The organism is Mycetocola sp. (assembly GCF_025464835.1).
GTDB lineage: Bacteria > Actinomycetota > Actinomycetes > Actinomycetales > Microbacteriaceae > Mycetocola_A.
On record NZ_JAODMP010000067.1, the window covers coordinates 1 to 56,955 of the forward strand.

The 56,955-nt window shown below is 65.8% G+C and carries 55 protein-coding genes; 42 read left to right on the top strand and 13 right to left on the bottom strand.

Going from position 1 to position 56,955, the window contains the following annotated elements:
- Positions 1-713: 713 nt before the first annotated feature.
- Complete coding sequence (locus JWP90_RS08125) at positions 714-1,091, top strand: VOC family protein (RefSeq protein ID WP_297362246.1); 378 nt, start codon at positions 714-716, stop codon at positions 1,089-1,091.
- Positions 1,092-1,097: 6 nt separating this feature from the next.
- On the opposite strand, the gene JWP90_RS08130 is transcribed toward JWP90_RS08125, so the two are convergent.
- From JWP90_RS08130 to JWP90_RS08145, 4 genes are read right to left on the bottom strand one after another with little or no spacing between them, the layout of a single operon-like run.
- Positions 1,098-2,222 (bottom strand): acyl-CoA dehydrogenase family protein, encoded by a 1,125-nt coding sequence (locus tag JWP90_RS08130; protein WP_297362249.1) that lies wholly within the window; start codon positions 2,220-2,222, stop codon positions 1,098-1,100.
- A 26-nt stretch (positions 2,223-2,248) separates the two neighbouring features.
- The gene (locus tag JWP90_RS08135; protein WP_297362252.1) at positions 2,249-2,650 is read right to left on the bottom strand and encodes an RNA-binding S4 domain-containing protein; all 402 of its coding nucleotides are present in this window, start codon (positions 2,648-2,650) and stop codon (positions 2,249-2,251) included.
- Positions 2,647-3,210: an MBL fold metallo-hydrolase gene (locus JWP90_RS08140; protein ID WP_297362255.1), complete on the bottom strand. Its 564-nt coding sequence runs from the start codon at positions 3,208-3,210 to the stop codon at positions 2,647-2,649. The genes JWP90_RS08135 and JWP90_RS08140 overlap by 4 nt, the downstream gene beginning before the upstream one ends.
- Positions 3,211-3,242: 32 nt before the next feature.
- The gene (locus tag JWP90_RS08145; protein ID WP_297362258.1) at positions 3,243-3,542 is read right to left on the bottom strand and encodes a hypothetical protein; all 300 of its coding nucleotides are present in this window, start codon (positions 3,540-3,542) and stop codon (positions 3,243-3,245) included.
- 247 nt (positions 3,543-3,789) lie between these two features.
- On the opposite strand from JWP90_RS08145, the gene JWP90_RS08150 reads away from it, so the two are divergent.
- On the top strand, positions 3,790-4,119 hold the full coding sequence (locus JWP90_RS08150; RefSeq protein ID WP_297362260.1) for an ATP-dependent DNA ligase: 330 nt from the start codon (positions 3,790-3,792) through the stop codon (positions 4,117-4,119).
- Entirely contained in the window at positions 4,116-4,337 is a 222-nt protein-coding gene (locus tag JWP90_RS08155; protein ID WP_297362263.1) for a hypothetical protein, read from the top strand. The genes JWP90_RS08150 and JWP90_RS08155 overlap by 4 nt, the downstream gene beginning before the upstream one ends.
- Here JWP90_RS08155 and JWP90_RS08160 read toward each other — a convergent pair.
- The gene (locus JWP90_RS08160; RefSeq protein ID WP_297362266.1) at positions 4,334-4,873 is read right to left on the bottom strand and encodes a DNA starvation/stationary phase protection protein; all 540 of its coding nucleotides are present in this window, start codon (positions 4,871-4,873) and stop codon (positions 4,334-4,336) included. The two genes, JWP90_RS08155 and JWP90_RS08160, sit on opposite strands and share 4 nt — an antisense overlap.
- A 177-nt stretch (positions 4,874-5,050) precedes the next feature.
- On the opposite strand from JWP90_RS08160, the gene JWP90_RS08165 reads away from it, so the two are divergent.
- From JWP90_RS08165 to JWP90_RS13185, 3 genes are read left to right on the top strand one after another with little or no spacing between them, the layout of a single operon-like run.
- Positions 5,051-6,184, top strand: coding sequence for a type III polyketide synthase (locus JWP90_RS08165; protein WP_297362269.1), 1,134 nt, complete (start codon positions 5,051-5,053; stop codon positions 6,182-6,184).
- Positions 6,181-6,906: a methyltransferase domain-containing protein gene (locus JWP90_RS08170; protein ID WP_297362271.1), complete on the top strand. Its 726-nt coding sequence runs from the start codon at positions 6,181-6,183 to the stop codon at positions 6,904-6,906. Before JWP90_RS08165 ends, JWP90_RS08170 begins: the two co-directional genes overlap by 4 nt.
- A gap of 45 nt (positions 6,907-6,951) precedes the next feature.
- Positions 6,952-7,311 carry a hypothetical protein gene (locus tag JWP90_RS13185; RefSeq protein ID WP_367182697.1) on the top strand — a complete coding sequence of 120 codons (360 nt, stop codon included), beginning with the start codon at positions 6,952-6,954 and terminating at the stop codon, positions 7,309-7,311.
- A 62-nt stretch (positions 7,312-7,373) separates the two neighbouring features.
- Here the strand turns inward: JWP90_RS13185 and JWP90_RS08175 are convergent, their stop codons facing one another.
- A complete protein-coding gene (locus JWP90_RS08175) occupies positions 7,374-8,243 on the bottom strand; it encodes an SGNH/GDSL hydrolase family protein (protein ID WP_297362274.1) in 870 nt (289 codons plus the stop codon).
- A gap of 130 nt (positions 8,244-8,373) precedes the next feature.
- On the opposite strand from JWP90_RS08175, the gene pgsA reads away from it, so the two are divergent.
- The 4 genes from pgsA to JWP90_RS08195 all read left to right on the top strand — a co-directional run bounded on the left by pgsA (position 8,374) and on the right by JWP90_RS08195 (position 10,948).
- Positions 8,374-8,991, top strand: a complete 618-nt coding sequence (gene pgsA, locus JWP90_RS08180) for a CDP-diacylglycerol--glycerol-3-phosphate 3-phosphatidyltransferase (RefSeq protein ID WP_297362276.1) — start codon at positions 8,374-8,376, stop codon at positions 8,989-8,991.
- A 51-nt stretch (positions 8,992-9,042) separates the two neighbouring features.
- Positions 9,043-9,513, top strand: a complete 471-nt coding sequence (locus JWP90_RS08185; RefSeq protein WP_297362441.1) for an FHA domain-containing protein — start codon at positions 9,043-9,045, stop codon at positions 9,511-9,513.
- Positions 9,514-9,600: 87 nt separating this feature from the next.
- A complete protein-coding gene (locus tag JWP90_RS08190) occupies positions 9,601-10,251 on the top strand; it encodes a MerR family transcriptional regulator (RefSeq protein WP_297362444.1) in 651 nt (216 codons plus the stop codon).
- 151 nt (positions 10,252-10,402) lie between these two features.
- Positions 10,403-10,948, top strand: a complete 546-nt coding sequence (locus JWP90_RS08195; protein WP_297362279.1) for a MerR family transcriptional regulator — start codon at positions 10,403-10,405, stop codon at positions 10,946-10,948.
- 150 nt (positions 10,949-11,098) lie between these two features.
- On the opposite strand, the gene JWP90_RS08200 is transcribed toward JWP90_RS08195, so the two are convergent.
- Entirely contained in the window at positions 11,099-11,917 is an 819-nt protein-coding gene (locus JWP90_RS08200) for a ParA family protein (RefSeq protein ID WP_297362282.1), read from the bottom strand.
- A gap of 75 nt (positions 11,918-11,992) precedes the next feature.
- On the opposite strand from JWP90_RS08200, the gene JWP90_RS08205 reads away from it, so the two are divergent.
- From JWP90_RS08205 to def, 3 genes are all read left to right on the top strand, one after another.
- Positions 11,993-15,400 carry a pyruvate carboxylase gene (locus tag JWP90_RS08205; protein ID WP_297362285.1) on the top strand — a complete coding sequence of 1,136 codons (3,408 nt, stop codon included), beginning with the start codon at positions 11,993-11,995 and terminating at the stop codon, positions 15,398-15,400.
- Positions 15,401-15,477: 77 nt separating this feature from the next.
- On the top strand, positions 15,478-16,743 hold the full coding sequence (locus JWP90_RS08210) for a MinD/ParA family protein (RefSeq protein ID WP_297362289.1): 1,266 nt from the start codon (positions 15,478-15,480) through the stop codon (positions 16,741-16,743).
- A gap of 25 nt (positions 16,744-16,768) precedes the next feature.
- Positions 16,769-17,260 (top strand): peptide deformylase, encoded by a 492-nt coding sequence (gene def / locus JWP90_RS08215; protein ID WP_297362292.1) that lies wholly within the window; start codon positions 16,769-16,771, stop codon positions 17,258-17,260.
- Between the two features lie 71 nt (positions 17,261-17,331).
- On the opposite strand, the gene JWP90_RS08220 is transcribed toward def, so the two are convergent.
- On the bottom strand, positions 17,332-19,158 hold the full coding sequence (locus tag JWP90_RS08220) for a long-chain fatty acid--CoA ligase (protein WP_297362296.1): 1,827 nt from the start codon (positions 19,156-19,158) through the stop codon (positions 17,332-17,334).
- Between the two features lie 175 nt (positions 19,159-19,333).
- Here JWP90_RS08220 and JWP90_RS08225 point away from each other — a divergent pair, with 175 nt between their 5' ends.
- The 3 genes from JWP90_RS08225 (at position 19,334) to JWP90_RS08235 (ending at position 22,429) form a co-directional block, all read left to right on the top strand.
- On the top strand, positions 19,334-20,299 hold the full coding sequence (locus JWP90_RS08225) for an ROK family glucokinase (protein ID WP_297362298.1): 966 nt from the start codon (positions 19,334-19,336) through the stop codon (positions 20,297-20,299).
- A 17-nt stretch (positions 20,300-20,316) separates the two neighbouring features.
- Complete coding sequence (locus tag JWP90_RS08230; protein WP_297362301.1) at positions 20,317-21,006, top strand: 1-acyl-sn-glycerol-3-phosphate acyltransferase; 690 nt, start codon at positions 20,317-20,319, stop codon at positions 21,004-21,006.
- Positions 21,007-21,103: 97 nt separating this feature from the next.
- Positions 21,104-22,429 (top strand): class II 3-deoxy-7-phosphoheptulonate synthase, encoded by a 1,326-nt coding sequence (locus JWP90_RS08235; RefSeq protein WP_297362304.1) that lies wholly within the window; start codon positions 21,104-21,106, stop codon positions 22,427-22,429.
- 207 nt (positions 22,430-22,636) lie between these two features.
- Here the strand turns inward: JWP90_RS08235 and pknB are convergent, their stop codons facing one another.
- Both pknB and JWP90_RS08245 read right to left on the bottom strand, forming a co-directional pair.
- On the bottom strand, positions 22,637-24,580 hold the full coding sequence (pknB, locus tag JWP90_RS08240) for a Stk1 family PASTA domain-containing Ser/Thr kinase (RefSeq protein ID WP_297362307.1): 1,944 nt from the start codon (positions 24,578-24,580) through the stop codon (positions 22,637-22,639).
- A gap of 127 nt (positions 24,581-24,707) precedes the next feature.
- Positions 24,708-25,748 (bottom strand): LysM peptidoglycan-binding domain-containing protein, encoded by a 1,041-nt coding sequence (locus JWP90_RS08245; RefSeq protein ID WP_297362310.1) that lies wholly within the window; start codon positions 25,746-25,748, stop codon positions 24,708-24,710.
- 152 nt (positions 25,749-25,900) lie between these two features.
- Here JWP90_RS08245 and JWP90_RS08250 point away from each other — a divergent pair, with 152 nt between their 5' ends.
- The gene (locus tag JWP90_RS08250) at positions 25,901-26,245 is read left to right on the top strand and encodes an Rv2175c family DNA-binding protein (RefSeq protein ID WP_297362314.1); all 345 of its coding nucleotides are present in this window, start codon (positions 25,901-25,903) and stop codon (positions 26,243-26,245) included.
- Positions 26,246-26,268: 23 nt separating this feature from the next.
- Here the strand turns inward: JWP90_RS08250 and JWP90_RS08255 are convergent, their stop codons facing one another.
- Positions 26,269-27,363, bottom strand: coding sequence for a polyprenyl synthetase family protein (locus JWP90_RS08255; protein ID WP_297362317.1), 1,095 nt, complete (start codon positions 27,361-27,363; stop codon positions 26,269-26,271).
- A gap of 77 nt (positions 27,364-27,440) precedes the next feature.
- Between JWP90_RS08255 and JWP90_RS08260 the strand changes: the two genes are divergently transcribed.
- The 21 genes from JWP90_RS08260 to JWP90_RS08360 all read left to right on the top strand — a co-directional run bounded on the left by JWP90_RS08260 (position 27,441) and on the right by JWP90_RS08360 (position 51,230).
- Positions 27,441-27,827, top strand: a complete 387-nt coding sequence (locus tag JWP90_RS08260; protein ID WP_297362320.1) for a DUF3040 domain-containing protein — start codon at positions 27,441-27,443, stop codon at positions 27,825-27,827.
- Between the two features lie 283 nt (positions 27,828-28,110).
- On the top strand, positions 28,111-28,542 hold the full coding sequence (gene mraZ / locus JWP90_RS08265) for a division/cell wall cluster transcriptional repressor MraZ (protein WP_297362323.1): 432 nt from the start codon (positions 28,111-28,113) through the stop codon (positions 28,540-28,542).
- Between the two features lie 104 nt (positions 28,543-28,646).
- Positions 28,647-29,603 (top strand): 16S rRNA (cytosine(1402)-N(4))-methyltransferase RsmH, encoded by a 957-nt coding sequence (gene rsmH, locus JWP90_RS08270; protein ID WP_297362326.1) that lies wholly within the window; start codon positions 28,647-28,649, stop codon positions 29,601-29,603.
- A complete protein-coding gene (locus JWP90_RS08275) occupies positions 29,600-30,187 on the top strand; it encodes a hypothetical protein (protein ID WP_297362329.1) in 588 nt (195 codons plus the stop codon). Before rsmH ends, JWP90_RS08275 begins: the two co-directional genes overlap by 4 nt.
- Before the next feature lie 39 nt (positions 30,188-30,226).
- Positions 30,227-32,014 (top strand): penicillin-binding protein 2, encoded by a 1,788-nt coding sequence (locus JWP90_RS08280; protein ID WP_297362332.1) that lies wholly within the window; start codon positions 30,227-30,229, stop codon positions 32,012-32,014.
- 70 nt (positions 32,015-32,084) lie between these two features.
- Positions 32,085-33,500, top strand: a complete 1,416-nt coding sequence (murF, locus tag JWP90_RS08285; protein ID WP_297362334.1) for a UDP-N-acetylmuramoyl-tripeptide--D-alanyl-D-alanine ligase — start codon at positions 32,085-32,087, stop codon at positions 33,498-33,500.
- Positions 33,494-34,588, top strand: coding sequence for a phospho-N-acetylmuramoyl-pentapeptide-transferase (mraY, locus tag JWP90_RS08290; RefSeq protein ID WP_297362337.1), 1,095 nt, complete (start codon positions 33,494-33,496; stop codon positions 34,586-34,588). Before murF ends, mraY begins: the two co-directional genes overlap by 7 nt.
- 2 nt (positions 34,589-34,590) lie before the next feature.
- Entirely contained in the window at positions 34,591-36,108 is a 1,518-nt protein-coding gene (gene murD, locus JWP90_RS08295; protein WP_297362340.1) for a UDP-N-acetylmuramoyl-L-alanine--D-glutamate ligase, read from the top strand.
- Complete coding sequence (gene ftsW, locus JWP90_RS08300; RefSeq protein ID WP_297362343.1) at positions 36,077-37,288, top strand: putative lipid II flippase FtsW; 1,212 nt, start codon at positions 36,077-36,079, stop codon at positions 37,286-37,288. The genes murD and ftsW overlap by 32 nt, the downstream gene beginning before the upstream one ends.
- Positions 37,285-38,361, top strand: coding sequence for a glycosyltransferase (locus JWP90_RS08305; RefSeq protein WP_297362346.1), 1,077 nt, complete (start codon positions 37,285-37,287; stop codon positions 38,359-38,361). Before ftsW ends, JWP90_RS08305 begins: the two co-directional genes overlap by 4 nt.
- A gap of 66 nt (positions 38,362-38,427) precedes the next feature.
- Positions 38,428-39,825, top strand: a complete 1,398-nt coding sequence (gene murC, locus JWP90_RS08310) for a UDP-N-acetylmuramate--L-alanine ligase (protein WP_297362349.1) — start codon at positions 38,428-38,430, stop codon at positions 39,823-39,825.
- A gap of 2 nt (positions 39,826-39,827) precedes the next feature.
- On the top strand, positions 39,828-40,769 hold the full coding sequence (locus JWP90_RS08315; RefSeq protein ID WP_297362352.1) for an FtsQ-type POTRA domain-containing protein: 942 nt from the start codon (positions 39,828-39,830) through the stop codon (positions 40,767-40,769).
- A 155-nt stretch (positions 40,770-40,924) separates the two neighbouring features.
- Positions 40,925-42,109, top strand: a complete 1,185-nt coding sequence (ftsZ, locus tag JWP90_RS08320; RefSeq protein WP_297362356.1) for a cell division protein FtsZ — start codon at positions 40,925-40,927, stop codon at positions 42,107-42,109.
- A gap of 2 nt (positions 42,110-42,111) precedes the next feature.
- Positions 42,112-42,819, top strand: a complete 708-nt coding sequence (locus tag JWP90_RS08325) for a YggS family pyridoxal phosphate-dependent enzyme (protein WP_297362359.1) — start codon at positions 42,112-42,114, stop codon at positions 42,817-42,819.
- A 37-nt stretch (positions 42,820-42,856) separates the two neighbouring features.
- Positions 42,857-43,363 carry a cell division protein SepF gene (locus tag JWP90_RS08330; protein ID WP_297362361.1) on the top strand — a complete coding sequence of 169 codons (507 nt, stop codon included), beginning with the start codon at positions 42,857-42,859 and terminating at the stop codon, positions 43,361-43,363.
- Positions 43,364-43,370: 7 nt separating this feature from the next.
- On the top strand, positions 43,371-43,673 hold the full coding sequence (locus tag JWP90_RS08335; protein ID WP_297362364.1) for a YggT family protein: 303 nt from the start codon (positions 43,371-43,373) through the stop codon (positions 43,671-43,673).
- Positions 43,674-43,794: 121 nt separating this feature from the next.
- Positions 43,795-44,409: a DivIVA domain-containing protein gene (locus JWP90_RS08340; protein ID WP_297362367.1), complete on the top strand. Its 615-nt coding sequence runs from the start codon at positions 43,795-43,797 to the stop codon at positions 44,407-44,409.
- Positions 44,410-44,443: 34 nt separating this feature from the next.
- The gene (lspA, locus tag JWP90_RS08345) at positions 44,444-45,073 is read left to right on the top strand and encodes a signal peptidase II (RefSeq protein WP_297362368.1); all 630 of its coding nucleotides are present in this window, start codon (positions 44,444-44,446) and stop codon (positions 45,071-45,073) included.
- Positions 45,073-45,993 (top strand): RluA family pseudouridine synthase, encoded by a 921-nt coding sequence (locus tag JWP90_RS08350; protein ID WP_297362371.1) that lies wholly within the window; start codon positions 45,073-45,075, stop codon positions 45,991-45,993. The genes lspA and JWP90_RS08350 overlap by 1 nt, the downstream gene beginning before the upstream one ends.
- Positions 45,994-46,029: 36 nt before the next feature.
- Positions 46,030-49,548 carry a DNA polymerase III subunit alpha gene (gene dnaE / locus JWP90_RS08355; protein WP_297362374.1) on the top strand — a complete coding sequence of 1,173 codons (3,519 nt, stop codon included), beginning with the start codon at positions 46,030-46,032 and terminating at the stop codon, positions 49,546-49,548.
- A 71-nt stretch (positions 49,549-49,619) separates the two neighbouring features.
- Positions 49,620-51,230: a hypothetical protein gene (locus JWP90_RS08360; protein ID WP_297362377.1), complete on the top strand. Its 1,611-nt coding sequence runs from the start codon at positions 49,620-49,622 to the stop codon at positions 51,228-51,230.
- A gap of 2 nt (positions 51,231-51,232) precedes the next feature.
- On the opposite strand, the gene JWP90_RS08365 is transcribed toward JWP90_RS08360, so the two are convergent.
- Positions 51,233-51,718, bottom strand: coding sequence for a flavin reductase family protein (locus JWP90_RS08365; protein WP_297362379.1), 486 nt, complete (start codon positions 51,716-51,718; stop codon positions 51,233-51,235).
- A 98-nt stretch (positions 51,719-51,816) separates the two neighbouring features.
- Between JWP90_RS08365 and hisD the strand changes: the two genes are divergently transcribed.
- The 3 genes from hisD (at position 51,817) to JWP90_RS08380 (ending at position 54,835) form a co-directional block, all read left to right on the top strand.
- Positions 51,817-53,127: a histidinol dehydrogenase gene (gene hisD, locus JWP90_RS08370; protein ID WP_297362384.1), complete on the top strand. Its 1,311-nt coding sequence runs from the start codon at positions 51,817-51,819 to the stop codon at positions 53,125-53,127.
- Between the two features lie 149 nt (positions 53,128-53,276).
- On the top strand, positions 53,277-53,771 hold the full coding sequence (gene nrdR, locus JWP90_RS08375; RefSeq protein WP_297362387.1) for a transcriptional regulator NrdR: 495 nt from the start codon (positions 53,277-53,279) through the stop codon (positions 53,769-53,771).
- Positions 53,772-53,800: 29 nt separating this feature from the next.
- Complete coding sequence (locus JWP90_RS08380) at positions 53,801-54,835, top strand: quinone-dependent dihydroorotate dehydrogenase (protein WP_297362390.1); 1,035 nt, start codon at positions 53,801-53,803, stop codon at positions 54,833-54,835.
- Positions 54,836-54,865: 30 nt separating this feature from the next.
- On the opposite strand, the gene JWP90_RS08385 is transcribed toward JWP90_RS08380, so the two are convergent.
- Positions 54,866-55,453 (bottom strand): DUF3043 domain-containing protein, encoded by a 588-nt coding sequence (locus tag JWP90_RS08385; RefSeq protein WP_367182695.1) that lies wholly within the window; start codon positions 55,451-55,453, stop codon positions 54,866-54,868.
- Positions 55,454-55,492: 39 nt separating this feature from the next.
- Between JWP90_RS08385 and JWP90_RS08390 the strand changes: the two genes are divergently transcribed.
- Entirely contained in the window at positions 55,493-56,911 is a 1,419-nt protein-coding gene (locus tag JWP90_RS08390) for a dipeptidase (RefSeq protein ID WP_297362393.1), read from the top strand.
- Positions 56,912-56,955 lie beyond the last annotated feature (44 nt).

Below are 56,955 nucleotides of genomic sequence, written 5' to 3' on the forward strand. Positions count from 1 at the left end.
GGGGGGTCGGTGATCGAGTAGTGACGGAGGAGCGTATCGAGATTCGGGTGTTCGTGGGGGTCTCGATATGGCCGCGGGCGGCCTACTCGACCAGCGGGGGGTCGGTGATCGAGTAGTGGCGGAGGAGCGTATCGAGATTCGGGTGTTTGGTGGGGGTCTCGATATGGCCGCGGGCGGCCTACTCGACCGGCGGGGGTTGGTGATCGGGTAGTGACGGAGGAGCGTATCGAGATTCGGGTGTTGGGTGGGGGTCTCGGTACGGCCGCGGGCGGCCTACTCGACCAGCTGGGGGTTGGTGATCGGGTAGCGACGGAGGAGCGTATCGAGATTCGGGTGTTCGGTGGGGGTTCGATATGGCGGCGGGCGGCCTGCTCGACCAGGGGGGGTCGGTGATCGAGTAGTGACGGAGGAGCGTATCGAGATTCGGGTGTTCGTGGGGGTCTCGATATGGCCGCGGGCGGCCTACTCGACCAGCGGGGGTTGGTGATCGAGTAGCGACGGAGGAGCGGCCTACTCGACCAGCGGTGGGTTGAACGCCTTCGCGCGGTCCACATCGGCGACCGGCACGGCGATGAGTTCGATTCGCATGTCCATGAGCGAGTCCTCCGGCTGTTCGGCGACAGGCTAGAAACCGTCGATGGATACCGGAACCCCCTCGCGGTCAGCGCCGGGCTGTGCCATCGTGAACGGTGTTTCCGCAAGAAGGGAAAGCCATGTTCACACCGGTTCGCGCGTTCAGCGGTTTCAGTGTCGACGACATCGACGCGGCCAGGTCGTTCTACTCCGAGAAACTGGGGCTGACGGTCACCGACGACGAGATGGGCTTCATCAGGATCATCCTGCCAGGAGGCGCGGACGTCCTTGCCTATCCGAAGCCGGACCACTCACCGGCGAGCTTCACCATCCTCAACTTCGTCGTCTCAGATGTCGACACCGCCGTGCACGACCTCAACGGCAAGGGCATCCAGACGAAGATTTATGACGATCCCGATCTGCCCACCGATGACAGAGGCATCATGCGCGACAACGGACCGATGATCGCCTGGTTCCGTGACCCGGCGGGCAACGTCCTGTCCGTGATCGCAGAGTAGGTCGGGTCAGGACCGCTCGGCCGGCGGACCGAGCAGGTTCGTCGCCACCGTCGAGTGTGCGGATTCCGGATCGCTCGGGTGGAACAACCCGGCGAGTGCGTCACGGTAGAGCCTCGACAGCTCGTGCTCGGCGTCGTATGCGCTGCCACCGGAGACACGGATGGCCGTTTCCACGACGCCGCGGCTGACGTCAACGGCACGCGTTTTCGCGCCGACCAGCAGCCGGAACCACGCGGAGCCGTGGTCGGCGAGCGAATCGACATCGCCGGCGAGTGACTCGAGTTGTGGTCCGACCGAATCGAGGGCGATAGCGGCATCTGCCAGCTGCCAGCGGATGTCCGGGTCGTCGGAGTAGCGCCGCCCTCCGTTCTTCAGCGACCTGCGCTGCCCGACGGCGTCGACCCCGAGCTCGAGGGCGCGGTCGCCGATCCCCGCATACACCGCGCCGATGAGCAGCAGGAAGTTGCTGAAGATGCCGAAGACGTACGGGTCGCGGCTCGGGCCCACGGGGAGGATTCGGGCGATCCGCTCGGCGGGAACGACGGCGCCGTCGAGTTGGGTCGAGAAGCTCTGTGTCGCACGCATTCCGAGTGGGGTCCAACTGCCGACCGGACGGTGGCCGTCGGTGTCCCGCGTGAGATACCCGTGCACGAGGGAGGGATTGGCCGGGTCGGAGTCATCGCGGCCGAAGATGCCCAGGCGGGTCCATGCCGGCGAAAGTGAGGTGAAGATCTTGCGTCCGGTGAACGAGGCCCCTCCGTCCCCTGTCGGCGTCGCCACCGTTCGCGAATCGAACAGCACGTCGTCGTTGCCGGCCTCGCTGACACCGAAAGCGAACAGCTCGCCGTGCCTGGCGTCGTCGAGAATCCAGTCGAGACTCGAATCTCCCCGGTCGTGCAGAACCCGCGCGACCCCGACCACAACATGGTGCATGTTGATCCCCAGCGCCGTCGCGGGGGCATACCGGGCGAGGAGCCTCTGGTTCCTCACACCGTCGGCGAGCGACTGCGGGGCGAGGTATCCGGCATCCCGGAGTTCGTCGAGGTCTTCGGTGAAGAAGCGGTTGTCTCGGTCGTAGCCGGCAGCCCTCGAGCGGATCCGTTTGAGCAGGTCGATCTCCAGGTTCGTCACGACCCTCAGACTACCCAACCGCCCCGTCAGTCCTCCTGGTCGTGGGCGACGGTATCCCGGCCGCGCAATTTCTCGAGGTCACGTCTCTCCCGTTTCGTCGGGCGCCCCGCACCACGGTCGCGCATCGGCACGAGGGGGACCTCTTCCCGCGGCGGGGGCGGGGGAGTCCTGTCGATCAGGCACTCGGCTGCGACGCTCGCTCCCACTCGCTTGACCACGATGCGAGACACCTCGACGATGCGGTCGAAGCCGCCTTCCCTCACCCGGACCTCATCGCCGATCTTCACCGGGTACGACGCCTTGACCCGTTCACCGCCGACCCGGACGTGCCCGGCCCGGCAGGCCGTCGTCGCCAGAGACCGGGTTTTGTAGATGCGAACGGCCCACAGCCAGCTGTCGACCCGCGCGCTCGCGACTGGTGTGTTCATCCTCCGAGCCTACGTCGGAGCCTGGCCGGTGGCCGACAGCTGCGTGTACCCACGGTGGACAGCAGACTCGTCACGGCATCCGTGATCTCGACGACGAGGTCGGTGTCGGTGTGGCCAGGTGCAAGCGGAGGAAACCGCACACGCCGGTTGCCGAGGTCGAGTTCCTGCACGGATGACATGAGCGTGGTCGGCGGCGTCAGCAGGCCCCCTTGCCAGTCATGCTGTGGCCGCGCCGACGGGATCCCGGCCCATCCGGCGAGCCGCGGCGCCTCGTATTCGGCGAAGTGTTTCGGGAGGAGGTGATGACCGAGAATCTCGGCGTCGGTGAACCGCTGATTGCCGAAGCTGTGATCGTAGTGCGCGTGCGTGTTGGCCACCCATCGAATGGGAAGCGTGCTGAGCTCGGCGATATCCGAGCGAACCTCCTCGGCCTCACGCGGGTTGTACCGGGTGTCGACCAGGAGAAGATCGTCGTCCCCGACGACCACGGATACCGAAATGTCGAGGGGATCGTAGCGGCGCTGGTAAACGCGGTCGGCGACTTCGTTCCAGGCTGACATGGCTCGATACTACGGGCCGTGCGTTCCACTGCTCAGGGCATGTCGAGGTCGAGCACGTCGCTTCTGGCTGCTTCCGCTTCGGGGCGGCTGGGTTGTAGTGATCGCGTCATCGCGTTGAGTTCGTCGATGAGTTCGGCGTCGAACGGCTCGTCTCCCAGGCTCGGAGCCGGTATCGAGAAAAGCTGGCTGGCTGGTCCGACCAGCATATGGGCGACACCGGACAACCCATCGTCAGTGAGGACAGGGACGCGGATGATGTCGGCATCCTCCGTCTTTCCCAGCGCTCGTGCGTATCGGAGGACGGCTTCGCACACCTCATCACTGGTCAGCATGGATCCACTCGAATAGTAAAGTCGTCTCATCCCATCGACTGTCCTCCGGTCGGGGCCATACCCTCAAGGGGCTTGTGTCACCGGGGGCGGGCGATTATGCGGGCGATCCACCGGCCGTCCGCCGCCCCGGCGGCGTCTCAGATTACGGAGAAGCGCACCGCCATCTCTCGCATCGCGGCTTCCCGGGCGACTAAGGTACAGAATGGATCGGTTCCCCCGCTGATCCAGGAAACTCTGAAAGGTTCCGATGGGCAAGCTCTTCTACGACTCGACGCTCACTGTCGACTTCGACGACCGGGTGCTCGCTCACCTCCAGATCGTGATCGGCGCGAAACTGCGGCGTGGTGAGTCGTTCTATTTCAGCTGGAAAGACGACCCGGCCGTCGGAGACGGGCGCAGTACCATCTGGCTTGCCCCCAACATCCCGCTGCACTACAAATACTTTGGATCCCGCCTACCGGCTCTTAACCGCGAGTGGATCATTGCGTTGAGCGCGTCGTCCAACTCCGCAGGGGGATTGCAGATCGTGCCTGAGCCGTCTGCCGGCTCCGTGCCGACGGACGCGGCCCAACTGTGAAGCGCATCGAAGTTCTCTATGGGGGCGGGAAGTACACGATCCCGAATCGGGATATCGCCGACGTGCAGAAGGAAATCACCGACGCCTTGATGAGCGGTTCGCCGCACTGGCTTGAAGCCAACAGCGGCGAAGGCATCCTGGAACCGGCTTACCTTCTCATCGCTTCGGGGATCACGGTCGCCGTCGTAGATGTGATGGCGACCGTGACCTCCGACTAGTTCTTGCTCGTTGTGCGGTTCTCCGCGCTGATCATCCAGGCATACTGCTCGAGCTTCGCGATGATGGCGTGCAGAATGTCTGCAGTGGTCGGGTCTTCCTCGTCCACCTGGTCGTGGACGTCCCGCATGGTGGCGACAGCCGCTTCAATGCGGACCGTGATGAGGTCGACCGTCTTCGCCGTGTCCGTCTCGCCAGCCGGGTACTCGGGCAACGTGGTGTTCTGCGCGACGGTGTCGCTTCGGCCGTCCGGGGTGGCGTGCAGGGCGCGCATCCGTTCAGCGACCTCGTCGGAGAACTCGCGCGCGGCCTCGACGACCTCGTCGAGCTGAAGGTGAAGGTCGCGGAAGTTCTTGCCGACCACATTCCAGTGCGCCTGCTTTCCCTGGACGTGCAGCTCGATGAGGTCAACAAGAACCTTCTGCATGCAGTCAGCGAGCTCCTTCGAGGCCAGGAATCCACGCTCAGGTTTCTGTCGCCTGGTCGTCTTCGCCCCTGCTTCTGCGGTGGCGGTGCGTTCGCCGGTTGCTGTCGACATGAAGAAGTCCTTTCGAAGATGGGTGTAGACATCTGACAGGCTAGGCGCTGATCCGCGATGGCCTCAAGGGCCTTGCAATCGCTGGCAGAGCTGATAACGGGCGCCGGGAAAGCTGTGGGTTTTCAGTGGAATAGTCAAGCGCGGGCGTGCTCTCTTCTCCTCTAACTAAGGTGAACTATGCCCGCGTACATCCGCACCATCCAGACTGCAGTGCCGCCCACCGTTCTCGTGCAGGCGGATGCACGGGAAGTGTTCTCGGCGCAGCCCGGACTCACGCGGTTGGGGCAGCGGCTCGTACGCACGTCGTTCGACATGTCAGGCATCGAGACCAGACGGAGCATCATCGGTGACTTCGACAGGGAAACGCCGGTGATCGAGCCGGTGTTTTTCGATACGTCCAACGGAGCGTTGAGGTCGCCGTCGACGCGCGCCCGCAACGACATTTACGTCCGGGAGGCCGGCCCGTTGTTCCATGCGGCCGCGCGAGCCGCTCTCGATGCGTGCCCGGAAATCGATGAAACCGATGTCACCCATGTGGTGACGGTGTCGTGCACCGGGTTCTACGCCCCTGGCCCCGACTACGAGCTCGTTCGACAGCTAGGACTGCCAACGAGCACGGAGCGGTACAACATCGGGTTCATGGGTTGTTACGCCGCGTTCCCGGCTTTGCGTGCCGCCGCCGCGTTCTGTGTTGCCGACCCCGATGCCGTCGTGCTCGTTGTCTCCTGCGAGCTGTGCACCATCCACGTGCAGTCATCGAACGATCCGGACCAGATCGTCGCGTCCTCCGTCTTCGGCGATGGCGCCGCCGCCGCCGTCGTCACCGCCAGCCCCGCACCGGATGCCCCGTCGCTGGCGATCGACCGGCTCGCCAGCGACCTGACTCCGGTGGGGGAGAAGGACATGGCGTGGACCATCGGTGACACCGGGTTCCAGATGGTGCTCAGCGCGGCCGTGCCGAAGATCATCGATACGTACATCGAGGGCGCGCTTGGGCCTCTGCTCTCGAAGGAACCGGCGCTCGCTGCCGACCCGGCCGCGGGCATCCGGCACTGGGCCATCCACCCGGGCGGGCGAAGCATCCTCGACAAGGTGGAAGCGAAGCTCGGCCTCAGCGAAAGCCAGCTCGAACCGTCGAGGCGGATCCTCCGCGATTACGGCAACATGTCGAGCGCCACTGTGCTGTTCGTGCTCAAGGAGATCCTCGAGCAGGTGGCGGCAGGAGGCGACGAGCGCGTCTGCGCCATGGCGTTCGGGCCGGGGCTCACCGTCGAGACAGGACTGTTCACCCGCGTCGCCGCCGGGTCATGATGGCACGGCAGCAGCGATTCATTCCGCCGCTGGCGACGCGCGACGACGCGCTCGTCGAGCGCATGGACGAGCCGTCCTGCGACAGGGAGACGCTGTTCCGAACCTACGCAGCCTTCCCCCGGGTGAACCGGGTGGTGTCCGGATGGCGGAAAACGTACGTTTCGCAGATCCGGCCACGGTTCAGCGGACCGGTGCAGAGCCTCGTTGACATCGGCTCCGGCGGTGGCGACCTCGCGAGGGCCCTTGTCGGCTGGGCACGCGACGACGGCGTGAGGCTCGACGTCACGGCCGTCGACCCGGATCCACGAGCGTTCGACTACGTGCAGACGCTGCCGCCCGTCGATGGCATCGTTTTTCGGCGGTGCGCAAGCACCGACCTTGCCGACGAGGGCGCCCGTTTCGACTTCGTCATCTCGAACCATGTGCTGCACCACCTCGGAGCCGCCGAACTCGGCGCAGTGTTCGCCGACTCCGAGCGACTCGCCCGTCGTGCGGTCATCCACAGTGACATCCGCCGATCCGCTGCGGCCTACCTGTTGTTCTCGGCGTTCACGGCGGCCGGGTTCCGCGGATCGTTCATCCGTGAGGATGGGTTGCTCTCGATCCGGCGCAGCTACCGCCTCGAGGAGCTCGCTGCCCTCGCGCCGCGAGGTTGGACGGTCAGAGCGCAGGCGCCGCACCGCCTGTTGCTGCTCTTCGAGCCGGACCCGTGCGGTGCATGACGTCGCGATCGTCGGCGCCCGGTCGGCGCGTTCCTCGTCGTTCTCATCGATGCCTGCCTCGACGCCGTCGCCGTCGACGCCAGGACCGGGACGTCCGCTTCGTTTCGCGCCATCGGCATCCATCCACCGTCCCTTCGCTTGCTCGATGCGATCGGCGTCGATGACCAGATCCGGGACGCAGGCGTGCACAACTCGCGTGGGGTCGCTCGGCCCGACGGAATCGTGGAGTCTTTTCTGTTACCGGGCGGTGTGCGGCGCTGGGTGGTGCACGAGGGGGCTCACGGTTCATCGACGGTCAGGCGGCTCTCGCCCGACGGGCCGCAGGCCAGGCGGAAGAGAACATGCTGTTGGGCCGGCCGGCCCCTGGGGTGTTTCAGCGGGGCCGAGTGCTGCTTGCGACGCTGATCTCGCTGCCACCCGTCGGTCGGCATGTCGCCCGCGTGTTCACGATGGGGACGCTTTGCTCGTCAGCGGAGCAACGCCTCAAGCACGGTGGTCGCGGTGACCGCGGAACCAGCGGGACTCGGATGCAGGAGGTCGGGCAGGAGAAGCAGCTCAGGCGCTGGCGCGGCCAGGTAGGCGGCGTGTGCGTCGATCGGTCGAACGGCCTGGTTCTCGGCGAGCCAGGAGGTCACGTTGTCGATCACCATGGTGTGTTCGGTCGCCCAGCCGTCGAATCGCGGATTCTCGAGGATCGCCGCATAGCCGACGGTCTTCGGCCAGTATCGTTCCGTCTCCGCGACCAGCGCGGCGAGCTGCGGGGCCACCGCCTGCGGATCCGGCACATTGTTCAGGCCGTGGTTGAAGAGAATGAGATCGGGTTGCTCGGGCACCAGCATGTCGAAGTGCGTGAGCGAGTACTTGCCGGTCTTGCCGCTCGCCGAACCGTTCCAGACGATGATCGGTGCGGATGCCCCATCCTCGTTCGACCGGACCTCCGGCGAATAGCTGCCGGTGAGGACGTCCCACGGATGCTGGATCAGGGGCCGGTCGAGGTCCTCGGCGAGTTGCTGGAATGCCAGGTCGACCCATTCACCCGGCTCGTTGCCGGTCGAGTCGCCGATCACGGTGACGATGAACGGGCGCCCGTCGTCGGCCAGCCGATCCCGTGCGTCGACGAAGGGGACAAGCTCAGACCGGGGCTCCGCCGCGAGGGCTGGCCCTGTGTCAACGCCTGCGGACGTTCCAGCCGCCGGCCGCGGCACCGTTGCGAAGGCGACGCTGAGGATCACTCCGGCTACCACGACCGGGATTCCGACGCGGAGGAGCATCATCGAGATGAAACGACGACCGTGCTGACGAGGATCCAACGGGGTCAGTCGGGGCGACGGGCTCATGCGTAAACAGTACGACCTTCAGCGACCCTCTCCCGCCATCCCCCTCACTCTGGGGGAGCCGGCCGGTGTCGGGGAGCGAGGACCGCGCGCCGACTCGTCGATCACTCCCGGCGGTCTTTAGACTGGTGGCGTGGAACACCGGGCGGAACCAGAAGCGAGTGACCGTATCCTGACGGTCCCGAACATCCTGAGTTTCCTGCGCCTCGCCCTCGTCCCGGTCTTTCTCGTTCTTCTCGTCGAGGGAGAGGACCTGGCCGCACTCGCTGTCCTGGCACTGTCGGGTTTCACCGACTTTCTCGACGGATACCTCGCCAGGCGTCTCAACCAGGTGTCGAAGCTCGGCCAGTTGCTCGACCCTGCAGCTGATCGGCTCTACATCCTCGCGGCACTGCTCGGCCTGGGCTGGCGCGACCTCATCCCGCTCTGGCTCGTCGTGGTCATCATTGCCAGAGATGTCATGCTCATCGCGCTGGCCGCCTGGCTGGCCAAGATCGGCCATGGCGCTTTCCCGGTGAACTGGGTGGGGAAGTGGGCCACCGCATGCCTCTTCGTCGGCCTCCCGCTTCTCATGCTCGCGGCTGCTTTCCCGGCGACCGCGGTTGTCACCCAGCCGGTCGGACTCATCGTCGCCATCCTGGGTGCCGCGCTGTACTGGTGGGCCGGCGGGTTGTACCTGCTTCAAACGGTGAGAGCCAGTGGAATACCCAAGGGACAGACGGAGCCTCAATCCGATACGCTGGAACCCTAGGAGGTTCAGGTGTCATATCCCCACGAGCAGACTCCCCACACAGGGGCGTTTCTGCGCGAGCCAGCGGCGCAGAACGATGCAGCCGGCGGTGCCGCGAACGATACAACCGCGAGTTTCAGCCGGGAGTTCGGCGCAAACCTGTCGAGCGTCGACAGCGATGTCAGCGCTGAAGAGCACGACGCCATCGCCGCGCTGCCGAGCGGGTCAGCACTGCTGATCGTTCGGCGGGGCCCGAACAGCGGCGCCCGTTTCCTTCTCGACGCTGATGTGACGTTGGCCGGCAGGCATCCAGACGCCGAAATCTTCCTCGATGATGTCACGGTCTCGCGTCGACACGCCGAGTTCCTCAGGCACGGGGTGGCGTTCGAGATCAAGGACCTCAACTCACTCAACGGCACCTATTTCGACGGGGTCCGGATCGACAGCGCGCTGCTGAGCGACGGAGCTGAAGTCCAGATCGGCAAATTCCGCCTGACCTTCTACCCGTCCAGACTCGACCTGCACCCGCCAGCGGGCGCCTAGACCGTGACTGGCCAGGCAGCGCAGCAGAGCTACGACCAGCGCGACCCCGGCAAATCGAGGACCTCACCGGCTCCGCAGCTCCTCAGCATCGGCCAGGTTCTGGCGCGACTGGCGAAGGAGTTTCCCGAGCTCAGCAATTCGAAGCTGCGTTTCCTCGAGGAGCAGGGTCTGGTCTCTCCCTCGCGGACGAAATCGGGATACCGCAAGTTCTCGCCGCAGGACGTGGAGCGGCTGAGGCTGATCCTCTCCATGCAGCGTGACCACTACCTCCCGCTCAAGGTCATCCGCGGCCACCTGGCAGAGATCGACGCCGGGCGCGCTCCCGCCCTCCCTGGGGCTTCAGCCGGCGGCCAGATCTCCTCGATCATTCCCGCCGGGCGCCGCTACCAGCGGGAGGACGTTCTCCGCGAGTCCGGGGCGTCGGCGACACTCTTCTCCGAGGCCATCTCCGCGTCCATCCTCACCCCGGCGGAGACCTACGGCGAGGACGCGGTGACGGTACTTCGATCACTCGTCGCGCTCAAGAAGTGCGGCATCGAACCTCGTCATCTCCGGGGCTACCGTGCGACGGCCGAGCGGGAAGTCAGCATGATCGAGAGCGCGCTGCTTCCCATCGCCCGACGCAAGGACGCGGGCAGCCGCGCCCGCGCAGCCGAACTGTCCGGCGAAATCGCAGGCCAGCTCGACGTCATCCGAGCCAGCCTCGTCCGAAGCGCACTGGGCCGATTGACGTCGTGAGATTAGACTGAACTTTGGCCGATTGTCACAGAACGATCACAGCCAGCCGACACGCCGACGCCGTCAGCGCGGATGTCGTTGAAGAAGACCGCAGCCCTCGGTACCGTGGACTGTGCGGTACCGCCGCAGTCGAACACAGAGGAGCACACGGATGAGCGAGATCCCCGCCAACGACAGTCCTCGCTATGACCTGGGCCTCCTCTTCACCGACGGGTTGCCGGAGATGGACGACCAGGCCGGCTACCGCGGGGCCGTCGCCGCTCGCGCGGCAGGCATCAGCTACCGCCAGCTCGACTACTGGGCACGCACCGGGCTTGTCGAGCCGACAGTGCGCGGCGCAGCCGGATCCGGTTCGCAGCGCCTGTACGGTTTCCGCGACATCCTCGTTCTCAAACTCGTCAAGCGGCTGCTCGACACCGGCATCTCGCTCCAGCAGATCCGCACGGCTGTCAACCAGCTCCGCGAATCCGGTATCAACGACCTCGCCCAGACTACGCTGATGAGCGACGGAGCAAGCGTTTACCTCTGCACATCAAATGACGAGGTCATCGACCTCGTGAGCCGGGGGCAGGGAGTCTTCGGCATCGCCGTCGGCAAGGTCCTCCGCGAAGTGGAGACCACCCTCATCGAGTTCGACTCACAGGCGGCAGACCCGATGGACGAACTCGCCGCGCGTCGCACCGCACGCACGGCCTGAGCGAGCCGCGCCACCGATACACCTCCTGCGGACAGGAACACCCGGCACGCGGGGTGTACCGGTCCGGAACAGGTGATCTCGAGCAAGGGGTGTACCGGTCCGGGACAGGTGAACCCCGTCAGGGCCGGACTCGCCCGGTCGACCGGGACTCTAGCGTGCGGCGTTCGCGGTCTCGGCGTACTCGCCGACGCGGCCGGTGCGGAGCACACGATCGAGGAGCAGGTCGAAGTTCGCCGCCATCTCCTGGGCGCTGTCGCCCGGCCAGATGTGCAGCGGTTTAGCAGCTCCCTGCGCCTGCTGGAGCGACGTGCGTTCCGGAAGCTGTGGGCTGAGAACGAGGGGGCCGAACATGTCGCGCAGTTCCTTGATCCGGAACTGGTGCTCCACCGACTGCGAACGGACCCGGTTGACGACGATGCCGAGCGGCTGCAGCCGGGGGCTGAGCCCGCGCCGGATCTCCTCGATCGCACGCAAGGCACGGTCGGCGGCGGCGACGGAGAACAGTCCGGGTTCGGTGACGACAACGACGCGGTCGCTGGCGGCCCACGCGGTGCGGGTGAGGGCGTTCAGTGAGGGAGCGCAGTCGATCAGCACGAGGTCGTAGTCGTCCTCGACGTGCGCAAGCGCCTCTTCCAACTTCCAGATGTCACGGATCGACGGATGCGGTCCGTCAAAGTTGATCGCAGACGGGCTGCCGATGAGCACGTCGATCGTTCCTGCGTGGGACTTGGTCCATCCGCTCGGCGCGATCGCCTGCCGAACGGTCTTCTCCTTGGGAGAAGCGAGTACGTCCGCGACGTTGAGTCGCCCGGCGAGGGCGATGTCCATGCCGGTTGAAACGTCCGACTGGGGATCGAGGTCGACGACGAGAGTCCGGACGCCTTTCGCGAACGCGGCGGACGCCAGGCCAAGGCTGACAGTGGTTTTCCCGACGCCTCCCTTGAGGCTCGAGACGCTGAGTACGTGCACAAGTAGATACGTTACCTTCACTAAGCTGGCAGAACCTAACTGTTCCCTGTGCGCTGTCCTGCCAGAGAGGTCTGCATGTTCCAGAAAATTCTTGTTGCCAACCGAGGCGAGATCGCCATTCGCGCTTTCCGCGCCGCGTACGAACTCGGGGCAAAAACCGTTGCGGTCTTCCCGTACGAGGACCGCAACTCCATGCACAGGCTGAAAGCCGATGAGGCATACCAGATCGGTGAACCGGGACACCCGGTGCGTGCCTACCTCGACGTTTCGGAGATCATCCGTGTCGCCCTCGAGTCAGGCGCGGATGCCATCTACCCCGGTTACGGTTTCCTCTCGGAGAACCCCGACCTCGCAGAGCAGGCCGCGGCGAACGGCATCACGTTCATCGGACCCACCTCGAACGTGCTCGAAATGGCCGGCAACAAGGTCACCGCGAAGACCCACGCGATCGAAGCGGGCGTCCCCGTGCTCGCTTCCACGCCGGCATCCCGCGACATCGATGAACTCCTCGCCGGCGCGGACGAGGTCGGCTTCCCGCTCTTCGCGAAGGCCGTCGCCGGCGGCGGCGGACGGGGGATGCGACGCGTCGCGACGAAGGAGGAACTCGCCCCGGCACTTGCTGAAGCCATGCGCGAAGCAGACAGCGCATTCGGCGACCCGACCATGTTCCTCGAGCAGGCCGTGATCCGTCCCCGCCACATCGAGGTGCAGATCCTGGCAGACGCCGCAGGCGAAACAGTGCACCTCTTCGAGCGGGACTGCTCGGTCCAGCGCCGCAACCAGAAGGTCGTAGAAATCGCACCGGCGCCGAACATCAGCGATGAACTCCGAGCCAACCTGTACCGCGACGCCATCGCGTTCGCCCGCTCGATCGGTTACGTGAACGCCGGAACCGTGGAGTTCCTGCTGGACACCGCGGGGGCGAACAAGGGCAAGCACGTCTTCATCGAGATGAACCCGCGCATCCAGGTCGAACACACCGTGACCGAGGAAGTGACAGACGTCGACCTCGTGCAGGCTCAGATCCGCATCGCAGCGGGGGAGAGCCTTGCCGACCTCCGGTTGACGCAGGACCAGATCCAGCTTCACGGCGCGGCGCTGCAGTGCCGCATCACCACTGAGGACCCCTCACAGAACTTCCGCCCTGACACCGGCAAGATCACGACGTACCGTTCTCCGGGCGGCGGAGGTATCCGCCTCGACGGCGGAACCATCAACCCCGGCGCCCAGATCAGCCCGCACTTCGACTCGATGCTCGCCAAGATGACCTGCCGCGGCCGGGACTTCCCCGCAGCCGTCGCCAGGGCGAAGCGCGGTCTCGCCGAGTTCCGCATCCGCGGCGTCTCGACCAACATCTCCTTCCTCCAGGCCGTTCTCGAGGATCCGTCGTTCGTCGCCGGTGACCTCAGCACCTCGTTCATCGACGAACGGCCCGAGCTGGTCCGCGGCCGGGTCTCAAAGGACCGCGGTACGAAGATCATGAACTGGCTCGCCGACGTCACGGTGAACCAGCCCAACGGTCCGCGGCCGACGAACCTCCACCCCGCCGAGAAGCTGCCAGAGATCGACCTCAGCCTGCCGGCTCCCGCCGGTGCCCGCCAGCGGCTGCTCGAGCTCGGCCCGCAGGGCTTCGCCCGTTCCCTCCGCGAGCAGACCGCCCTCGCCGTCACCGAAACCACCTTCCGTGACGCGCACCAGTCGCTCCTCGCCACCCGGGTGCGCACTCGGGACCTGCTCGCAGCAGCCCCGTACGTGGCCCGGCTGACGCCTGAGCTGCTGTCCGTTGAGGCATGGGGCGGAGCGACATACGACGTCGCCCTCCGCTTCCTCGGCGAGGACCCGTGGGAACGCCTGTCGAGCCTGCGGGAAGCACTGCCGAACATCAACATCCAGATGCTCCTCCGCGGGCGGAACACCGTCGGCTACACGCCGTATCCCACGGCGGTGACGGATGCCTTCGTCCGGGAGGCAGCGGACAGCGGCGTCGACATCTTCCGCATCTTCGACGCACTCAACGACGTCAGCCAGATGCGCCCGGCGATCGACGCCGTGCTCGCGACCGGCACCACCGTCGCCGAAGTGGCCGTCTGCTACACCGGGGATCTCCTCGACCCGAACGAGAACCTCTACACGCTCGACTATTACCTGAGACTCGCCGACGAGATCGTGTCATCGGGGGCGCACATCCTCGCGATCAAGGACATGGCAGGCCTGCTGCGCCCTGCCGCCGCCGCCCGCCTCGTCTCCGCGTTCCGTGACCGCTTCGACGTGCCCGTCCACGTCCACACGCACGACACGGCAGGAGGCCAGCTCGCCACGCTTCTCGCCGCGTCCCAGGCCGGTGCCGACGCCGTCGATGTGGCAAGCGCACCGATGTCAGGCACGACCAGCCAGCCGTCGGCATCCGCCCTTGTCGCCGCGCTCGCGCACACCGAACGTGACACCGGACTGTCGCTTCAGGCGGTCACCGACCTCGAACCGTACTGGGAAGCCGTTCGGCACATCTACAAGCCGTTCGAGTCCGGCCTGCCAGGACCGACCGGCCGGGTCTACCGCCACGAGATCCCGGGTGGCCAGCTCTCCAACCTGCGCCAGCAGGCCATCGCGCTTGGCCTCGCCGACCACTTCGAGCTCATCGAGGACATGTACGCCGCGGCGAACAACATCCTCGGTCGCGTGCCCAAGGTGACGCCGTCGTCGAAGGTCGTCGGCGACCTCGCCCTCTACCTCGCGGCAGTGAAAGCCGACCCGGAGGACTTCGCCGAGAACCCGGATAAGTACGACGTCCCGGATTCCGTGGTCGGTTTCATGGCCGGCGAGCTGGGTGACCTGCCCGGTGGCTGGCCCGAACCCTTCCGCAGCAAGGTGCTCGCAGGGAAGAACATCAACATCGAGGTCGCACCGCTCAGCGACGATGACCAGAAGTTGCTCGACGGCACCTCACTCGAACGCCGGGCCACGCTGAACCGGTTGCTCTTCGCCGCGCCGACGAAGCAATTCGAGTCGGTGCGGGAAACCTACGGCGACCTCTCCGTCGTCGACACGATCGACTACCTCTACGGCCTCGAACCGGGTGCGGAGCACGTCATCGAGATCGCAAAGGGCGTTCGGCTGTACGCGGGACTCGAAGCGATCGGCGAGCCGGACGACAAGGGGATGCGGACGGTCATGACGACGCTCAACGGACAGCTGCGTCCGGTGTTCATCCGCGACACCAGCATCCAGGTGGAGTCGAAGGTCGTCGAAAAGGCCGATACGTCGAAGCCGGGACAGGTCGCCGCGCCGTTCTCCGGCGTCGTGACCCTCAAGGTGCAGGAAGGCGACACGGTCGCTGCCGGTGACGCCGTCGCATCCATCGAGGCGATGAAGATGGAGGCCGCGATCACCACGCCCGTGGCCGGGCGCGTACAACGGCTCGCCATCCCCAGCACTCAGCAGGTCGAAGCCGGGGACCTCATCGCTGTGGTGCACCCTGAGGATTAGGGAACGCAGAGGAACGCTCACGTTTGCGTTGCTCCCGCCTATGCTTGTCGTCGAACCCGAAGGAAGGCGGTAGTCCTGTGACTTCCACCAGAGGACGCGGCGGCATCGCACGTCACACCGGTGACGAGGTCGTCGCGCCCATACTCGATGACGTCAAGATCGACACGGCGGCCATCGATGTCGTCGGATCGTCACCAACGGTGTCGGTCCAGCTGCCCGCTTCGCCGATCCACGACATTCCAGAGGACGAACGGGCCGTCGCCATCGACGACGTCGCGGGAACCCCGGACACCCTCCAAGCCGACCAGCCAACGACGCATTCCGTCGAGGTCGTCGCAACCGTTCCGCCTGCAGATCCTGAACCGACGGGTGTCAGCGCAACGCGGTACCAGAAGGGCGCACCGGAAACGTCGGCGCTACTGACAAGCGATCGCCTCCTCGAAGGGATGCCGTCGACCCGTGTTCCGCCTGAGGGCCGCTGGCAGCGCCTTGTGTACGACGCTACCTTCCGCCGGGTGAATCTGGGGAACTCGCCGGCCGTGACCGCGCGCAAGGAACTGGACCATCGCATCCGGCGTCCGTTGGAAGGAGGGGCGCGATTCGTGCCCGTCCTGACCAGGAAGGGCGGTGTCGGCAAGACCACCGTCACCGCGCTGCTCGGGATGGCCCTTGCCGATTCCCGCGACGACCGCACCATCGCGGTTGACGCGAACCCGGACCGCGGAACCCTCTCGGAGCGGATCGCCCAGCACACCCCATACACAGTCCGCGACATCGTTCGCGACGCCGACAGCATCACCCGGTACACCGAATTCTCCGAACGGGTGGCTCGGGATGAGACCCGCCTCGACGTTCTCGCCTCGGATACCGACCCGCACCTCGCCGAAGCGTTCAACGAGGACGATTACAACACCGTCGCCGACCTCGCAGCCAGGTTTTACTCGTTCGTGCTGACCGACTGCGGGACCGGGATCGTGCACTCCGTCATGCGGGCGACGCTGTCCCGCGCTGATTCCGTCGTCATCGTCTCAGGATCGAGCGTCGACGAGGCCAGGTTGGCATCCGAAACTCTCAGCTGGCTGGAACAGAACGGCTACGAGCAGCTCGTGTCCAACGCCGTCGTCGCTCTCAATACGGCGACGCAGGGTGCCCAGATGGTGCGGCTGGACGAGATCGAGAGCCACTTCCGATCGCGGGTCCGTGAGATCGTCCGCATTCCCTATGACCCGCAACTCGCGGCGGGCGCCGCCATCAGTTTCACACAGCTCCGCCCGGCGACCAGGCATGCGGCCCGCATCCTCGCAGCACACGTCGTCGAGGGCCTGCCCTCCCCGCGATCCTGACCACAGCACCAACCGAAAGACACCAGTGACAGAACGACAAATCCGAATCTTCGGGGATCCGGTCCTCAAGACTGCGTCCGCACCGATCGACACCATCGATGAAGGCATCCGGGGTCTCGTCGACGACCTGCTCGACAGTGTCCGGCCGCCTGGCCGCGCCGGAGTTGCGGCCAGCCAGATCGGGGTGAACCTCCGGGCGTTCAGTTACAACGTCGACGGTGACATCGGTTACATCCTCAACCCGGTCATCGTCGAGACCGGGGGAGAGAAGGAACCGGTCGATGAGGGCTGCCTCTCGGTCCCCGGGCTCTGGTACCCCACCCCGCGTTATCCGTTCGTGCGAGTCGTCGGCAGCGACCTCGACGGGAACCCAGTGGAGTTGAGCGGCACAGGACTGCTGGCCCAGGCGCTGCAGCACGAGGTCGATCATCTCGACGGGTTGTTGTACCTCGACCGCCTCGACAAGGAGAACCGCAGGGCGGCGATGAAGGAAGTTCGCGAAAGCAACTGGTTCTAGCACGCACCGACCGACACGAAACGGCCGGTTCTGCTCCCCGTGGGGAACAGATCCGGCCGTTTCGTTGACGCTTATCCCAGGGGGATGCCCTGGGTCGGCGCGTCAGCGTACAGATCGTCGATCTTGCTCGCGAAGTCCTGGAGGATGACCTGACGCTTGATGCTCATCTTCGGCGTCAGGTGCCCGCTGGCTTCGGTGAACTCCGTCGGGAGGACGACGAATTTGCGGATCGACTCGGCGCGGGACACCTTGCCGTTCGCCGCATCGATCGCCCGCTGGATCTCGCCGAGAACCGCACGGTTTTTCGCCGCTTCCTCCAGCGAGAGGGACGGTTCCTGGCCGTTGTTGGCGAGCCAGGTCGGAAGCATCTCGGGGTCCAGAGTGATCAGCGCCGAGATGAACGGGCGCTGATCGCCGACGACGACCACCTGCCCGACGACCGGGTTGGAGCGGATCGGGTCCTCGAGCGCGGCCGGCGCGACGTTCTTGCCTGCAGCCGTGACGATGATCTCCTTCTTGCGACCAGTGATGGTGAGGTTGCCCTCTGGGTCGAACGAACCGAGGTCGCCGGTGCGGAACCATCCGTCGCGGAAGGATTCAGCCGTGGCTTCGGGGTTCTTCCAGTACTCCTTGAAGACGTTGATCCCCTTTACCTCGATCTCGCCGTCGTCGAGGGTCCTGACGGCGACACCGGGCATGGCCGGCCCGACGGTGCCGATCGGGGTCTTGCCGGGGCGGCCGACCGTCGCAGGTGCCGTCGTCTCGGTGAGCCCGTACCCCTCGAGGATCTCGATGCCGAGGCTGTGGAAGAAGTGACCGAGTCGCGGGCCGAGTGGTGCTGAGCCCGAGACGGCATACTCGACGTTGCCGCCCATCGCGGTGCGCAGCTTACTGTAGACAAGCTTGTCGAACAGCGCGAACTGAAGCTTCATGCCGAGCGGGATGGGCCCACCCTTCTGCTTCGCGATCGAGTGGGCAACGGCCAGGTCGGCGGCTCTCCTGAAGATCTTCCCCTTGCCGCCGGCTTCAGCCTTCTGCTCGGCGGAGTTGTAGACCTTCTCGAAGACCCGCGGCACCGCGAGCAGATAGCTCGGCTTGAACGAGCCAAGCGATGGGAGCAACTGCTTGGTGTCTGGCTGGTGTCCTGTCTTCACCCCGGCGTGCACGTTCAGCACGGAGATGAAGCGGGCGAAGATGTGCGCAAGGGTGATGAACAGCAGCGTGGATGCGCCGCCGGGTCCGTCGACGACCTCAGAGAGGGCGACCGCGGAGTTTCGCGACAGCTCGACGAAGTTCGAGTGGGTGATGACGCAGCCCTTGGGCCTGCCGGTCGAACCCGACGTGTAGATGAGCGTGGCGATGTCAGAGCCGACGGCGAGGTTCCGGCGGCGTTCGATCTCCTCGTCCGCGATTCCCGTACCGCTCGCGGCGAGCTTGTCGAGGTCGCCCAAGTCGATCTGCCAGACGTTTCGGACGAGCGGGAGTTCCGGGTGGACCTCGTCGAACCGGGCGAAGTGGTCCGCGGTCTCGAGAATGACGGCCACGGCACCGGAGTCGCTCATGTTCCACTGCACCTGGCTCGGGGCGCTGGTTTCGTAGATGGGGACGAGGATCGCGCCGGCGAACCAGGTCGCGAAGTCGATGAGCGTCCATTGGTAGCTGGTCTTGGCCATCAGCCCGATTTTGTCGCCCGGCTCGATCCCGGCGGCGACGAGCCCCTTCGACAGGGCGATGACCTGGCGGTGAAATTCGGCGGTGGAGATGTCTTCCCAGCCGGAGCCGCGTGGAACGGCGAAGAGCGCGGAGTCCGGAGTGAGTTTCACCCGCTCCACGAGAAGGTCGGTTGCGTTGGCGGTCGGGTCGGCGGGGACGGCTGCGGGGACTTCGAACTGTTCCAAGGTAGCTCCTTTGGTACCTGTAAGGGCATGATACGTCTACTCTAGGGGGCAGTCGATCACCGACCCGTGCTCGATGGCGGCAGTTGGGCCGGATCACTAAGCTGAACCAGGCCGCGAGGATCGTTGTTGTGGCTTTCGACAGTATTCACCGTCCCCTGCCTGGAGGTTCTTTCGCGTGCACGCCATCGGCATCGATATCGGCGGAACGAAAATCGCCGGCGCCCTCGTGGATGACGATGGGAACATCGTCGAAGAGGCGCGCGTTGCGACGCCGACCGGATCGACGCAGCTGATCGAAGACGCGGTCGTGGAGATGGTGACCAGGCTGGCATCCGGTCGTCAGGTCGAAGGGGTCGGAGTCGCCGCCGCCGGATTCATCGACGCTGCGCAGTCGACGGTGTATTACGCACCCAACATCAATTGGCGTAACGAACCGTTCCAGTCACGGTTGTCGGCGCGCATCGACTTGCCCATCATCATCGAGAATGACGCCAACGCTGCCGGATGGGCAGAATTCCGGTTCGGCGCAGGCCGGCTCGTCAGCGACATGGTCATGCTCACGATCGGCACCGGTGTCGGAGGGGCCTTCGTCACCGAGGACCGGCTCTTCCGCGGCGGGTTCGGGGCCGGCGCTGAGCTCGGTCATATGCGGCTTATCCCCGACGGACTCCCGTGCGGCTGCGGCCAGCACGGATGCCTAGAACAGTACGGTTCCGGTCGCGCCCTTTTGCGGATGGCCAATGAGTTCGCCGACGCCGGCGGAATCGGCCAGACACTCGCCGAGCGCCGCAGTGTGACCGGCGTGCTTTCGGGCCACGACGTGGCCGAGCTGATCGGCGACGGCGACGGTGGAGCACTCGCCGCCGTCCGCCAGCTCGGTAACTGGCTCGGTCAGGGCTGTGCCAGCCTCGGTGCGGTGCTCGACCCACAGCTGTTCGTCTTCGGCGGGGGAGTGGCACAGGTCGGCGAGTTGCTGCTCGAACCGATCCGCCATTCCTACCTCGAACACATGCCTGCGCGGGGATACCACCCTGAGCCGGAGTTTCGCATCGCGGAACTCGTCAACGACGCCGGTGTCGTCGGAGCGGCTGACCTGGCACGGGTATCCGCACGCCGAACAATTCCGGGCAACCGGGTATAGGGGATACTGGAACGACGATGTTCTATTGGTTCATGAAATACCTGGTGGCAGGCCCGCTGCTGAAGTCCCTGTTCCGCCCCTGGGTGGTCGGCCAGGAGAACATCCCGAAGAGCGGCGGAGCGATCATCGCCTCCAACCATCTGTCGGTCATCGACTCGGTGTTCCTCCCGCTCTACCTGGACCGACGGATCTCGTTCCTGGCGAAAAGCGAGTACTTCACCGGCAAAGGCGTCAAAGGCTGGGTCACGAGAGTCTTCATGAAGACCACAGGGCAACTGCCGATCGACCGCTCGGGCGGTAAAGCGTCAGAGGCGTCTCTCCTCACCGGGCTGCGCGTGCTCGGCGGCGGCGACCTGCTCGGCATCTACCCGGAGGGGACGAGAAGCCCTGACGGCAAGATGTACAGGGGCAGGACCGGAGTCGCCCGTATGGTGCTCGAGGCCGGCGTGCCGATCGTTCCGATCGCCATGGTCGACACCGACGAGATGATGCCGATCGGAACGCGGCTTCCGAAGTTCAGGCGGATCGGGATCATCATCGGCGAACCCCTCGACTTCAGCCGCTTCGAGGGCATGGAAGGTGATCGCTTCATTCTCCGCTCCATCACCGACGAGCTGATGTACGAGATGCAGCGGTTGAGTAAGCAGGAATATGTCGACGTCTACGCCACGAGCGTCAAGGGAAAGGCACCAGCTCTTTCGCGATAGGATGGGCAATTGGGCCTCTTCGTGCCCGCTTCCCTAGAGAAACAGGAAATGTTCCGTGGCTGATTTGACTGATCCGGTGGTGTTGGCAGATGACTCTGTGATTTCCGGTTTGGACTATTGGCGCGAACTGCCGATCAAGCAGCAGCCCGAATGGCCCGATACGGATGCCGTCGGCCGCGCGTCTGCTCAGATCGCTTCATTCCCCCCGCTCGTGTTCGCCGGTGAAGTGGACATCCTCCGGGAGCGTCTCGCTCGCGCTGCGAGCGGCGAGGCCTTCCTGCTCCAGGGCGGAGACTGTGCCGAGACGTTCGCCGGCGCGACGGCTGACCAGATCCGCAACCGGGTCAAGACGATCCTCCAGATGGCCGTCGTCCTGACCTACGGCGCCTCCATGCCTGTCATCAAGATGGGCAGGATGGCTGGGCAGTTCGCCAAACCACGCTCGAGCGACACCGAAACGCGCGGCGACGTCACCCTGCCCGCATACCGCGGTGACATCGTGAACGGCTATGATTTCACCCCCGAGTCGCGCCGTGCTGACCCGAGCCGGCTGGTGCAGGGGTACCACACGGCTGCGTCGACACTCAACCTGATCCGCGCGTTCACGCAGGGCGGTTTCGCTGACCTGCGCCAGGTGCACAGCTGGAACAAGGGTTTCGCGTCGAACCCTGCCAACCACCGTTACGAGCAGCTGGCCGGACAGATCGACAAGGCAATCCGGTTCATGGAGGCGGCGGGTGCCGACTTCGACGAACTCAAGCGCGTCGAGTTCTACACGGCGCACGAAGGCCTCCTGATGGACTACGAACGCCCGATGACGCGGATCGACTCGCGCACAGGTACGCCGTACAACACGTCGGCGCACTTCATCTGGATCGGTGAACGCACGCGCGACCTCGACGGCGCTCACGTCGACTTCCTGTCCCGGGTGCGCAACCCGATCGGTGTGAAGCTCGGCCCGTCGACGACACCCCAGGCGATGCAGGAGCTCATCGACAAGCTCGACCCGAACCGCGAACCGGGGCGGCTCACGTTCATCACCCGGATGGGCGCAGGGACGATCCGGGATGCCCTCCCGCCGCTTCTCGAGGCCATCAAATCGGCTGACGCCAACCCGCTCTGGGTGACGGACCCGATGCACGGCAACGGCATCACGACGCCCAACGGATACAAGACCAGACGGTTCGATGACGTCGTTGACGAGGTCAAGGGATTCTTCGAGTCGCACCGCGCTGTCGGGACGCACCCTGGCGGCATCCACGTCGAGTTGACCGGCGATGACGTCACCGAATGCCTGGGCGGGTCTGAACGGCTGGACGAGGCGTCACTCGCCACCCGTTACGAGTCGCTCTGCGACCCCCGCCTGAATCACAAGCAGTCCCTCGAGCTGGCGTTCCTCGTCGCCGAGGAACTCGGCAAGTAGCACTCAACACGACGAAGGCGCCGGGGCTCCCGCTCCGGCGCCTTCGTCGTGCACCCCGATGGCCGCACCTCAAATTCGTGAGACGCCCTCATATTCAGGAGGGTTTACCGACACGCCGCGCTGTGAGCGCGACCACACGGCGTGTCGGCTCGGATCTCCTGAAATGTGGAGTGGCGGATACGGGAGCGCAGATGCCGGACGGCCGGCTCAGGGAGCTTCCTCGAACAGGTAGGCCGTGATCGTTACCGTCGAGCCCCGCCGGAGACTCTTCCCGGCCACGGGGTCGGTGGAATCGACGCTGAGCAACGGGCTTCCCCAGTTGGGTTCGGCGATGTCGCTGACGACCTTCACGGTGAACCCGGCGTCTTCGAGAGCCTTCTTCGCTGCTGCCACGTTGTGGCCGACGACGTCCGGCACCGCTACAAGGTCGACGCCCTTGGATACGACGAGACTCACGGTGTCATTCGGACGCACGATGCCCTCCGGGAGGGTTGCGGAGAGGACGAGGCCCTTGTCGATGTCGTCACTGAATCTCTGGGTGACATCGTCGGATACGACAAGGCCGCTCTCCTTGAACGCAGTACGCGCCGCGTCCGGGCTCAGACCGACGACATTCGGTATCTCGCCGACCGAGACGGCCAGGTTGAGGGTCTCGCCCTGGGGGATGGTTCCGCCGCCGGAATAGTCGGTCTCGGTCGCCGGGTCGACTGCGGCGATGACAGCCCCCGGTGCGACCTCGTCATGGAACTGCTGATCCACCGTGCCGAGAGTGAGCCGGTTGTCTGAGAGGAACGTTTCCACGTCCTTCTGCGCCATCCCGGTGAGGGCGGGCACGTCGACGCTCTGGCGGCCGAGCGAGACGTTGAGGGTGATCGTGGCGTCACGGTCGATCTGGCTGCCAGGAGCCGGGACTGTACTGGACACGAGACCGGCGGCCACGTCGAAGCTGTACTCCTCGCCCTGCTCGAACTGCAGGCCGAGCTCGGTGAGCGTCGCCTTGGCATCCTCCGGCGTCGAGTTGATGAGGCTGGGAAGAACGACCTGGGAACCGGGACCAGCGCCGAAGTACCATCCCGTGCCGCCGGATGCGACGGCGAGCAGCAGAACGAGCGCAAGGATCCACCATCCCTTCCGGCGGCGACGAGCGGTCGTCGCGCGGAGGGAGGATGTCGCGTCGGCGGGCGCCACCGGGTCGGTTGCCATGTTCGCCGAGGTCAGCGCCTGCGTGAATTCAGCGGTGTCGCTGATCGGCACAGCGGCCGGCATCAGCATGGTGGGGCTGTGTGCGGACGTGGCGGCCCCGAAGCCGAGCTGTTTTTCGACTTCCCTGAGGCGTTCGAGCAATTCACGCGCGTCGCTCGGGCGTTCGTCAGGGGACCGCTCGGTCGCCCACAGGACGAGGTCGTCGAGCGGATCGGGAACAGACGGATTGACCACACTCGGCCGCGGTACTGATTCGTTCGCGTGCTGGTACGCGATCTGCATCGGCTGCTCACCCTTGTACGGCTGTTCGCCGGTGAGCATCTCGTACATCATGATGCCGAGCGCGTAGATGTCGCTTCGAGCGTCTGCGATGCCGCGGGTCACGAGCTCAGGGGAGAGATAGGCGATGGTGCCGAGCAGAGACTGTCCGGTCGCCGTGTTCGCGCTGGCGGCGCGGGCAAGGCCGAAGTCGCTGATCTTGATCCGGCCGTCGTCAGCGAGCAGCACGTTTTCGGGTTTCAGGTCGCGGTGGATGATCCCCGCACGATGCGCCGCCGCGAGCCCGCTCGTCACCGCGTCCATGATGTCGACGACCTGGCGTGGGGTCAGCTTGCCGTGGTCGCGGAGAAGATCGCGCAGGGTGATCCCTGGCAGGTATTCCATGACGAGGTAGGCGAGGTCGGAGTCCTGCCCCTGGTCGAATACGCTGACAACGTGCGGATCCGCGAGGCGTGCGGCTGACCTGGCCTCCTGCACGAACCGGTTGCGGAAGTTGCTGTCGTCGGCAAGGTGCCCGTGCATCACCTTGATTGCGACGCGGCGTTCGAGGCGCTGGTCCGTCGCGAGGTACACGGTTGCCATCCCGCCGCGGGCGATCCGCGATCGCACCTCATAGCGGTCGTCGATGAGACGACCGATCATGGGGTCGGTCCGCTGGCTGGTTGTCACGGTCTGAAGTCTATGGAGCCAGTTGCAGTGCACGCTGGCAAAACACCGCAGGCGACCGCAATGGCCGCAAATTTGTGACCGGATTGTGAGGAAAGAGACCGATCGCGGCCCTGGGGACGCGTCGAGGTCAGTCCAGCTGGCTGAGCCATGCCCGCGCGGATGTCTCCCACTTCGCGTAGGCAGCCGGGTGGGCAGACTTCTGGACCGCTTGCGCCGCCTCGGTGAGTGACATCGACGTCCACCCCGGTATGTCGAAAAGCCCGCGGGTCAGGCCGGGGTTCGGGTTCGCTGAGCCACCGAGAAACGCCTTTGTCGCCCGCACCGGGTCCAGAAGCTGTGCCGGTGTTCCCCAGCCCTGGCTCGGTCGCTGTTGGAAGAGTCCGAGCGAGTCCCGGTCTCCGAACCGGACGTTGCGGAGGCTTGACTCCTGCGCGGCGGACGCGAGGGTGACGACGATGGCCTTGTCACTTGCGCCGAGGGATCGCGCCGTCGAGATGATGATGCGCGCGTTCGCCGCCATCTCCTCGCTCAGCGGCGTCACCGCGCCCGGGGTCGCTCCTGGCGAGGGTTTCGGGCTCGGAGCGGCGGTCGCGGCAGGAACGGATGCCCTGGCTGCGCCGGGCGCCGGAACGAGAAGGGACTGGCCGGGGTAGATGATGCTCGAGGCGCTGAGGTTGTTCGCGGCCAGGAGAGCGGCGATGCTCACCCCGTTGGCTGCGGCGATGCCGCTGACGGTGTCCCCTGAGGCCACGGTGTGACTCGATGACGAGGCCGGTGCTGCCTGCGGTGCGGATGTCGCGGTCGCCCCGGTGAGTTTGAGTACCTGGCCCGGGAAGATGAGGCTCGACCAGCCGAGCCCGTTGAGGGCGAGCAGGGACGCTGTGGCGATACCGAAAGTGGAAGCAATCGAACTGACCGTGTCACCTGAGGCCACCGTGTATTGGGCTGGCGGCGCCTGTACAGCGACCGGAACGATCGCCTGGGGGAGCGGTGCAGGGCTCGGCGCACTCGAACGCGGGGCACCCAGCGGGGCAGCGGCGGCTTCTGCCGGCATCGAAACGTGGATGCTGGCAGCCAGTGATCCGGTCAGAAGGATCGGAAGCGTGAGATTGCGTGCCCGCTGGCGCGGGTCGGCTGCTGTCCGCGGTGTCGCTGGTCGTTGCGCCATGAAAATATGGCCCCCATTCGTGTGTCAATGGCCCCCACGCTCCCACACCCCTGTGCCCGGAGTCAACCAAAGTGACCCTTGTGGTTCGGCGTAACCTGCTCGAAACATGACGAAGGCTCCGCCGGGGCGGGCTGATCTGTCACACTCATACGGTGACAGATGTGTATGAAGACCGACAGTGGCTGACAATTCCCGACCTCGTTGAGAAACTCAACCTCACGCCGAGCAGGATCCGCCGGCTGATCGAAGAACGACAGCTCCTCGCGATCAAGCGCAACGGGGTGCTGAGCGTCCCGGCCGCTTTCCTCGGCGAGGAGGATCTGCCGCTCAGCGAACTGAGAGGCACCCTGTTCGTGCTGGCAGACGCCCGGTTCACCGACGATGAAGCGATGGAGTGGATGCTCAGTACCGAGGAGAGCCTCGGTGCCGCGCCGATCGATGCACTCCGAGCCGGCCGCAAGGCCGAGGTACGCAGGGTCGCCCAGGCGCTGGCCTGACCGCAGCGCGCGTCGTCCGCCTCTCAGTGGCTTCGGCGAGTCACGGCTTCCGCGAGCGAGAGCAACCGGGCCGTCGCGTTTTCGCTCAGGGCCGCACCGTGCAGTGCCTCGGTAGCGCGACCGACATTCTCGGAGATCATCGATTCCACCTTCTCGACGGCCCCCGATTCCCGGATCGTCGCCTGGAGCGATGAGACCTGATCGGCGGTGAGACCGGCGTCTCCGAGGAGTTCGTCGAAGATGCGCCTGGCCGTCGGCGGCAGCGCCGTCCTGGCCAGTGCCACGAGCACCGTGCGCTTCCCTTCGAGAAGATCGTCGCCGCTCGGCTTTCCCGTGACATCGGCGTCTCCGAAGACGCCGAGCAGGTCATCGCGCAGCTGGAAGGCGATACCGAGGGGGAGCCCGAAAGCCCGCAGCGCCGCCACCTGCCGTTCCGATCCACCCGCGAGCAGTGCACCGATCACAAGTGGGCTTTCGACGCTGTACTTCGCCGACTTATAGGTCAGCACCTGTTCCGCCCTGGCGAGCTGTTCCGCTTCCGGGTGAGAACGCCACGCGCTCTCTTCGAGGATGTCGAGGTACTGCCCGGCGGTGACTTCGGTGCGCATCCTGACGAACTCCGCCCTCGCCGCCAGCCGGGACGCCTGCGGGAGAAAGGCCAGGCCCTCGTCGAGGAGTTCGTCGCTCCAGCCGAGCAGCAGGTCACCGAGGAGGATCGCGGCGGCGCGGCCGTACGGATCACCATCGCCTTCCCAGCCGGAATTCCGGTGAAGGGACTCGAACCGCCGGTGCGCGGCCGGCGCACCACGGCGTGTGTCTGAGTTGTCGATGAGGTCGTCGTGAATGAGCGCGGCAGCGTGGAAGATCTCGAGAGCACCGGCCACAGACACCACTGCCTCGAGGTCGTCGGACGGGTTCGCCGACGCCCGCGGGACACTGTTCCAGCCCCAGTAGCAGAAGCTCGCTCTGAAGCGTTTGCCACCGCTGAGAAACTCCCGAGAGAAGGCAGAAAACGGCGCAAGATCAGCGCCCACTTGAGCGAGAATGGGTTCACGCGACCGCAGGAAAGAGTCGATTCGCGACTGGACCAGATCGTGCAGGTTGGCAGTTTCACTCACAGCGCTAGCCTAGCGATCTGACCATGGCTAGAATTGACCCGATGGACCTGTGTCGCACCCGAGTTGGAGGGAACATCATGCCACTGTCTGAACAGGAGCAACGGCTTCTTGATGAGATGGAGCGCAACCTCTACCGGAACGACGCCGACTTCGTGTCGACCGTCGGAGATCGGCGTGGTCGCCCCACCTATCGAAGTATCGCGCTCGGAAGCGTCATCACCATTGTGGGTGCCGCCGCTCTCGTGCTCGGTGTCGTCCTGCAGCAGCCGCTCGTCGGCATCCTCGGTTTCGGCATGATGCTCGCCGGCGTTCTGGTGGCCATCAGTCCAGGCAAGGCAGGCGCGCAGGAGTCGAGTGACAAGGGCGGATTCGCATCCGCCTCGGCGGGCAACCGCCCGAAGGGCTCGACCACATTCATGGACCGTATGAACGAGCGCTGGGACAAGCGCCAGGACGACCGCTAAGCGGTTCCTCCACTTCCTTCCCTCAGTACAGGGCCGACCGGCAGGTCGGCCCTTTTTTTGCGCCCTGATGCGCCCCGGACGACGGTTCCCTTCGCCAGCAGCGGCCAATTCCTCCCGGTGACCGCAAAACTGCTCCCATTCCCTCCACCCTAAAGCGCCGCGTAGATCCGGGCCTCGCAAGGACGTTCACCGCGCCAATATCACGCTTTCCGTGACTTTGTGGTGCGAAGTGGAGTAAAGTGGAGCAAACCTGAGATGGCCGGAGCGAAAGGGGGGCGCAGCGATGTTTCTTGGCACCTACGCCCCGAAGCTCGACGAGAAAGGCCGCATCATCCTCCCCGCGAAGTTCCGCGACGAACTCGCCGGGGGAGTGGTCATGACCCGCGGCCAGGAGCACTGCGTCTACGTCTTCAGCACCCGCGAGTTCGAGTCCCTCCACGAGAAGATCCGCCAGGCGCCCGTGACCAGCAAGCAGGCCCGTGACTACCTCCGTGTGTTCCTCTCCGGCGCCAGTGCAGAGACGCCTGACAAGCAACACCGTGTCACCGTGCCATCCACGCTCCGCAACTACGCCGGTCTCAGCCGCGATCTCACCGTGATCGGGGCGGGAAGCCGCGCCGAGATCTGGGACACCGAAGCCTGGGAGGCCTACCTGGCCGAACAGGAAGCAGCATTTTCCGATACCGCCGAGGAGGTGATCCCCGGACTCTTCTAGTCCCTGAAACCTGACTCCCAGCCGTTCACGCGCCCTGACACACTTCCCCGGTGCCAGGTCGGAATGGATGGGGATCAGGCTCCAGGGGCGCTCCGGACAGATCCATGGAATTGAACAACATCCACACCCCAGTGCTGCTCGAACGCTGCATCGAGCTCCTGGCCCCCGCGATCAGCAAGCCGGGCGCCGTGCTCGTCGACGCGACCCTCGGCATGGGCGGTCACGCTGAAGCGATCCTCGAGCGGTTCCCTGAACTGACCCTCGTCGGCCTTGACCGCGACCTCGACGCCCTTGCCATCGCCGAAGAACGACTGAAACGCTTCTCCACGCGGTTCCACCCGGTGCACACCGTCTACGACGGCATCCGAGAAGCGCTCGACTCCCTCGGGATCGCGCACGCCAGCGGCGTCCTCTTCGACCTGGGCGTCTCCTCGCTCCAGCTCGACCGCGTCGAGCGAGGTTTCTCGTACTCCCAGGACGCCCCGCTCGACATGCGTATGGATGCCACCAGTGAACTGACCGCGGCCCACATCCTCGCCACATACCGCGAGGGCGACCTGCGCCGCATCTTCGAGGACTACGGCGAAGAGAAGCTCGCCGGCCGCTATGCGCGGAAAATCGTCGAGGCTCGCGCCGTCGAGCCGATCACCCGTTCTGGTCGACTGGTCCAGCTGCTGCAGGATGCCACCCCCGCTGCGGTTGCGCGCGCAGGGCATCCGGCCAAGCGAGTCTTCCAGGCCCTGCGTATCGAAGTGAACACCGAATTGAGCGTCCTCCGGGCAGCGATCCCCGCTGCCCTCGAAACGCTCGAAGTGGGCGGGCGGATCGTCGTCCTCTCCTACCAGTCGCTCGAGGACCGCATCGTCAAACGCGACCTCCAGGCGGCAGCCGCATCGACCTCGCCGCCCGGGCTTCCCGTCGAACTTCCCGAGCATTCCCCGCGCTTCAAGCTCCTCGTCCGGGGAGCGGAGCTCGCCACAGACGCCGAAAAAGCAGAGAACCCACGCGCGACCCCCGTCCGGTTGCGTGCGGCTGAACGACTGAAGATGAGGAACCCATGAGCGCAACAGCAGTCAGCGTCCCCCGTAGGGCGTTCGCTCCCTCCCCTCAAGAGACAGCACCACGGCCGGTTCGGGCCGTCCCGGCCGCGGCCCAGCGCCCCAAGCCGAAGCTCGCATACGCCGTTGTCGCCATCGGCGGTGTCCTGGCGATGGTGGTGGTGCAGCTCCTTCTCAGCGTCGGACTCAGCCACGGCGCATACGAGATCTCAGCGTTGCAGCAACAGCAGCAGACGCTCAGCTGGCAGCAGCAGTCCGCCTCCAACGACCTGCTCGAAGTGTCTTCACCGCAGTTCATCGCGGCGAACGCCCAGGCGCTCGGCATGGTGATCAACGGCACTCCCGCGTACCTCCGGCTCTCCGACGCCGCTGTCATCGGCGTGCCGGCCGCGGCGATGGAGGAGACCGAGATCCCCGTGGGTCCTTCGACACTCGTGGCCAACTCGCTCATCGACGGTGTGCCGCTCGTCACCGTGCCAGGAGCGACTGTCGACCCCGATGCAAGCGCAACAGGCGTGGCAAACGCGGCACAGCCGATCCCGCCTCTATCGTTGGAAAATGGCATCCCCGCGCCACAGACCCGTTAGGCGCCGGATCCCCGGATGGCACGGTTCAAAGGACAACACGTGGTGAAACACTCAGTCTCGACACGGCGTCGAGTGGCAGCGTCGATTCTCTGCGTGGTCATCATCGTCGGAGCCTTCGTCGTCCGGCTGGTAGACATCCAGGTCGTCCGCGCCGACCAGCTCGTCACCGCCTCACTCGAGAAGACATCCGGCGCGGGCACTCTCTACGCCCCTCGGGGCAACATCGTCGACACCAACGGCGTCCTGCTCGCGGCCAGCGTGACTCTGTTCGACGTCACCATTTCCCCGAAGGATGTCGACGACATCAGCCGGAAGGACGAGAACGGGGACACGGTCACCATTCCGGCGGCTGAAGCTCTTGCCGAGGTCGCGGCCGTCATCGGCCAGAAGCCGGAGGTCGTGCAACAGATCGTGAAGGACGCTCTCACAAACGATCCGTCGTCGAACTTCGCCTTCCTCACGCGCAGCGTCGACTACGCCACATACCAGGCACTCATCGACCTGAAAAAGCGCGGGACCTGGTGGATCTACACCCAGCAGACCTCCGGCCGGACGTACCCGAACGGAGCCGTTGCCGGGAACGTCGTCGGCTATGTCGGAAGCGACAATGCCGGCCTCGGGGGTCTCGAGCTGGCATACGACACGTGTCTGACCGGTCAGAACGGCCAGCAGGCGTTCCAGCGAAGCAAGGACAACGTGGCGCTTCCGGGGACGACGGAGATCACCAAACAGCCGGAACCAGGCGGCGAGCTCAAGCTGACGATCGACAGTGACCTCAACTGGTACCTGCAGCAGCTCGTGGCTTCGCAGGTCCAGGCGCAGGGTGCGAAGTGGGGCACCATCACGGTGACAGAGGCGAAGACGGGCAAGATCAGGGCGATCGCCGAAGCCCCATCCCTCGACCCCAACGACGTGTCATCGACCGCATCCGAGAACAGGCGATCACGGGTGTTCCAGGACCGCTTCGAGCCCGGGTCGGTCTTCAAGCCCCTCACGGCGGCGTCCCTCATCGACGCCGGACTAGCCACGCCGGCATCCCCGGTCGTCGCGGACTACCGGTACAAGCCAAAAAACGGTGCAAGCATCAAGGACGCTCTCCCGCACGAGCGCCAGCAGCTGACGCTCGCCGGTGTGCTTCAGACCTCGTCCAACACCGGCACAAGCCAACTCGGCGAGCGGCTCAGCCCCGAAAAACGCTACAACTACCTCAACGCGTTCGGCTTCGGTCACGGCAGCTCCATCGGCTTCCCCGGCGAGCAGAAGGGTGTGCTCCACCCCTGGCAGGAATGGGACAACCAGACGTACTACACGACGATGTTCGGGCAGGGAGTCGATGTCACCGGCATCGAACTCGCCGGCGCCTACCAGGCCATCGCCAACCTCGGCGAGAGACTTCCACTCACTCTGATCGAGGGATGCAGCTACCCGGACGGCACGGTGACCGAGGTCCCTGCGGAGCCGAAAGCGGTACGCGTGGTTTCCGAGAAGGCAGCCTTGGAAACACTCGGCATGATGGAGACAGTCGTCACCGAGGGCTTCTGGTCCGCGTCGCTCGAGATCCCCGGCTACCGCGTCGCGGCGAAGTCCGGGACGGGTGAGCAGATCATCGACGGTATACTTCAAGACACGTTCTATTCATCGATGGCAGGCGCGGTTCCGGCCGACGATCCTGAATACGTGGTCACCGTCACCCTGAAAGACCCGCTGTACAAGCGGTCGTCAGCGGCGGCAGCACCCGTGTTCAAAGAAGCGGTCCTTCAGGTGATCAAGAAGTACGGAATTCCACCGTCGGCGACCCCAGGTGCGAACTACCCGGGAACCTACTAAACCAATGGCGCGAGTCGATGCCCGCTCGCGCAGGCTGCACGATACCGAGCGTGCCGGAAAGATACCTCACATGATTCGATTGACGCTGTCCGAGATCGCACACCGGCTCTCAGGCACCCTGCACGCCGCTGGGACGGATGCCACCGAGGACACGGTCGTGGACGGCCCGGTCGAAACCGACTCCCGTGAGATCGTGCCAGGCGGCGTGTTCGTGGCCAAACGCGGAGACGACACCGACGGGCATCTGTTCGTCGACGCCGCGGTCGACCGCGGGGCTGCCCTCGCCATCGTCGAGCACCCGCTCGAGAGCGCGGTGGCCCAGATCGTGGTTGAGGATGCCGTTACCGCCCTCGGCGAACTCGCCCGGTTCGTGGTGGAGCGGGTTCGCGCCGCCGGGAACCTCACGGTCATCGGTATCACCGGGTCCAACGGTAAAACCACAACGAAGAACATGCTCGAGAGGATCCTCTCGGCCGAAGGTGAGACCGTCGCCCCCATCCGTTCGTTCAACAACTCCGTCGGCGCGCCGACCACGATGCTCCGCACCACCGAATCCACCCGCTACCTGATCGTCGAGATGGGTGCGAGCGGAATCGGCGACATCGCGCGGCTCGTGTCGATGGCCAAACCGGACATCGGCGTCGTTCTCAAGGTGGGACTGGCCCACGCCGGAGGGTTCGGCGGCATCGACGCCACCCTCGCCGCCAAGACCGAGATGGTCACCGACCTTGCCGCAGATGGCGTCGCCGTTCTGAACGCCGACGATTTCAGGGTGGCGTCGATGGCCGAACGCACTTCCGCGCGGGTGCTCCGCTTCGGAGAGGACCCTTCGGCGGAGATCCGCGCAAGCGACATCTCCGGCTCCCGGACCGGGACGGCCTTCACCGCACACGTGCCGGGAGAGGAGCCCGTGCGCGTGCAGCTCCGTGTCCTCGGCGAGCACCACGTCTGGAACGCGCTGGCTGCGATCGCGGTCGCTCGCACCGTCGGCGTGCCCCTTGCCCGTTCCGCTGCCGCGCTCGAGACTCTTTCGCGGGCCGAACGCTGGCGCATGGAGGTACTCGGCGGCCGGGATGACGTCACCATCATCAACGACGCCTACAACGCAAGCCCTGACTCCATGTCCGCCGCAATCAAAACTCTTGCCCAGATCTCCGAGCCGGGCAAGCGCACCATCGCCGTGCTCGGTGCCATGAGCGAGCTCGGTGAGTACTCGGGAGAAGAACACGATCGGATCGGGCTGCAACTGGTGCGCCTGAACATCTCCCGGCTCGTCGTCGTCGGCCAGGAGGCCCGCCGGATGCACATCAGCGCCATCAACGAAGGCTCCTGGGATGGCGAGAGCGTGTACTTTGGCGATATGGATGCGGCCTACGACTACCTCGCTGCAGAGATCACCCCGGGGGACACGGTTCTTGTGAAGTCCTCGAACTCTGCCAAATTGCGATTCCTGGGCGACCGATTAGGAGAACTGTTCTCGTGGTAGCACTCCTCACCGCCGGCGCGCTCGCGATGGCGTTCTCGCTGTTCCTCACCCCGCTGTTCGTCAAACTCTTCAAGAAGCTGGAGTGGGGCCAGTTCATCCGCGACGACGGTCCGAAGTCCCACCACGCCAAGCGTGGCACCGCGACGATGGGCGGTCTGGTCATCATCGCCGCCACCCTGTTCGGGTTCTTCACCGCCATGCTCATCACCGGCGATTCCATCAGTGTGTCAGCACTGCTCGTGCTGTTCCTGATGGTGGGCCTCGGCGTCGTCGGGTTCATCGACGACTTCACCAAGACCCGCAAGCAGCGGAGCCTCGGCCTCGGCGGCTGGGCGAAGATCTTCGGCCAGGTTCTCGTGGCCGTGACGTTCGGCATCCTCGCCATCAACTTCCCCAGCGCGGATGCCGTCACCCCGGCCTCCACGGCGATCTCGCTGACCCGCGACCTCCCGATCGACCTCATGATTCTCGGCCCTGTGGTCGGCGTCACGCTGTACCTGCTGTGGACGAGTTTCATCGTCACCGCAGCGTCCAACGGCGTCAACGTCACCGACGGCCTCGACGGGCTTGCGACAGGGGCGTCGATCCTCGCGCTCGGGTCATACGTCATCATCGGCTTCTGGCAGTACAACCAGTCCTGCTTCGGCTCCGCCCTCGCCGACGATGTGGCATACAAATGCTACGAAGTACGTGACCCGCTGGCCCTCGCGATCGTCGCGGCGGCGATCTGCGGCGCTCTCATCGGGTTCCTGTGGTGGAACACCTCCCCGGCGTCGATTTTCCTCGGCGACACCGGCTCCCTCGCGCTCGGTGGAGCGATCGCCGCTCTGGCCATCCTCACCCGTACCGAGCTCCTCCTCGTCCTCATCGGCGGTCTCTTCGTCATCGAGACCGGCTCCGTCATCGTGCAGCGCGCATACTTCAAGGTCACACGGGGCAAGCGGATTTTCCGGATGAGCCCGATCCACCACCACTTCGAGCTCAAGGGTTGGGCTGAAGTGACTGTCGTCGTGCGGTTCTGGATCGTCGGCGGGCTGCTCGTCGCCGCCGGAGTCGGGACCTTCTACCTCGAGTGGATCCTGAGATAGCCATGGACAACCGACTGGACTCCCTCACCAGCTGGCACGCCGAGTGGACCGGCCTCCGCGTCGGGGTACTCGGCCTCGGCGTCACCGGCTTCTCCGTTGCAGACACCCTCGCCGAGCTCGGAGCAGACGTCCTCGTCGTCGCTTCCAGGGCTGAGGACGCACGCGCCGGCCTGCTCGATGTGATCGGTGCCCGGCTGGTGAGGAGCGACCTCGATGCCCCGCCGGTGGAACTGCTCGCCCACCGGCCGGAGGTGCTCGTCGTCTCGCCCGGCTTCTCACCCGGCCACCCGCTGCTGGAGTGGGCCGCGGGGGCCGGCATCCCGGTGTGGGGAGACGTCGAACTCGCCTGGCGCGTACGCGACAAGGTCGGTACGCCCGCCGAATGGATTCTCGTCACCGGGACCAACGGCAAGACGACCACGGTTCAGCTGACGGCGGCAATGCTCGCCGAATCGGGATTGCGCGTGGCGCCGTGTGGCAACATCGGCGTACCGGTTCTCGACGCCATCCGCGACCCGCAGGGCTTCGATGTCCTCGTCGTCGAACTCTCCAGCTACCAGCTGCACTACCTCGCCGGACAGACGGGGCAGGACAAGGTCACTCCGTACTCCAGCGTCTGCCTCAACATCGCGGACGACCACCTCGACTGGCACGGCTCGCTCGAGGCTTACGTCGACGCGAAAAGCGAGGTGTACTCGCGCACCCGTGTCGCGTGCGTCTACAACCGCGCGGACCCGGTCACCGAAGACATGGTTCGCCGTGCGGATGTCTCAGAGGGCGCCCGCGCGATCGGGTTCGGTCTCGGCGTCCCAGGGCCGAGCGACCTGGGGGTCGTCGACGGAATCCTCGTCGACAGGGCCTTCCTCGATGATCGGCTGACCTCCGCGCTCGAGCTGACCACCGTCGACGATCTCGCCGCCGCCGGGCTGGCCGCGCCCCACATCGTCGCGAACATTCTCGCCGCGGCGGCGCTCGCCCGTTCCTTCGGTGTTCCGCCCGGCATCATCCGGCAGGCGCTTCTCGGTTTCTCACTCGACGCCCACCGCATTCAGCTCGTGCTCACCGCGGGCGGGGTCGGCTGGATCAACGACTCCAAGGCGACGAACCCCCACGCGGCCGACGCTTCGCTGCGCTCATACCCGTCTGTCGTGTGGATCGTCGGCGGGCTGCTCAAGGGCGTCGACGTCGGCGACCTCGTCTCCCGCCATGCCGCGCGGCTCCGAGGAGCAGTGGTGATCGGCGTCGACCGTGCAGCCGTCCTCACGGCATTCGAGCGACACGCGCCAGAAGTCCCGGTGTTCGAGGTGACGGCGGATGACACTGGGGATGTAATGACCGAGGCCGTGAAGCTGGCGTCGGGGGTGGCGGCGTCGGGTGACGTCGTTCTCCTCGCCCCGGCCGCGGCATCCATGGACCAGTTCGCCGATTACGCCGAACGGGGCCGACAATTCAGTGAGGCTGTGCAGGAACGATGGGGAGGGTTGACCGATGAGCGCCCCGACGACCAGCCCACCGCGTAGCGACGACACCACCGTCTCCTCAGCCCGGATCCTGCTCGGACGAACCCTCGCCCCGCAGTCCCGCAATTACCTCCTTGTGCTCGGCACGACCCTGTTCCTCGTCGGGGTGGGCCTCGTCATGGTTCTCTCCTCCTCATCCGTCGACTCGTTCCTCGACAACAAGGGGTTCTTCGGCGGCTTCTGGAAGCAGGCGACTTACGCGGTCCTCGGCATTCCACTGATGCTTGTGATCAGCAGGATCCCGGTCAGCTTCTGGAAGCGCTGGGCCTGGCTCGTCCTCGCCGCCGGGCTCATCCTCCAGATGCTCGTCTTCACCCCGCTCGGCTTCGACGGGGGCGGTAACCGCAACTGGATCGCCCTCGGGCCGATCAACGGCCAGCCATCAGAACTGCTCAAACTCGCCCTCGCGATCTGGCTCGGCGCCATCCTCGGGCGCAAGATGGAGCTGCTGTCGAACTGGAAACACGCATTGATCCCGGTGTTCCCCGTCGCGGCGATCGCCCTCGGCCTCGTGCTCGCCGGGCAGGACCTCGGCACGGTGGTCATCATGGCCGGTCTTGTGATCGGCGCCATGTTCTTCGCGAACGTCAGACTCCGGTTCCTGGCTGTGCCGGTCGCCGCCGGACTTCTCCTCTTCGTGGTCATGGCGATCCTCAGCCCCAACCGCATGGCCCGGATCATGACGTTCCTCGACGACGAGTGCCTCGACTACGAGAACCTCTGCTGGCAGCCGCTGCACGGCACATGGGCACTCGCCAACGGGGGAGTATTCGGCCTCGGTCTCGGCAACTCGCGCGAGAAGTACTCGTGGCTGCCCGCGGCGTCGAACGACTACATCTTCGCCATCATCGGTGAAGAGCTCGGCCTGATCGGCGCCGTCGTCGTCCTGGTCATGTTCGTGCTGCTCGCCGTGGGTTTCGTCCGCATCATTCGCAGAAGCTCGGACCCGTTCGTGCGCATCACCACCGGCGCCATTCTGGTCTGGATCATCGGCCAGGCATTCGTGAACATCGGAGTCGTCCTCCGTCTGCTCCCGGTGCTCGGCGTCCCCCTCCCATTCATCTCAGCAGGAGGAACCGCTCTCTTGACCTCACTCGCCGCCATCGGCATCGTTCTCGCCTTCGCCAGGGAGCAGGCGTCGCCTGCGCGTCCCGCACCTGAGGGGAGGTTCCGGTCGTGACCACGTACCTCCTCGCCGGCGGCGGAACAGCCGGCCATGTGAACCCGCTCCTCGCCGTCGCAGACGCCCTGACCGAGCGCGAACCGGACGCCGAGGTGTACGTCCTCGGCACGAAGGAAGGGCTCGAAGCGCGCCTCGTCCCCGAACGCGGCTACGAATTGCTCACAATCGCGAAGCTGCCGTTCCCTCGGCGGATCACCAGGCAGGCGGTCGGCTTCGGGCCGCGATTCGCCGCTGCCGTCAGGAGCATCCAGTCGATGATCGCCGAGCACGGCATCGACGTCGTCGTCGGCTTCGGCGGCTACGCCGCTGCACCCGCCTACCTGGCAGCACGCCGCGCAGGCATTCCCATCGTCGTTCACGAGGCGAACGCGAAACCCGGTCTCGCAAACCGCCTCGGCGCCCGGCTCACCCCGTTCGTCGGGGTCGCCTTCCACGGCACCAGGCTGCGGAACTCGCGGTTCGTCGGGATGCCGCTGCGCCGTGAGATCGAACGTCTCGACCGTGACGCGGCCCGCAAAGCCGGCAGGGAACTCTTCGGCCTCGCAGACGACAGGCCCACCCTCCTCGTCACCGGCGGCTCGCTCGGCGCCAGACGCGTCAACGAGACGATCTTCGCGGCACGCCAGACGCTCGTCGACGCCGGCTACCAGGTCCTGCACATCGCCGGGGACAAGTCGGAGCTCAGCGACCCGGGAACCGAGCATTATCACCTCCAGTCGTATTGCGATCAGATGGACCTTGCCCTGGCCGTCGCCGACTTCGCCGTCTCCCGCGCCGGAGCCGCGACCGTCTCGGAACTCTCGGCCCTCGGCATCCCCGCCGCGTACATCCCGTACCCGGTCGGCAACGGCGAACAGCGGTACAACGCTGCCGACGCCGTGAACGCAGGCGGCGCGGTCATCGTGCTCGACGCGCGCTTCACCCCTGAGTGGATCGAGAAGTCGCTCGTCCCCCTCCTCATCGACCGGATGCGCGTGCAGGACATGGCTGTGCAGTCGCGGCTGATGGGGACCCTTGAGGGGTCCAGCCGGATGATCGACCTCATCTCCGAAGCGCTCGTGCGACGCTGACGCCCAGCCCGATGCGTTATAACTGAATCTTCCCCAGAGCCCACGGACCGAAAGAGAACACCCAGCGTGATCAAACCCGACTTCACCACCGAGATTCCGGACGAGCTCGGAACCGTGCACTTCGTCGGGATCGGGGGATCAGGGATGAGCGGCATCGCCCGGCTCTTCCTCAGCGCCGGGCACACCGTCACCGGCTCAGACGTTCGCGACTCCGCCAACATCGAGGCTCTCCGTGAGCTGGGAGCCACGGTGAGCATCGGCCACGATGCGGCCAATCTGGGGAACGCGGACACCGTTGTGGTCACGAGCGCGCTCTGGCCAACGAATCCGGAGTACGTCCTCGCGAAGGAACGCAGCATCCCGGTCCTCCACCGGTCACAGGCTCTCGCCGCCCTGGTCAGCGGTCAGCGCCTGGTTGCTGTCGCCGGCGCACACGGCAAGACCACTTCGACCGGCATGATCGTGACCGGTCTGCTCGGACTGTCCGAGAGCCCCAGCTTCGTCAACGGCGGTGTGATCGAGTCCCTCGGCGTGTCAAGCGCACGGGGCACAGGTGACCTGTTCGTCGTCGAGGCGGACGAGTCGGACGGGTCTTTCCTGTTCTACGACACCGCCGTCGCCCTCATCACCAACGTCGACGCCGACCACCTGGACCACTACGGGTCGCTCGAGGCGTTCGACGACGCCTTCGTGACCTTCGCCCAGAAAGCATCCGAACTGGTCGTCATCTCTTCGGACGACCCTGGCGCCGTGCGGGTCGCCGCCAGGCTCGACGGTAAACGCGTGCTCACCTTCGGCGAAGCGCCGGACGCCGATGTGCGCGTGCATTCGATCAGCAACGAAGGCCCGGTCTCGTTCATCGTGAGCTACGAAGGTCAGGACAACGGCACCACGCTGCGCGTCCCTGGCAGGCACAACGCCATCAACGCTGCGGGGGCTCTCGCCGTGCTCGTCGGTCTCGGTTTCGGTGCCTCAGAATCGCTCGCCGCCATCTCCGAGTTCGGCGGCACGGAACGCAGATTTGAGCTCCATGGCACCGTCGATGGAGTCAGCGTCTTCGACGACTACGCCCATCACCCCACCGAAGTCGCTGCCGCGCTCTCAGCGGCACGGACGGTCGTCGGCGACGGGCGCATCATCGCCGTCCACCAGCCGCACCTGTACAGCCGCACCCGGCTGATGGCGGGGGAGTTCGCTGCGACGCTCGAAGCCCACGCCGATCAGACGGTTGTCCTCGACGTTTACGGTGCGCGGGAGGACCCGGTGCCCGGTGTGACCGGTGAACTGGTCACCGGCCGGTTCGAGGATGCCTCCAGGGTCGCGTTCATCCCCGACTGGCAGGAAGCCGCCGACTACGTCGCCTCCATTGCACGGCCGGGAGACTATGTCATCACCCTCGGCTGTGGCGACGTCTACCGCATCGTGCCCCAGCTGCTCGGCTCGCTCACTGCTGCCAGGCGTTAACCATGAAACGGCCCTCAGGGTTCACCCCCCAGCGACCGTCGAATCCCGAGCCGAGCCGGCCGGACTCGTCGCGCCCCGGGGGGCAGGAGCGGCCAGGGCGCCCACAGGGCGAGGACGCACCCGCCGACCCCCTCCCTTTCACGCCGGTCGCCCAGGAGGAGCCGAGCCCGCCGGCCGAGCCGGTGCCGCCGAGGTTCCCGGATCTTCGCGAGGCCCAGAAGCAGCGCAGGCGCATCGAACGCGCGGAAGTCCGCCGATTCACCGCGGGGTCCAGGCGCAGGCGCAGGACCTGGCTGTCGGTTCTCGGCGGGATCGCCGGACTGGCGCTGCTCGTGTGCCTGCTCGCCTACACGCCGATCCTCTCGGTCAGGACGATTCAGGTCGAGGGGGCGGAGCGGGTCAGCTCTGACGCCATCGTCGCCGATCTCTCGAGCCAGCTCGGCTCGCCGTTTCCGATGGTCGACGAGAGCGCCATCAAGGCCGCACTGGTTCGTTATCCGCTGATCGAGTCCTATTCCGTTGAGGCCCGCCCGCCGAGCACCCTCATGATCCGGTTGGTCGAGCGCACACCGGTCGGCGCCGTCGACACCGGCGACGGATTCCTGCTCGTGGACGCCGCAGGAGTGGTCGTCGAGGCTGCGGCCGCCCGGCCGGGCGTGTACCCGCTCATCGCCGTCGACGGCGGGCTGAAGGCCGAGGGTTTCGCTCCCGCCGCCGCCGTGCTCAGGTCGTTGCCAGCAGACGTGTTCGCGCTCGTCGATACCGTCACGGCGACCACCAAGGATGACGTGCGATTCACCCTGCGGGATTCAGACACGACCGTTGTGTGGGGGAGTGCGGAGGAGTCAGCGTTCAAGGCGTACACCCTCGTCGCGCTCATGAAAGCGCAACCGGATTTCACCGAATACGACGTCACATCCCCGGACGTCGCCGTCGTTCGCTGAGCGCGGCCGCCGAGAAAAATTCCCCGACTTCGCGACACGCGGAGCGTCATCCCGCGTTCGCGTGTCGTCGCGCATAACGTCAGGTTCAAGAAATGCATACTGAGCATAACTTTAAGCCTTAACCTGAGGTTGAGGGTTTCTACCGGAGGCCGGACGTGACTACAAACCAGAACTACCTTGCCGTGATCAAGGTCGTCGGCATTGGCGGCGGCGGCGTCAATGCTGTCAATCGAATGATTGAGCTCGGCCTTCGCGGCGTCGAGTTCATCGCCATCAATACCGACGCGCAGGCGCTTCTCATGAGCGACGCCGACGTCAAGCTCGACGTTGGACGTGAGCTCACCCGAGGACTCGGCGCGGGAGCTGACCCCGAGGTCGGCCGTCGTGCCGCTGAAGACCACGCCGAAGAGATCGAAGAGGCCCTGGCTGGGGCCGACATGGTCTTCGTCACAGCAGGGGAGGGTGGCGGAACCGGAACCGGCGGTGCCCCCGTCGTCGCTCGCATCGCCAAGTCGATCGGCGCGCTGACGATCGGTGTCGTCACCAAACCGTTCGGCTTCGAGGGGCGCCGCCGCCAGCAGCAGGCTGAACTCGGCGTCGCGAAGCTCAAGGAAGAAGTCGACACCCTCATCGTCGTCCCGAACGACCGGCTGCTCGAGATCAGCGACCGCGGCATCAGCATGCTCGAAGCGTTCTCGACGGCCGACCAGGTTCTCCTCGCCGGTGTCCAGGGCATCACCGACCTGATCACGACACCCGGTCTCATCAACCTCGACTTCGCCGACGTCAAGAGCGTCATGCAGGGCGCAGGTTCCGCGCTCATGGGCATCGGTTCGTCCCGCGGGGCCGACAGGGCGATCAAGGCAGCGGAACTCGCTGTCGCGTCGCCTCTCCTCGAGGCGTCGATCGAAGGCGCCCACGGAGTGTTGCTCTCGATCCAGGGTGGCTCCAACCTCGGCATCTTCGAGATCAACGACGCCGCCAGGCTCGTTCAGGAAGCCGTGCACCCCGAGGCCAACATCATCTTCGGTGCCGTCATCGACGACACCCTGGGTGACGAGGTACGGGTCACCGTCATCGCCGCGGGCTTCGACGGTGGCGAACCGCCGTCGCGTCAGAACGAGTCCGTGCGTGAAGCAGCGGCCAGCGCCGCCAGCGTGGCCGTAAGCGCACCGGCCGCCGCCATCGGCGGAAGCGACAAGCCTGCCGGCGGCGCGGTGCTCACCGAGACGGCTCAGTCGTGGAAGGTGACCGAACAATCCCTCGCCACTCCGCCGGTGTCAGCCGACCCGGCGTTCGCCGAAGAGGACGAACTCGACATCCCCGACTTCCTCAAGTAACGATGCCGAACGGCGACGACCAGGCGCTCGACCAGCATTCGCTGGCCGAGCGCCTGGCGCGTGTCCAGGCGGGGATAGCGGATGCTGCTTCGGCCGCCGGCCGGCAGGCATCCGATATCACGACCATCGTCGTGACCAAGTTCCACCCGGTCGCGCTTGTTCGCGAACTGTACGAGCTCGGTGTTCGGGACTTCGGAGAGAACCGGCACCAGGAGGCATCGGCAAAGGCTCAGGAACTCGCTGAGGTCCAGGACCTGTCCTGGCATTTCGTCGGCCAGCTCCAGTCGAAGAAAGCGAGGCAGGTGGCCGCATACGCCGACGTCGTGCATTCGATCGACCGGCCGGCGCTCGTCACGGCGCTCGGCGTGCAGAGCAAACGCCCGCTCGATTGCTTCGTGCAGGTGAACCTGACACGCGACCCTGCGCGCGGCGGTGTCGAGCCAGACGAGCTGCAGCCCCTCGTGCAGCAGGTTCTGGACACCCCGGCGCTGCGCCTGCTCGGTGTGATGGCTGTCGCGCCGCTCGGCGAAGAGCCGAGGCAGGCTTTCGCGCGACTCAGGGCGCTGTCTGAGACGGTCACGACTCTGGCCCCGGATGCCGACCGGATCTCGGCAGGAATGTCCCACGATTACCGCGAGGCGATCGCCGAAGGTGCGACACACCTTCGCATCGGGACCGCAATCACGGGTAACCGGCCCGTCCCCGGTTAATGTTCTAGAAGTAGGAACCGCACAAACGGAGGTAGCGATGTCCAACCCGCTGAAGAAGACCATGGTCTACCTTGGCCTCGCAGACGATGATCTCGAGTACGAGGAGAATCAGTCCACTGCTCCCGCCACGACCCCGCCGGCCGCGGTCCCGCACAACCCGTCGAACGCGAACACGCAGCCTCCGGCAGCGGTTCACAACCGTGCGCCTGTGACGCCGCTGCGCCGGCCGACGGCGACGAAGCAGGCGGCGCCTGTTGAGCTCAATGAGATCCTGACGGTTCACCCCAAGCAGTACCGCGACGCACAGGTCATCGCTGAGACGTTCCGTGACGGAGTCCCCGTCATCATCAACCTCTCGCAGATGAGCGAAGGCGACGCCAAGAGGCTCATCGACTTCGCCAGCGGCCTGTCGCAGGGCCTCTACGGGAAGATCGAACGGGTCACCAGCAAGGTCTTCCTGCTGTCCCCGGCACACGTCGCTGTGCTCGGAGATGCCGGCGGCGCAGCCGCCGATGCAGAGTCCACCTTCTTCGCTCAGCCATAATTGACGGGTGGACTCCGTTCTTTCGTTTCTCCGAAACATTCTGTACTTCGCCCTCCTGCTGTATTTCTTCGTCATGTGGGCAAGATTCGGCCTTGATCTGGCTCGCTCGTTCAAGCCGCGTTGGCGGCCGACCGGCACCGGACTTGTCGCCGCAGAGCTTGTCTTCTCGCTGACCGATCCTCCAATCCGGTTCTTCCGTCGCATCCTGCCCCCCGTGCGGATCGGCGCCCTCGCCCTGGATTTCGGCTGGAGCCTCACCATGTTGTGCGTCATCGTCGCGATGACGCTGGTGAACGCGCTCCTGCGCTGATTTCCCTGGCGGGGTATCCTGTAAGTCTCGTGCCCAACCGTTTCTCTACCAGCAGCCGTTGCCGGTCTTTGCTAGCGTTGGCACGTCCATTCGAGCTCAATCAAGTAAGAGGTGGGAAGCCATGGCGCTAACTCCGGAAGATGTAGTCAACAAGCAGTTCCAGCAGACCAAGTTCCGTGAGGGCTACGACCAGGACGAAGTCGATGACTTCCTGGACGAGGTCGTCGTCGAACTGCGTCGCCTGCTGCAGGAAAACACGGAGTTGAAGGCGCGCCTCGAAGGATCGGACTCCGGCGACACCCGCCAGGGCGAGACCGTCACAGAAGCAGCACCAGCGCCCGCCCCCGTGGCCTCGGCACCTGTCGAGCCCGCCACCTCCGCGCAGGACGACTCCGAATCCTCGTCGAGCCTGCTCCAGCTGGCCCGCCGTCTCCACGACGAGCACGTCCGTGAAGGCGCCGAAAAGCGCGACTCCCTCGTTGCCGAGGGCCACGCTACAGCGGCACGTGTCGTCGCCGAGGCTGAAGCCAAGCAGCGCGCGCAGATGAACATCCTCAACGAGGAGCGTTCAACCCTCGAGAAGAAGATCGACGAACTGCGTATCTTCGAGCGTGAGTACCGCCAGAAGCTGCGCGGCTACATCGAGAGCCAGCTCAAGGAACTCGACGCCAACGGCGGTCCGGGCACGCAGGGCGCGGGCTCCGGCTACGCGACCAGCGAAAAGTCCAAGGTCTGAGTTCGCCGGAATCGACTTCGCCAGAATAAAGTTCTTGCCCAGGAAAACACCGGCTGGTCCTCCCAGCGTCCGGGCGCTGGTCCTTCTCGCAATCCTTGCGGTAACGGCTCTGACGCTCGACCAGTTCGCGAAATATCTCGTCGTCTCCAACCTGCCGCTGGGCGAGCAGGTGACGGTTCTTGGCGATCTGCTCATTCTGCAGTTCGTCAAGAACCCGGGGGCGGCGTTCTCGCTCGCCGCCGGCAGCACCTGGATCTTCTCGATCCTCGCTGCCGTCGTCACCGTCGTGATCATCGTCTTGGCCAGACGCATCCGTTCGATCGGATGGGCCGTCGTCTTCGGGCTGCTGCTCGGTGGGGTTCTCGGTAACCTCACCGACCGGCTGTTCCGGGAGCCGTCGTTCGGTCTCGGACACGTGATCGACTTCATCTCCACCCCGTGGATGATCCCTGCGATCTACAACATCGCCGACATCTGCATCGTCTCGAGCATGGGGCTGTTCATCCTGCTCACCATCCGTGGGATCAACCTCGACGGGACCCGATCGGTTTCCTCGAAGCCCGGTAACCTGGTGGACGGCGCTGCACAGGACGCGGAGAAATCCCCGGCGTCCCGAGCAGGAACGGTCGAGCCGCAGGTCGAACCGCACCGGTCGGACGCCTGATGGAAAACAGGAGCCTGCCCGTGCCAGACGGGCTCGACGGCGTACGAGTCGATGCCGGCCTGGCCAAAGTGCTCGGGTTCTCCCGCAGTTTCGCGGCCGAGGTCGCCGAAGCCGGCGGTGTGAGCGTCGACGGCCGGCAGGCGGGCAAGTCGGATCGGCTCCGCGCCGGAGCATGGCTCGACGTCACCTGGGCCCCGCGGCAGGAGCCGGTCGTCGTCCCGGTGATCGTGAGCGATCTCGCCGTCGTGCACGATGACGACGACATCATCGTCGTCAACAAGCCCATCGGCGTCGCGGCTCACCCCTCGGTCGGCTGGACCGGGCCAACCGTTCTCGGGGCTCTCGCCGGCGCCGGATACACCGTGTCGACGTCAGGCTCGGCTGAGCGCGCCGGGATCGTCCACCGGCTGGATGTCGGGACCACCGGACTCATGGTGGTTGCCAAGAGCGAACGTGCCTACACCCACCTCAAGCGCGCCTTCCACGACCGTGAGGTCGAGAAGGTGTATCACGCCATCGTCCAGGGCCACCCAGACCCGCTCGCCGGCACCATCGACGCGCCGATCGGCAGGCATCCGAGGCACGACTGGAAATTCGCCGTCACCGCTGAAGGAAAACCGTCGGTCACGCACTACGAGACCATCGAAGCCTTCCCCAGCGCATCACTGCTCGAGATCCACCTCGAGAGTGGAAGGACCCACCAGATCCGCGTCCACATGGCAGCTCAGCGGCATCCGTGCGTGGGCGACCCGTTGTACGGCGGCGACCCGACCCTCGCGGCCCGCCTCGGACTCACCAGGCAGTGGCTGCACGCTGCCCGGCTTTCGTTCACGCACCCGGGCTCGGGGGAGTGGGTGCGCTACGACGCGCCATACCCCGCAGACCTTCAGCACGCACTCGATGTCCTCCGTGAGGATTAGGCTTGGTGTCCAGCCCCTCAGTTCTCCGGAGAAGTCTTGCCCTCATCTGACGACTCATTCGTTCACCTCCATGTCCACAGCGAGTTCTCGATGCTCGACGGTGCGGCGCGCGTCAAACCCCTGATCGAAGCGGCTGTCGCCGAAGGGATGCCGGCGGTCGCCGTCACCGACCACGGCAACATGTTCGGTTCATTCGATTTCTGGAGCACCGCTACGGCCGCTGGAATCAAGCCGATCATCGGCACAGAGGCGTACATCACCCCGGGCACCCACCGGAGCGACAAGACCCGGGTGCGCTGGGGAACCAGCGCGCAGGGCCGTGACGATGTGTCCGGTAGCGGTGCGTACACCCACATGACGCTGCTCTCGGAGACCACAGAGGGCATGCACAACTTGTTTCGGATGTCGTCGCTCGCCTCGATCGAGGGTTACTACTTCAAACCGCGCATGGACAGGGAACTTCTCTCCACCTACGCAAAGGGAGTGATCGGCACGACCGGCTGCGCCGGTGGTGAAATCCAGACCAGGCTCCGGCTGGGCCAGTACGACGAAGCGAAAGCGGCCGCCGCCGAATTCCGCGACATCTTCGGCAAAGACAACTTCTTCTGTGAAGTCATGGACCACGGCATCGATGTCGAACGCCGCACCATGACCGACCTGTTCCGCCTGGCGAAAGAACTCGACCTTCCGCTTGTCGCCACCAACGACCTCCATTACACGCACGCCCACGACGCGAAAGCGCACGCGGCACTGCTCTGCGTCCAGTCAGGGTCGACCCTCGACGACCCCAACCGGTTCAAGTTCGATGCCGACGAGTTCTATTTGAAGTCCGCGCAGCAAATGCGCCAGATCTTCCGCGACCACCCTGATGCCTGCGACAACACCCTCGCGATCGCCGAGCGCTGCAATGTCGAGTTCAACACCAGCGCCAGCTACATGCCCCGATTCCCGGTCCCCGCAGGAGAGACCGAAGAAACCTGGTTCATCAAGGAGGTCGAACGCGGCCTCGTCGAACGCTATCCAAACGGCATCTCTGACGATGTGCGGGCGCGCGCGAACTACGAAGCCGGTGTCATCGTCCAGATGGGGTTCCCCGGTTACTTCCTCGTCGTCTCCGACTTCATCAAGTGGTCGAAGGAGAACGGCATCCGCGTCGGCCCTGGCCGCGGATCCGGTGCAGGATCCATGGTCGCGTATGCCATGAAGATCACCGACCTCGACCCGATCGTGCACGGGCTCATCTTCGAGCGATTCCTCAACCCCGACCGCGTCTCGATGCCCGACTTCGACGTCGACTTCGATGACCGGCGACGTGGCGAAGTGATCCGCTACGTCACACAGAAGTACGGCGACGAACGCGTGGCGCAGATCGTCACCTACGGCACGATCAAGGCCAAGCAGGCGCTCAAGGACTCATCGCGCGTGCTCGGTTTCCCGTTCGGCATGGGCGACAAGCTGACCAAGGCGATGCCGCCGCCCGTGATGGGCAAGGACGTACCGCTCACCGGAATCTTCGACAAGACGCACCCGCGTTACAAAGAGGCCGTCGACATCCGCACAATCGTCGAGACGGATGCCGAAGCGAAGACCGTCTTCGACACCGCCCTCGGCATCGAGAACCTGAAGCGGCAGTGGGGTGTGCATGCCGCCGGTGTGATCATGTCGAGTGATCCGCTGATCGACATCATCCCGATCATGAAGCGGGAGCAGGACGGCCAGATCGTCACCCAGTTCGACTATCCGGCGTGTGAGGCCCTCGGGCTGATCAAAATGGACTTCCTCGGGCTGCGCAACCTGACGATCGTCAGCGACGCCCTCGACAACATCGAGTCCAACCGGGGCACGAGGATCGAACTGGAATCGCTCGCACTCGACGATCCGGGCGCATACGAACTGCTCGCACGGGGAGACACCCTCGGTGTGTTCCAGCTCGACGGTGGTCCGATGCGCAGCCTCCTGCGCATGATGAAGCCAGACAACTTCGAAGACATCTCGGCGGTCATCGCGCTGTACCGCCCAGGCCCCATGGGCGCCGACTCGCACACGAATTACGCCCTGCGTAAGAACGGACTGCAGGCGATCACACCCATCCACCCGGAACTCGAGGAACCGCTTCAGGAGATCCTCGGTGGAACGCACGGGCTGATCATCTACCAGGAGCAGGTGATGAGCGTCGCGCAGAAGCTAGCCGGCTTCTCGCTCGGCCAGGCAGACATCCTCCGCCGGGCGATGGGCAAGAAGAAGAAGTCAGAGCTCGACAAGCAGTTCGAAGGCTTCAGCGGTGGGATGCGTGAACGCGGCTACTCGGACGCCGCGATCAAGGCCGTCTGGGACATTCTCCTGCCGTTTTCCGACTACGCGTTCAACAAGGCACACTCCGCGGCATACGGCGTCGTCTCCTACTGGACCGCCTACCTCAAGGCTCACTATCCGGCCGAGTACATGGCCGCACTGCTGACCAGCGTCGGCGACTCCAAGGACAAGGCGGCGATCTACCTCAACGAGTGTCGCCGAATGGGCATCCAGGTGCTCCCGCCCGATGTGAACGAATCCATCGGCTTCTTCCGCGCCGTCGGCGAAGACATCCGATTCGGGCTCGGCGCGGTCCGGAACGTCGGCTTCAACGTCGTCGACGCCATCAAGGCAACTCGGGAGCGTGAGGGGGAGTTCACCTCGTTCCACGACTTCCTCCGTAAGGTTCCGCTCCAGGTCGCGAACAAGCGCACGATGGAATCGCTCATCAAGGCCGGGGCGTTCGACTCGCTCGGCGCGACCCGCCGTGGCCTGATCGAAGTTCACGAGGACGCCGTCGACAGCGCCGTCAGCCTGAAACGTAATGAAGCCAACGGTCAGGTGGATCTGTTCGGTGGCATCTTCGACCTCGACGCGCCCGCGGAATCCGCACCCGACCGCCCTGAGTGGTCGAAGAAGGACAAGCTCGCCTTCGAGCGCGAGATGCTCGGGCTGTACGTCTCCGACCACCCGCTCGCCGGCCTTGAACTGCAGCTCGCCAAGCACGCCACGACAACCATCACGGATCTGCTCACCTCGGAGCACACCCAGGACGGTGACACGGTCACGATCGCCGGCCTGGTCACGAGTGTGCAGCACCGGGTCGCGAAGACCTCCGGCAACCAGTACGGGATGATCCAGGTCGAAGACTTCGGCGGAGAGATCACCGTCATGTTCATGGGCAAGGCTTACCAGGAGTTCGCACCGACCCTCATCAACGACTCCGTGGTCGTCGTTCGCGGGCGGGTCAGCATGCGCGACGACGGAATGAACCTGCACGCGTACAGCATCTTCTCGCCCGAGGTGGACTCGGGCGGAGTGTCGGGCCCATTGACCCTGACCATGCCGGACGCGCGTGCAACGACCGAACTCGTGACCCAATTGGGCGGCATCCTCACCCGCCACTCAGGCGACGCGGAGGTACGGCTGAAGCTGGTCCGTGGTGACGTCGCCCGCGTCTTCGAGATCCCTTACCCGGTGAAGGTGACACCGGACCTGTTCGGCGAGCTGAAATCGCTGCTCGGCCCGAACTGCCTCGGTTGACACTACGCTCGAACCCGACACCTCCCGCCCGCGCGGCGACCGTCAGTACTGCAAGAAACGAAGGATTCCCCATGTCGAACCCGAACACGCCCGTTGAGCCTCAAGGCACCGGGCCGGTCCCAGGGGAGCCGCTATCGGCCCCATTCCTGCCGCAGCCACCCTATGCGCAACCCGGCGGATACCCGCAGCCCCCCTTCCAGGGGCAGGGGCAGGGGCAACCGCCGCAGCCGAACTACTCGACCCAGCCCCAGTCGCCGCAGCCGTATCCGATGTTCTCTCCACAGCAGCCGGCTCCCGCTCTCCCCGTGCAGCAGCGTCAGCCGCGCCAGCCCCGCCAGCCCCGCCCGAAAACCGACCCGAACGGCGTGCCGTACGGGGTCGGCCCGTTCACCCTGCGTGAGGCGGTCTTCCTGGGGGCAACAGCACTCGTCCTGCTTGGGTCTTTACTCCCGTTCCTCAGCGGCGACTATGCCGATGTCTTCGGCTACGCCAGCGCGTGGGCACCAGCCGGCTGGCTCGTCATCCCGGCAGCACTCGTTCTCGTCGCAGCCGCTTTTTTGATCGTGGTCCGCCGGATCTTCGGCGTCCGGCGCCTGGCAGTCGGGTCCCTTTCGGTCGACCAGTTCGCTTCGGCGGCATCCGTGGTGACCGCCGGCTTCTACGTCGGCGCGCTGTTCCTCATCGCCGGATTCCCCGCCTGGTTCGGTGGCGGCTCGGACATCCTCGAGCCGGGCGCCGGGGTCTTCGTCGGTCTGGTGTTCTCGCTCGTCGCCGTCGCCGTCACAACGTTGGCGCCCGGTCTTCCGGTTCTCGGTGAAGAGTTCGCGAGCCGGCAGGAGACCAGCGCCCACCCGGTCGCTCGTCCCGCCTCCGCCGTGCCCCGTCGTCCGCGCGCCGAACGCACTGAAGCGGCAGCTGAGCAGCCGGCAGCGCACCCCGGGATGCCCATGCAGCAGGCCCGCCCCGGCCAGTTCGCCGCCTACAAGCGCAAAGGATCGCAGCCGGCCCCACTGCCTGCCGATGACCACGCCGCACCGTTCTCGGCCGCGCCGGCAGCCGCCGCGCCGGTCGGCGCGGTCGTCTATCAGCCGGGAACGTCGCCGAGCCAGCAGCCGGTCGACGGGCCGGCGGCAGGCACTGTCGACGCGTCTGCCGAGCACCGGGCTGTCGAACAGCCCTCCGCCGGGCCGGACGAGGCAACCAGAGCCCTGCCGACGGCTCCCGCCGATGAACCCCGGGCCGTCTCGCCCGGCCTCGTCGCCACAGACGTGCCAGCCGTCGACCCACAGCCCGTCGGCGCGGTGCCCTTCACCGAGTACACCGACGAGGACTTCGACGACGAAGACCGCAGCGACGTCACGATCGAGGGCGCACGGAACGACGGGCCGGCACCGCTGTCTGCGCTCGGCCATGTCTCCGCCCGCACCGCGACAGGGCCGGCGGCTGACAGCTCCGGTCTGATCCAGGAACAGCCCACCGCTGTGTTCTCGACGCAGCCGTTCTGGGTTTATTCGCCGGTGCCGCGCCCTGTCGTCGACGAGGTCTCCGGGGCCACGGTGTTCGAGATCGGCCCCAGCGCGTGGGCTCTCGCCATCATGGACCGGGGCTCAGAACTCGTGCTTCGCCACGACGACGGCCGAGTCGGTGTGCTCCGCAATCTCGAGGGAATCACGCGAGGCTGACCTCACGCGATGTCGCCCGGGCGGACGTAGCGACGCTCATGGTAGATGAGCGGCTCGTCGTCCGGGCCGATCTCGCCGCCCTCGATCTGAACAACGACGACCGCGCTGTTGTGCACGGACAACCGCTCGATGATCGTGCCGGTCATCCATGTGGTGACACTGTCGAGGATGGGCAGACCGTCCTCCCCTTCATGCCAGTGGTCACCGATGAACCTGGCGGCGTGATCGCCGCTCATGATCTCCGCGAGCCGGCGGTTCCTGGTGCCGAGCATGTGGATCGCGACCCGGTCGGTTGAAGCGATCGCCGGCCAGGAACTCGCGCTCTTCGCCATGTTGAACGTGGCGAGCGGGGGAACGGCGGCCAGCGACGCGAGCGACGTTGCGGTGAAGCCGACCGGCACTCCGGCCGCGTCCCGTGCGGTGATCACCGCGACGCCGGCGGCGTGGCGGCGGAAAGCCGCTTTGAAAGCGTCAAGGTCGGGTTGCATCGGGTTCATCGTGTGCTTTCTCTCAAGACGGATGTCGGCGGGTTGAGGCAGGCGCCCGGCAGCAGCCGGCAAGGCTGGGCAGATATGCTGGGTTCGCCATGATCCAGACTCTCGACCTCCGCGGAATCCAGACTACCCGCGCGCAATTGCTGTCCCTCATCCCGCGACCGACAGTGAACGTGTCTGTCGCCTCCGACGCCGCCCGCCGATTGATCGACGAAGTGAGAGCAGACGGCGAAAGCGCTCTCCAGAGACACGCAGCACAGTTCGATGGCGTGGAGAATGTGCGGATCCGGGTGGAGCCCGCCGCGGTCGCCGCCGCCGCCGAAGCCCTCGACCCCGCCGTGCGCGAAGCGCTCGAGCTTGCGATCGACCGGGTGCGCTCCGCAACCAGCGCGCAGGTCCCCGCCCCGGCGACGACGACCCTCGCCCCTGGCGCCACTGTCCGGCAGCGCTGGCAACCCGTCGACCGGGTCGGCCTGTACGTTCCCGGCGGCAAAGCCGTCTACCCGTCAAGCGTGGTCATGAACGTCGTCGCCGCCCAGGTCGCCGGCGTCGCATCGATCGCACTCGCGTCCCCGCCGCAACGCGAGCACGGGGGAGCGGTCCACCCGACCATCCTCGCCGCAGCCGGGCTCCTCGGTATCACCGAGATCTACGCGATGGGTGGGGCGAGCGCGATCGGCGCGCTTGCGTACGGCGTCCCCTCACTGGGCCTCGAGCCGGTCGACGTCGTCACCGGCCCCGGGAACATCTATGTCGCGGCGGCGAAACGACTTGTCCGCGGCGTCGTCGGCATCGACGCCGAAGCGGGCACCACCGAAATCCTTGTCATCGCCGACAGCCAGGCCGACCCATCCCTCGTCGCCGCTGATCTCGTCAGCCAGGCGGAACACGACGAAGCAGCAGCGTCGCTGCTCGTGACCGACTCGCCGGAGTTTGCGGATGCCGTCACAGCGCAGTTGCGGAGGCTCGCCGAGACGACGGAGCACTCCGCCCGCGTCACAGAAGCTCTCGGCGGACCGCAGTCGGCCATCGTCCTGGTCGACGACCTGACCGAAGCCGCCAGGTTCAGCAACGCCTACGGCCCTGAGCACCTCGAGATCCAGACCGCGGACAACGACGCAGTTCTCGCCAGGATCACCAGCGCCGGCGCGATCTTCCTCGGGGCGCACTCGCCGGTCAGCCTCGGCGACTACCTCGCCGGGTCCAACCACGTCCTGCCGACGGGTGGCCAGTCGCGGTTTGCGTCCGGGCTCGGCGCGTACACGTTCCTCCGCCCTCAGCAGGTCATCGAGTACGACCGTGCGGCGCTCTCCGACGTGGCGGCCCAGGTGGTTGCTCTGTCGCACGCCGAAGCCCTGCCGGCGCACGGCGACGCGATCACTGCGCGGTTCCCGACCGGCTGAGGTGTGCCGGCACCGGCCGCCTCGCGCACGGGTGTTTTTGCTGTGCGCTGGGGCGATCGCGCCCGCGCGTGCCGGTAACACCCGCGCGAGCCTCCCACGGGTGGATGCCGCGCGGGGCCCTGGGCACCGCCCTCGACTAGTCTTGATCCATGTTCTGCCCGTTCTGCCGTCATCCCGATTCCCGTGTCATCGACTCCCGGACAAGCGACGATGGACTCTCCATCCGACGACGCCGGCAGTGCCCCGAGTGCGGCCGTCGCTTCTCGACAACGGAGACTGCCAGCCTCAACGTGATCAAACGCAGCGGAGTGGTCGAGCCGTTCAGTCGGGAGAAGGTCGTCTCAGGTGTTCGCAAGGCCTGCCAGGGCCGGCCGGTGACGGACTCAGACCTCGCCATCCTCGCGCAGAAGGTGGAGGAGTCCATCCGGCAGACCGGCACCAGCCAGATCGACGCCAACGAGATCGGGCTCGCCATCCTCACGCCGCTGCGTGAACTCGACGAGGTCGCCTACCTCCGATTCGCGAGTGTCTACCAGGCGTTCGATTCGCTCGAGGACTTCGAGGTCGCCATCACGCTGCTCAGGAACGAACACGAGACCACGGAAGCCGCCCAGGACGCGACTGCGGAGCCGGCGCAGGCGTGACACCGTCTGCGCGGTAACCTTGCACAGGCATGTATCGCATTCTCTTCACCTCCGTCCTGTCCAGGCTCGATCCTGAACGCGCCCACCACCTTGCCTTCGACGTGATCCGGGCACTGCCCGCCGTCGGGCTCTCGAAGCTCACGCGGAGGCTCACCCGCCCGACGGTCGATCTCAGCGTCGACACCCTCGGCCTGCACTTCGACACGCCGTTCGGCCTCGCTGCCGGCTTCGATAAGGACGGCGAAGCGGTTCTCGGCCTCGGCGCCCTGGGGTTCGGTCACGTGGAGGTCGGAACCCTGACCGCTCATTCGCAGCCGGGGAACCCGAAACGTCGACTGTTCAGGCTCGTTCCCGACCGCGCTGTGATCAACCGGATGGGCTTCAACAACGGGGGAGCGGCATCCGCTGCGCGCCGGCTGGCTCGCGTGCGAAACGTCCCGGGGCGGCCTGTGCTCGGCGTCAACATCGGCAAGAGCCGCGTCGTCGGTGTCGATGCCGCCATCGCCGACTACCTCACCAGCACCAGGCTGCTTGCCCCTGTCGCCGACTACCTCGTTGTCAACGTCAGCTCACCGAACACGCCAGGGTTGCGGGGACTGCAGGAGCTCGACAAACTCGAGCCGCTTCTCGCCGCTGTGAAGGATGCCGCCGGCGCCACACCGCTCCTCGTGAAGATCGCTCCAGACCTCACCGACGATGAAGTGCGCCGGATCGCCGAACTGGCTGTAGAGGTCGATCTGGATGGGATCATCGCAACCAACACGACCATCTCCAGGGCCGGGCTGTCAACTCCGGCGGCCGTCATCGAGACGGCAGGCGCAGGAGGGCTCTCAGGTGCGCCGCTCGCGGCGCGATCCCTCGAGGTCCTCCGGCTCATCCGCGCAACCGTCCCCCCGAGCCTCTGCGTCATCTCGGTCGGCGGGGTCGAGTCTGGCGCGGACGTCGCCGAACGTCTCGCCGCAGGAGCGACGCTCGTGCAGGGCTACACGGCGTTCCTCTACCGCGGCCCGTTGTGGGCGCGGCAGATCAACCGGGAGCTCAGCCGTCTGGCGTCCGTCTCCTGAGCAGACCTGAGGTGAGACCGGGGGAACCGATCAGGCGGGACGCTGCCCGCGCTTGACCTGCGGCTTCGGCAGACGGAGCACACGAAGCTGGAACGCCCGCATGGCTGCGTACCAGCGGACACCGCGCTCAACGGATGCCTCACCGAACTTGGCAGCGAGCCGCTTCCTCACCTGGATCCCGAGCCAGATCCCGTCGAGGACCGCGATGCCGAAGAAGACCCACAGCAGCAGCATCGCGTAAACCTGAACCACCGGCGGGAACAGGGTGAGAATGATCACGAGGAACATCACCGGGATGAGAAACTCACCGATGTTGAACCGGGAGTCAACGAAGTCGCGGACGAAGCGTTTCTGCACACCACGGTCGCGCACCGGAAGGTACCGTTCCTCGCCTGCGGCGAGGCCGAGTCGGGCCTTCTCGCGCGATTCAGCCATCTTGGCCTTCGCCGCGCGAGCCGCTTCCTTGCGGTCACCTGGAACGAGGGGCCGTTTATTGAGTGCTTCCCGTTCTTTCCGGGTCGGCGTTGGACGGCCCTTGCCTGCCGCAAGACGGGCGGCCGCCTCCTGGGCGGTTTCGGTAACGGGCTCGGAAGGCGAGTCTGGGGTGTGCTTGGTCACGATGAGTCCTTGCGCTGGATATCTCTTAAGATTACCTGCATGACCGATACCGCCGAGCACGTCCCATCCGTTCCACCGGCCGCAGACGAAGCGATCCGTGAGGCGGTCGCGACAGGTCTCCCGTCGACCATCGCGGATCTGGCGAGGCTGGTGCGGATCCCGAGCGTATCCTGGGCCGCATTCGATCCCGCGCACGTGCGCCAGAGCGCCGAGGCGGTTGCCGCGCTGGCCGAGGCAACCGGGGTGTTCGACATCGTCGAGATTCTTCAGGCGCCGATCGGGAACAGCAGCGAACTCGGTCAGCCGGCCGTGCTCGCCACCCGCCGCGCCCGGAACGGCAAGCCAACCGTGATGCTCTACGCCCACCATGACGTCCAGCCCCCTGGCAAGGACGAGGACTGGGAGTCGAAGCCCTTCGAACCGACCGTGCGCGGAGACCGCATCTACGGACGAGGCGCCGCAGACGACAAGGCAGGGGTCATGGCGCACATCGCATCCCTACGGGCGCTCACCGAAACGCACGGCGACGACCTCGACCTCGGCCTTGCCCTCTTTATCGAGGGGGAGGAGGAGTTTGGGTCCCGTTCGTTCGCCAATTTCCTGTCCCACAACCGTGAAGCGCTCTCCGCTGATGCGATCATCGTCGCGGATTCGAACAACTGGGACGAGAAAACCCCCGCGCTCACCATCGGCCTGCGCGGCAACGTCACCTTCCGGTTGACGATCCGCACCCTCGAGCACGCCTCGCACTCCGGCATGTTCGGGGGAGCCGTCCCGGATGCGATGCTCGCCGGCATCCGCCTGCTTGCGACGCTCTGGGATGAGGCGGGCTCGGTCGCCGTCGAAGGTCTCACCCGTCATGAGGGGGACACTCCTGAGTACTCGGAGGGGCAGCTCCGCGCCGAAGCCGGACTACTGCCGGGAACCCAGCCGATCGGCACGGGGTCGATCCTCAGCCGGATCTGGTCCCAGCCGTCGATCACCGTCACCGGCATCGACGCCCCAACGGTCGCGAACGCATCGAACACGCTCTCGCCGTCCATCTCCGTCAAGATCAGCGCGCGGGTTGCTCCCGGCCAGAGCGCCAGGGATGCCGCCGACGCAATCGAACGACACCTCATGGCGAACGCCCCGTTCGGCGCGACGATCGAGATCGACGACCTCGACCTCGGCGACCCGTTCCTCGTCGACACGAGCGGGTACGCGGTCGGCGAAGCGAAACGCGCGATGGCGGATGCCTGGGGAGTGGAGCCGGTCGAGCTCGGCGTCGGCGGGTCGATCCCGTTCATCGCCGACCTGGTGCGCGAGTTCCCCGATGCCGAAATCCTCGTCACCGGGGTTGAGGACCCCCACTCGCGCGCGCACAGCCCGAACGAGTCACTGCACCTCGGGGTGTTCCATCGCTCGATCCTCGCCGAGGCACTGCTGCTCGGACGTCTCAACGCGAAAGCACGCTGACGCATCATCCGACAGGTCGGGAATTCCCACAGGCCCCACCCGGT

What these genes read in the sequence shown, in the direction of transcription:
- JWP90_RS08125 (WP_297362246.1), top strand. Translation starts at nt 714, where the DNA reads ATGTTCACACCGGTTCGCGCGTTCAGCGGTTTCAGTGTCGACGACATC.
- JWP90_RS08135 (WP_297362252.1), bottom strand. Translation starts at nt 2,650, where the DNA reads ATGAACACACCAGTCGCGAGCGCGCGGGTCGACAGCTGGCTGTGGGCC.
- JWP90_RS08140 (WP_297362255.1), bottom strand. Translation starts at nt 3,210, where the DNA reads ATGTCAGCCTGGAACGAAGTCGCCGACCGCGTTTACCAGCGCCGCTAC.
- JWP90_RS08145 (WP_297362258.1), bottom strand. Translation starts at nt 3,542, where the DNA reads ATGCTGACCAGTGATGAGGTGTGCGAAGCCGTCCTCCGATACGCACGA.
- JWP90_RS08150 (WP_297362260.1), top strand. Translation starts at nt 3,790, where the DNA reads ATGGGCAAGCTCTTCTACGACTCGACGCTCACTGTCGACTTCGACGAC.
- JWP90_RS08160 (WP_297362266.1), bottom strand. Translation starts at nt 4,873, where the DNA reads ATGTCGACAGCAACCGGCGAACGCACCGCCACCGCAGAAGCAGGGGCG.
- JWP90_RS08165 (WP_297362269.1), top strand. Translation starts at nt 5,051, where the DNA reads ATGCCCGCGTACATCCGCACCATCCAGACTGCAGTGCCGCCCACCGTT.
- JWP90_RS08170 (WP_297362271.1), top strand. Translation starts at nt 6,181, where the DNA reads ATGATGGCACGGCAGCAGCGATTCATTCCGCCGCTGGCGACGCGCGAC.
- JWP90_RS08175 (WP_297362274.1), bottom strand. Translation starts at nt 8,243, where the DNA reads ATGAGCCCGTCGCCCCGACTGACCCCGTTGGATCCTCGTCAGCACGGT.
- JWP90_RS08195 (WP_297362279.1), top strand. Translation starts at nt 10,403, where the DNA reads ATGAGCGAGATCCCCGCCAACGACAGTCCTCGCTATGACCTGGGCCTC.
- JWP90_RS08205 (WP_297362285.1), top strand. Translation starts at nt 11,993, where the DNA reads ATGTTCCAGAAAATTCTTGTTGCCAACCGAGGCGAGATCGCCATTCGC.
- JWP90_RS08230 (WP_297362301.1), top strand. Translation starts at nt 20,317, where the DNA reads ATGTTCTATTGGTTCATGAAATACCTGGTGGCAGGCCCGCTGCTGAAG.
- JWP90_RS08245 (WP_297362310.1), bottom strand. Translation starts at nt 25,748, where the DNA reads ATGGCGCAACGACCAGCGACACCGCGGACAGCAGCCGACCCGCGCCAG.
- JWP90_RS08260 (WP_297362320.1), top strand. Translation starts at nt 27,441, where the DNA reads ATGCCACTGTCTGAACAGGAGCAACGGCTTCTTGATGAGATGGAGCGC.
- mraZ (WP_297362323.1), top strand. Translation starts at nt 28,111, where the DNA reads ATGTTTCTTGGCACCTACGCCCCGAAGCTCGACGAGAAAGGCCGCATC.
- rsmH (WP_297362326.1), top strand. Translation starts at nt 28,647, where the DNA reads ATGGAATTGAACAACATCCACACCCCAGTGCTGCTCGAACGCTGCATC.
- JWP90_RS08275 (WP_297362329.1), top strand. Translation starts at nt 29,600, where the DNA reads ATGAGCGCAACAGCAGTCAGCGTCCCCCGTAGGGCGTTCGCTCCCTCC.
- murF (WP_297362334.1), top strand. Translation starts at nt 32,085, where the DNA reads ATGATTCGATTGACGCTGTCCGAGATCGCACACCGGCTCTCAGGCACC.
- murD (WP_297362340.1), top strand. Translation starts at nt 34,591, where the DNA reads ATGGACAACCGACTGGACTCCCTCACCAGCTGGCACGCCGAGTGGACC.
- ftsW (WP_297362343.1), top strand. Translation starts at nt 36,077, where the DNA reads ATGAGCGCCCCGACGACCAGCCCACCGCGTAGCGACGACACCACCGTC.
- JWP90_RS08315 (WP_297362352.1), top strand. Translation starts at nt 39,828, where the DNA reads ATGAAACGGCCCTCAGGGTTCACCCCCCAGCGACCGTCGAATCCCGAG.
- JWP90_RS08325 (WP_297362359.1), top strand. Translation starts at nt 42,112, where the DNA reads ATGCCGAACGGCGACGACCAGGCGCTCGACCAGCATTCGCTGGCCGAG.
- JWP90_RS08330 (WP_297362361.1), top strand. Translation starts at nt 42,857, where the DNA reads ATGTCCAACCCGCTGAAGAAGACCATGGTCTACCTTGGCCTCGCAGAC.
- JWP90_RS08340 (WP_297362367.1), top strand. Translation starts at nt 43,795, where the DNA reads ATGGCGCTAACTCCGGAAGATGTAGTCAACAAGCAGTTCCAGCAGACC.
- JWP90_RS08350 (WP_297362371.1), top strand. Translation starts at nt 45,073, where the DNA reads ATGGAAAACAGGAGCCTGCCCGTGCCAGACGGGCTCGACGGCGTACGA.
- JWP90_RS08360 (WP_297362377.1), top strand. Translation starts at nt 49,620, where the DNA reads ATGTCGAACCCGAACACGCCCGTTGAGCCTCAAGGCACCGGGCCGGTC.
- JWP90_RS08365 (WP_297362379.1), bottom strand. Translation starts at nt 51,718, where the DNA reads ATGCAACCCGACCTTGACGCTTTCAAAGCGGCTTTCCGCCGCCACGCC.
- hisD (WP_297362384.1), top strand. Translation starts at nt 51,817, where the DNA reads ATGATCCAGACTCTCGACCTCCGCGGAATCCAGACTACCCGCGCGCAA.
- nrdR (WP_297362387.1), top strand. Translation starts at nt 53,277, where the DNA reads ATGTTCTGCCCGTTCTGCCGTCATCCCGATTCCCGTGTCATCGACTCC.
- JWP90_RS08380 (WP_297362390.1), top strand. Translation starts at nt 53,801, where the DNA reads ATGTATCGCATTCTCTTCACCTCCGTCCTGTCCAGGCTCGATCCTGAA.
- JWP90_RS08390 (WP_297362393.1), top strand. Translation starts at nt 55,493, where the DNA reads ATGACCGATACCGCCGAGCACGTCCCATCCGTTCCACCGGCCGCAGAC.